The 56,760-nt window shown below is 70.0% G+C and carries 48 protein-coding genes, 9 tRNA genes, 1 other RNA gene and 1 pseudogene (2 of these 59 running past the window's edge); 36 read left to right on the forward strand and 23 right to left on the reverse strand.

Annotated features, from left to right (window positions below; genetic code table 11):
• Positions 1-237, forward strand: the final stretch of a protein-coding gene (locus tag ACFW9O_RS08425; protein ID WP_384606476.1) for an HD domain-containing protein. It extends 315 nt beyond the left edge of the window; the window shows 237 of its 552 coding nt (coding positions 316-552); the start codon falls outside the window, past its left edge; its stop codon occupies positions 235-237.
• Here ACFW9O_RS08425 and ACFW9O_RS08430 read toward each other — a convergent pair.
• A complete protein-coding gene (locus ACFW9O_RS08430; RefSeq protein WP_327368872.1) occupies positions 225-692 on the reverse strand; it encodes an NUDIX domain-containing protein in 468 nt (155 codons plus the stop codon). The genes ACFW9O_RS08425 and ACFW9O_RS08430 overlap by 13 nt on opposite strands.
• On the reverse strand, positions 679-1,452 hold the full coding sequence (locus tag ACFW9O_RS08435) for an XRE family transcriptional regulator (protein ID WP_384606479.1): 774 nt from the start codon (positions 1,450-1,452) through the stop codon (positions 679-681). The genes ACFW9O_RS08430 and ACFW9O_RS08435 overlap by 14 nt, the downstream gene beginning before the upstream one ends.
• A 96-nt stretch (positions 1,453-1,548) precedes the next feature.
• On the opposite strand from ACFW9O_RS08435, the gene ACFW9O_RS08440 reads away from it, so the two are divergent.
• The 5 genes from ACFW9O_RS08440 (at position 1,549) to ACFW9O_RS08460 (ending at position 5,056) form a co-directional block, all read left to right on the forward strand.
• Entirely contained in the window at positions 1,549-2,241 is a 693-nt protein-coding gene (locus tag ACFW9O_RS08440) for an HAD family hydrolase (protein ID WP_384606482.1), read from the forward strand.
• A gap of 107 nt (positions 2,242-2,348) precedes the next feature.
• Complete coding sequence (locus ACFW9O_RS08445; RefSeq protein ID WP_384606485.1) at positions 2,349-3,251, forward strand: radical SAM protein; 903 nt, start codon at positions 2,349-2,351, stop codon at positions 3,249-3,251.
• Positions 3,244-3,885: a hypothetical protein gene (locus tag ACFW9O_RS08450; RefSeq protein ID WP_384606488.1), complete on the forward strand. Its 642-nt coding sequence runs from the start codon at positions 3,244-3,246 to the stop codon at positions 3,883-3,885. The genes ACFW9O_RS08445 and ACFW9O_RS08450 overlap by 8 nt, the downstream gene beginning before the upstream one ends.
• A complete protein-coding gene (locus ACFW9O_RS08455; protein WP_384606490.1) occupies positions 3,803-4,456 on the forward strand; it encodes an SAM-dependent methyltransferase in 654 nt (217 codons plus the stop codon). The genes ACFW9O_RS08450 and ACFW9O_RS08455 overlap by 83 nt, the downstream gene beginning before the upstream one ends.
• 12 nt (positions 4,457-4,468) lie before the next feature.
• Positions 4,469-5,056: a class IV adenylate cyclase gene (locus tag ACFW9O_RS08460; protein ID WP_384606493.1), complete on the forward strand. Its 588-nt coding sequence runs from the start codon at positions 4,469-4,471 to the stop codon at positions 5,054-5,056.
• A 711-nt stretch (positions 5,057-5,767) separates the two neighbouring features.
• Here ACFW9O_RS08460 and ACFW9O_RS08465 read toward each other — a convergent pair.
• Together ACFW9O_RS08465 and ACFW9O_RS08470 are read right to left on the reverse strand one after the other, a co-directional pair.
• Positions 5,768-5,887 carry a type I restriction-modification system subunit M N-terminal domain-containing protein gene (locus ACFW9O_RS08465; RefSeq protein ID WP_384606496.1) on the reverse strand — a complete coding sequence of 40 codons (120 nt, stop codon included), beginning with the start codon at positions 5,885-5,887 and terminating at the stop codon, positions 5,768-5,770.
• Positions 5,888-6,265: 378 nt separating this feature from the next.
• Positions 6,266-6,353, reverse strand: a tRNA-Ser gene (locus ACFW9O_RS08470).
• Between the two features lie 132 nt (positions 6,354-6,485).
• On the opposite strand from ACFW9O_RS08470, the gene ffs reads away from it, so the two are divergent.
• The 6 genes from ffs (at position 6,486) to ACFW9O_RS08500 (ending at position 15,141) form a co-directional block, all read left to right on the forward strand.
• An RNA gene (gene ffs / locus ACFW9O_RS08475) (signal recognition particle sRNA small type) lies at positions 6,486-6,582 on the forward strand.
• 79 nt (positions 6,583-6,661) lie between these two features.
• Positions 6,662-8,926, forward strand: coding sequence for a DNA polymerase III subunit gamma and tau (locus ACFW9O_RS08480; protein WP_384606499.1), 2,265 nt, complete (start codon positions 6,662-6,664; stop codon positions 8,924-8,926).
• A 75-nt stretch (positions 8,927-9,001) separates the two neighbouring features.
• On the forward strand, positions 9,002-10,255 hold the full coding sequence (gene purD, locus ACFW9O_RS08485) for a phosphoribosylamine--glycine ligase (protein ID WP_384606502.1): 1,254 nt from the start codon (positions 9,002-9,004) through the stop codon (positions 10,253-10,255).
• A gap of 370 nt (positions 10,256-10,625) precedes the next feature.
• Positions 10,626-12,359, forward strand: coding sequence for a hypothetical protein (locus tag ACFW9O_RS08490; RefSeq protein WP_384606505.1), 1,734 nt, complete (start codon positions 10,626-10,628; stop codon positions 12,357-12,359).
• 297 nt (positions 12,360-12,656) lie between these two features.
• Positions 12,657-14,120 (forward strand): N,N-dimethylformamidase beta subunit family domain-containing protein, encoded by a 1,464-nt coding sequence (locus tag ACFW9O_RS08495; RefSeq protein ID WP_351170009.1) that lies wholly within the window; start codon positions 12,657-12,659, stop codon positions 14,118-14,120.
• Between the two features lie 106 nt (positions 14,121-14,226).
• Positions 14,227-15,141, forward strand: coding sequence for a phosphoribosylaminoimidazolesuccinocarboxamide synthase (locus ACFW9O_RS08500; protein ID WP_384606508.1), 915 nt, complete (start codon positions 14,227-14,229; stop codon positions 15,139-15,141).
• 44 nt (positions 15,142-15,185) lie between these two features.
• Here ACFW9O_RS08500 and ACFW9O_RS08505 read toward each other — a convergent pair.
• From ACFW9O_RS08505 to ACFW9O_RS08525, 5 genes and pseudogenes are all read right to left on the reverse strand, one after another.
• Positions 15,186-15,258, reverse strand: a tRNA-Gly gene (locus ACFW9O_RS08505).
• A 22-nt stretch (positions 15,259-15,280) separates the two neighbouring features.
• Positions 15,281-15,932, reverse strand: a pseudogene (locus ACFW9O_RS08510) (DNA-binding response regulator).
• Between the two features lie 567 nt (positions 15,933-16,499).
• Positions 16,500-16,572: transfer RNA gene (locus ACFW9O_RS08515), tRNA-Gly, on the reverse strand.
• Between the two features lie 80 nt (positions 16,573-16,652).
• Positions 16,653-16,724 (reverse strand) — tRNA-Gly (locus tag ACFW9O_RS08520).
• A 151-nt stretch (positions 16,725-16,875) separates the two neighbouring features.
• Positions 16,876-17,211: an Lsr2 family protein gene (locus tag ACFW9O_RS08525; protein ID WP_351170002.1), complete on the reverse strand. Its 336-nt coding sequence runs from the start codon at positions 17,209-17,211 to the stop codon at positions 16,876-16,878.
• A gap of 372 nt (positions 17,212-17,583) precedes the next feature.
• Between ACFW9O_RS08525 and purS the strand changes: the two genes are divergently transcribed.
• The 8 genes from purS to ACFW9O_RS08565 all read left to right on the forward strand — a co-directional run bounded on the left by purS (position 17,584) and on the right by ACFW9O_RS08565 (position 25,335).
• Positions 17,584-17,853: a phosphoribosylformylglycinamidine synthase subunit PurS gene (gene purS / locus ACFW9O_RS08530; protein WP_384606512.1), complete on the forward strand. Its 270-nt coding sequence runs from the start codon at positions 17,584-17,586 to the stop codon at positions 17,851-17,853.
• Entirely contained in the window at positions 17,850-18,530 is a 681-nt protein-coding gene (gene purQ / locus ACFW9O_RS08535) for a phosphoribosylformylglycinamidine synthase subunit PurQ (protein WP_351169996.1), read from the forward strand. The genes purS and purQ overlap by 4 nt, the downstream gene beginning before the upstream one ends.
• Positions 18,527-20,776 (forward strand): phosphoribosylformylglycinamidine synthase subunit PurL, encoded by a 2,250-nt coding sequence (gene purL, locus ACFW9O_RS08540; RefSeq protein WP_384606515.1) that lies wholly within the window; start codon positions 18,527-18,529, stop codon positions 20,774-20,776. The genes purQ and purL overlap by 4 nt, the downstream gene beginning before the upstream one ends.
• 106 nt (positions 20,777-20,882) lie before the next feature.
• Positions 20,883-21,410 (forward strand): ArsR/SmtB family transcription factor, encoded by a 528-nt coding sequence (locus ACFW9O_RS08545; RefSeq protein WP_384606518.1) that lies wholly within the window; start codon positions 20,883-20,885, stop codon positions 21,408-21,410.
• A 34-nt stretch (positions 21,411-21,444) separates the two neighbouring features.
• A complete protein-coding gene (locus ACFW9O_RS08550) occupies positions 21,445-22,278 on the forward strand; it encodes a M23 family metallopeptidase (RefSeq protein WP_384606521.1) in 834 nt (277 codons plus the stop codon).
• Between the two features lie 137 nt (positions 22,279-22,415).
• Positions 22,416-23,615 carry a hypothetical protein gene (locus tag ACFW9O_RS08555; protein ID WP_384606523.1) on the forward strand — a complete coding sequence of 400 codons (1,200 nt, stop codon included), beginning with the start codon at positions 22,416-22,418 and terminating at the stop codon, positions 23,613-23,615.
• A gap of 51 nt (positions 23,616-23,666) precedes the next feature.
• A complete protein-coding gene (locus ACFW9O_RS08560) occupies positions 23,667-24,470 on the forward strand; it encodes a sterol carrier family protein (RefSeq protein WP_384606525.1) in 804 nt (267 codons plus the stop codon).
• A gap of 37 nt (positions 24,471-24,507) precedes the next feature.
• Positions 24,508-25,335, forward strand: a complete 828-nt coding sequence (locus ACFW9O_RS08565) for an META domain-containing protein (protein WP_384606644.1) — start codon at positions 24,508-24,510, stop codon at positions 25,333-25,335.
• Positions 25,336-25,356: 21 nt separating this feature from the next.
• Here the strand turns inward: ACFW9O_RS08565 and ACFW9O_RS08570 are convergent, their stop codons facing one another.
• Positions 25,357-26,835 (reverse strand): sulfatase, encoded by a 1,479-nt coding sequence (locus ACFW9O_RS08570; protein WP_384606528.1) that lies wholly within the window; start codon positions 26,833-26,835, stop codon positions 25,357-25,359.
• Between the two features lie 208 nt (positions 26,836-27,043).
• Positions 27,044-27,136, reverse strand: a complete 93-nt coding sequence (locus ACFW9O_RS08575; protein WP_351169978.1) for a putative leader peptide — start codon at positions 27,134-27,136, stop codon at positions 27,044-27,046.
• 561 nt (positions 27,137-27,697) lie between these two features.
• On the opposite strand from ACFW9O_RS08575, the gene purF reads away from it, so the two are divergent.
• Complete coding sequence (gene purF, locus ACFW9O_RS08580) at positions 27,698-29,224, forward strand: amidophosphoribosyltransferase (protein WP_351169975.1); 1,527 nt, start codon at positions 27,698-27,700, stop codon at positions 29,222-29,224.
• A 60-nt stretch (positions 29,225-29,284) separates the two neighbouring features.
• Positions 29,285-30,352 (forward strand): phosphoribosylformylglycinamidine cyclo-ligase, encoded by a 1,068-nt coding sequence (gene purM, locus ACFW9O_RS08585; protein WP_351169972.1) that lies wholly within the window; start codon positions 29,285-29,287, stop codon positions 30,350-30,352.
• Between the two features lie 129 nt (positions 30,353-30,481).
• Here purM and ACFW9O_RS08590 read toward each other — a convergent pair whose 3' ends face one another.
• Both ACFW9O_RS08590 and ACFW9O_RS08595 read right to left on the reverse strand, forming a co-directional pair.
• A complete protein-coding gene (locus ACFW9O_RS08590; protein WP_033296941.1) occupies positions 30,482-30,739 on the reverse strand; it encodes a DUF3073 domain-containing protein in 258 nt (85 codons plus the stop codon).
• A 351-nt stretch (positions 30,740-31,090) separates the two neighbouring features.
• Positions 31,091-32,173: a Glu/Leu/Phe/Val dehydrogenase dimerization domain-containing protein gene (locus ACFW9O_RS08595; RefSeq protein WP_351169968.1), complete on the reverse strand. Its 1,083-nt coding sequence runs from the start codon at positions 32,171-32,173 to the stop codon at positions 31,091-31,093.
• 176 nt (positions 32,174-32,349) lie between these two features.
• Here ACFW9O_RS08595 and ACFW9O_RS08600 point away from each other — a divergent pair, with 176 nt between their 5' ends.
• Both ACFW9O_RS08600 and bldC read left to right on the forward strand, forming a co-directional pair.
• A complete protein-coding gene (locus ACFW9O_RS08600) occupies positions 32,350-33,195 on the forward strand; it encodes a hypothetical protein (protein WP_384606533.1) in 846 nt (281 codons plus the stop codon).
• Positions 33,196-33,861: 666 nt separating this feature from the next.
• Positions 33,862-34,068 (forward strand): developmental transcriptional regulator BldC, encoded by a 207-nt coding sequence (bldC, locus tag ACFW9O_RS08605; protein WP_003949541.1) that lies wholly within the window; start codon positions 33,862-33,864, stop codon positions 34,066-34,068.
• Positions 34,069-34,662: 594 nt separating this feature from the next.
• On the opposite strand, the gene ACFW9O_RS08610 is transcribed toward bldC, so the two are convergent.
• The 3 genes from ACFW9O_RS08610 to hrpA form a co-directional block, all read right to left on the reverse strand.
• Positions 34,663-35,004, reverse strand: coding sequence for a DUF6274 family protein (locus ACFW9O_RS08610; RefSeq protein ID WP_384606536.1), 342 nt, complete (start codon positions 35,002-35,004; stop codon positions 34,663-34,665).
• Between the two features lie 142 nt (positions 35,005-35,146).
• Positions 35,147-35,221 (reverse strand) — tRNA-Asp (locus tag ACFW9O_RS08615).
• Between the two features lie 115 nt (positions 35,222-35,336).
• Positions 35,337-39,272 (reverse strand): ATP-dependent RNA helicase HrpA, encoded by a 3,936-nt coding sequence (hrpA, locus tag ACFW9O_RS08620; protein WP_384606539.1) that lies wholly within the window; start codon positions 39,270-39,272, stop codon positions 35,337-35,339.
• 209 nt (positions 39,273-39,481) lie between these two features.
• Here hrpA and ACFW9O_RS08625 point away from each other — a divergent pair, with 209 nt between their 5' ends.
• From ACFW9O_RS08625 to ACFW9O_RS08635, 3 genes are all read left to right on the forward strand, one after another.
• The gene (locus ACFW9O_RS08625) at positions 39,482-39,826 is read left to right on the forward strand and encodes a hypothetical protein (RefSeq protein ID WP_384606542.1); all 345 of its coding nucleotides are present in this window, start codon (positions 39,482-39,484) and stop codon (positions 39,824-39,826) included.
• Between the two features lie 62 nt (positions 39,827-39,888).
• Positions 39,889-40,644: a DsbA family protein gene (locus ACFW9O_RS08630; RefSeq protein ID WP_384606544.1), complete on the forward strand. Its 756-nt coding sequence runs from the start codon at positions 39,889-39,891 to the stop codon at positions 40,642-40,644.
• Positions 40,641-41,486, forward strand: coding sequence for a cytochrome c biogenesis CcdA family protein (locus tag ACFW9O_RS08635; protein WP_384606546.1), 846 nt, complete (start codon positions 40,641-40,643; stop codon positions 41,484-41,486). Before ACFW9O_RS08630 ends, ACFW9O_RS08635 begins: the two co-directional genes overlap by 4 nt.
• Before the next feature lie 46 nt (positions 41,487-41,532).
• Here the strand turns inward: ACFW9O_RS08635 and ACFW9O_RS08640 are convergent.
• From ACFW9O_RS08640 to ACFW9O_RS08655, 4 genes are all read right to left on the reverse strand, one after another.
• Positions 41,533-41,609, reverse strand: a tRNA-Phe gene (locus ACFW9O_RS08640).
• A 22-nt stretch (positions 41,610-41,631) separates the two neighbouring features.
• Positions 41,632-41,706, reverse strand: a tRNA-Asp gene (locus ACFW9O_RS08645).
• A gap of 38 nt (positions 41,707-41,744) precedes the next feature.
• Positions 41,745-41,817 (reverse strand) — tRNA-Glu (locus tag ACFW9O_RS08650).
• An 80-nt stretch (positions 41,818-41,897) separates the two neighbouring features.
• A complete protein-coding gene (locus ACFW9O_RS08655) occupies positions 41,898-43,430 on the reverse strand; it encodes a metallophosphoesterase (protein WP_384606549.1) in 1,533 nt (510 codons plus the stop codon).
• Between the two features lie 146 nt (positions 43,431-43,576).
• Between ACFW9O_RS08655 and ACFW9O_RS08660 the strand changes: the two genes are divergently transcribed.
• The 9 genes from ACFW9O_RS08660 to ACFW9O_RS08700 all read left to right on the forward strand — a co-directional run bounded on the left by ACFW9O_RS08660 (position 43,577) and on the right by ACFW9O_RS08700 (position 55,000).
• On the forward strand, positions 43,577-43,927 hold the full coding sequence (locus ACFW9O_RS08660; RefSeq protein WP_329208828.1) for a metallopeptidase family protein: 351 nt from the start codon (positions 43,577-43,579) through the stop codon (positions 43,925-43,927).
• On the forward strand, positions 43,924-44,412 hold the full coding sequence (locus tag ACFW9O_RS08665) for a fluoride efflux transporter FluC (protein ID WP_384606552.1): 489 nt from the start codon (positions 43,924-43,926) through the stop codon (positions 44,410-44,412). Before ACFW9O_RS08660 ends, ACFW9O_RS08665 begins: the two co-directional genes overlap by 4 nt.
• A complete protein-coding gene (locus ACFW9O_RS08670) occupies positions 44,409-44,810 on the forward strand; it encodes a fluoride efflux transporter FluC (RefSeq protein ID WP_384606555.1) in 402 nt (133 codons plus the stop codon). The genes ACFW9O_RS08665 and ACFW9O_RS08670 overlap by 4 nt, the downstream gene beginning before the upstream one ends.
• 133 nt (positions 44,811-44,943) lie before the next feature.
• Positions 44,944-45,498, forward strand: a complete 555-nt coding sequence (locus ACFW9O_RS08675) for a hypothetical protein (RefSeq protein ID WP_384606558.1) — start codon at positions 44,944-44,946, stop codon at positions 45,496-45,498.
• A 199-nt stretch (positions 45,499-45,697) separates the two neighbouring features.
• The gene (locus tag ACFW9O_RS08680) at positions 45,698-47,956 is read left to right on the forward strand and encodes a DEAD/DEAH box helicase (RefSeq protein ID WP_384606561.1); all 2,259 of its coding nucleotides are present in this window, start codon (positions 45,698-45,700) and stop codon (positions 47,954-47,956) included.
• A gap of 252 nt (positions 47,957-48,208) precedes the next feature.
• Positions 48,209-51,328 (forward strand): FG-GAP repeat domain-containing protein, encoded by a 3,120-nt coding sequence (locus tag ACFW9O_RS08685; protein WP_384606563.1) that lies wholly within the window; start codon positions 48,209-48,211, stop codon positions 51,326-51,328.
• Positions 51,329-51,389: 61 nt separating this feature from the next.
• The gene (locus tag ACFW9O_RS08690; RefSeq protein WP_351166918.1) at positions 51,390-52,946 is read left to right on the forward strand and encodes an amino acid permease; all 1,557 of its coding nucleotides are present in this window, start codon (positions 51,390-51,392) and stop codon (positions 52,944-52,946) included.
• A 91-nt stretch (positions 52,947-53,037) separates the two neighbouring features.
• Positions 53,038-53,111, forward strand: a tRNA-Lys gene (locus ACFW9O_RS08695).
• A gap of 545 nt (positions 53,112-53,656) precedes the next feature.
• A complete protein-coding gene (locus ACFW9O_RS08700) occupies positions 53,657-55,000 on the forward strand; it encodes an ABC transporter substrate-binding protein (protein ID WP_384606567.1) in 1,344 nt (447 codons plus the stop codon).
• A gap of 171 nt (positions 55,001-55,171) precedes the next feature.
• Here ACFW9O_RS08700 and ACFW9O_RS08705 read toward each other — a convergent pair whose 3' ends face one another.
• From ACFW9O_RS08705 to ACFW9O_RS08715, 3 genes are all read right to left on the reverse strand, one after another.
• Positions 55,172-55,393 carry a hypothetical protein gene (locus ACFW9O_RS08705; protein ID WP_329208818.1) on the reverse strand — a complete coding sequence of 74 codons (222 nt, stop codon included), beginning with the start codon at positions 55,391-55,393 and terminating at the stop codon, positions 55,172-55,174.
• Between the two features lie 131 nt (positions 55,394-55,524).
• Entirely contained in the window at positions 55,525-55,692 is a 168-nt protein-coding gene (locus tag ACFW9O_RS08710) for a hypothetical protein (protein ID WP_356423651.1), read from the reverse strand.
• Between the two features lie 207 nt (positions 55,693-55,899).
• A protein-coding gene (locus tag ACFW9O_RS08715) for an FAD-binding oxidoreductase (RefSeq protein WP_384606570.1) crosses the window boundary here: on the reverse strand, positions 55,900-56,760 show its 3' portion. 525 nt of this gene lie beyond the right edge of the window; 861 of the gene's 1,386 nt are visible here — the last part of the coding sequence; its start codon lies off the right edge, out of view; its stop codon occupies positions 55,900-55,902.

Raw genomic sequence — 56,760 nt, forward strand, 5'->3', positions numbered from 1 at the left:
GATCTGGAAGCCGAATTTCCGCTGCTCGACGACCACCGGCTCGTGGATGCCTTGGTGTATTGCGACATGACGACGACGCCTGACGGGAAGGACACGTCTGCCGAGGATCGGCTGGAGGAGATCATGGATCGCTACGGTGCAGACAGCCTGGTGGGGCGGTTCATCCGTCGCGCATCGCCGGACATCCTCGCGGCCGTGAGTCGGGTGGAGGCGGCTTTGGCGGCTCAGCCCAGGTAGGGGTACGTGCCGGCGAGGTAGTCGCCGATCTGCTGGCGCATGCTGGGGTGGATGTCGTACTGGTCCAGGTCGCTCGGCTGGACGTAGCGGACGCCGTCGGCTTCGTCGTTGATCGTGGGCTCGCCGCCTACGGGGCGGCCGATGTAGGTGTTTTCGTACTGCTGGCGGATTTCGCCGTCGGTGTAGGCGACAATGTGGTTCGGGTTGGTGTAGACGCCCAGGAAGCCGGTGATCTCGGCGATGATGCCGGTCTCCTCCAGGCATTCCCGTACCGCGCACTGTGCCGCCGTCTCGCCGATGTCCTGAGCGCCGCCCGGCAGGGCCCACTGGCCCGTGTCGCGACGGCGCTGGAGCAGGATGGCGCCGCTGTCATCGACGACGAGCAGGTTGTTGGCGGGGATCAGGGTGTTGGCCTTGGGCGCCTTGGGGTCGTTGTAGTACTCAGTCCTGCCCATGTGAAGAGGTCCCCTCCTGGTCCGACGTCCAGGGCCGCGCGTTGGCCCAGACGGCTTCGAAACTCTGAGCGTAGTTGTCGAACCACCCTGTGGCGTCGACTCGCTTGAGATGGAGCAGTGGGTTCGCGCTGGCCGGCTGGCCCCAGACGTGCGGGTTGACCAGCAGGTCGTCGTCGTAGCGGAACATGGAGGTGTAGAGCGTGGTGTCGTGCAGCCGGACCTCGCAGCCGGCCTCGGACCGCAAGGGACGGTAGTAGGTCAGGGAGGCGCGGATCTTGGCGCCGAGAGTGTCGCCGATGCCTTCTTCGTGACCGCGGATTGCCGCTGCCTGGCCGTTCGATTCGCCGAAGCACAACCGGACTTGGACGCCGTCGGCCGCGCGCTCGGCAAGCATCTTGGCGACGTGCGGGTTGGACTGGGCGAAGAAGGTGCCGGAGAAGACGAGCACGCCGATCTGCTTCTGGGCTCCCTTCAGGAGCGAGAGCCACGTGTCCCGAGGAACGCTGGCCCTGTTCTGGTAGGTGCCGACGAGCTCGATGCCTAACCCGGCGCTGGGTTGGCTCGCGCTCAGTGTCGGGGCTGGCCAGAGGAAGGTCTCCTCCACACGCAGGTGTTGGGCGACGTGGAACCGGTGGCGTGGGTGGGGCACGCGTCCGCCTAGCCAGCGACTGACGGTTTTCGGGTCTACCTCGCAGGCTTCGGCGAGCGATTCTGGTGAGACGCCGCGTTGGGCGAGTACGGAGTGCAGTCGCTCGTTCACAGCGCTATCCAAGCCGACGCGGTCAGGAGCGGGCAAGGACGCTTTGGGACGTTCCTGCGAAGCTGACGCTGCGACCGGGGTATTTACGCTGGTGGCATGGAGCTCATCGTCCTGTGGGACATCGACCACACGCTCATCGACAACTCAGGGGTGAGTAAAGAGATCTACGCCGCTGCGTTCGCGGCGCTGGCGGGGACCTTCCCGTCCGGGCTGGCGCGGACGGAGGGCCGTACGGATCGCCTGATCATGCGCGACATGTTCCAGCGAAACGGGCTCTCCGAGCCGGACTGGGCAACTGTCGAGGCTGCCCTTACCCACGCTGGACAGCAGCGGCTCCACGAGCTCAGCAAGCGCGGGACAGCCCTGCCAGGCGTCCGCGATGTACTGAAGGCGGCCTCGGTACGCGAAGCCTGGGTCACATCGGTTCTCACCGGCAATATCGCGGCCAATGCCCACGTGAAGGTATCGGCGTTCGGCCTTGACCCCCTGCTGGATCTGGCAGTTGGCGCTTACGGGGCCGATGCCCTCCAGCGTCCCGGCCTGGTAACCGTCGCCCGGGAGCGTGCCCATCGTCTCCGGGGCGTACGGGATGACGTGCCAGTCGTACTTGTAGGGGACACGCCGAGGGACGTCGAGGCTGCACTCGCCACAGGCTCGGGGATCATCGCCGTCGCCTCTGGCGTCCACAGCCCCGAAGAATTGGCCGCCGCAGGCGCATCTGTGGTGCTGCCGAATCTGACGGATACCGCGCAGGTGCTCGGGATCCTGGAGAGCTTCGCGGCGCACTGAAAACGTCCCAGGACGTCCTCGGATCGTCCGGATACGCGGTGATGCGGTCCCATGTCGTTCCGCCAGCATCAGGTCTCCCACCAGGCAATTGCCCGAAGGAGACTCACATGATCGGGGAAGTCACCGGGATCCGCAGGATCCGGATGCTGTACCTGCAGCTGCTGTATCGCTGCAACTTCGAGTGCCTGCACTGCTTCCACGGCAAGCGGCTCCAGCACGCCGACGCGTTCACGGCGGACGAGGCGATCAACCTCCTCACGCTCATGCGCGAGCAGTACGGCACCGAGGCTGTCACCCTGCTGGGCGGCGAGCCGTTCGTCTACAAGGACCTCACCCAGGTCGTCCGGTACGCCAAGCAGGAACTGGGCATGCGGGTCGAGATCTGCACCAACGGCTATCGGATCGAGCGCCGGCTGACCGAGATCGCCCCCGACCTGGATCTGCTGCGGGTCTCGCTGGAAGGCATCGGCTCGACCAACGACCACATCCGCAAGTTCGGGAGCTACCAGAGTGGGCTGAGCGCACTCGACATCGCCCGGGGGCTCGGCGTCCGCACCGGCGCGACCATGACGGTCACCTCTCGCAACATCGACGAGGTGCTGCCGCTCGCCCGCACCCTCCAGCACTACGGAGCAGAGCAGTTGAAACTCCACTGCCTGCGGCCGGTCGGCAACGCCGCCGCCCACCCCGAGCTCCTGATCACCGACCCCGCTGCCTACATCCGCCTTCGAGGCCAGCTCCAGGCGGCCGAGCTGGACATCGAGGTGATCGTCGACGAGGACCTGTCCGAGCACGGCGCCCCAGAGATCTGCGCTCCCGAGGGAGGCCCCGAGGCCATCGAGCGGATCGAGGCCGACCCGCGCGGTGCACTCACCATGTCCTGCAAGGCCGTCGGCAAGGACTCGCACGCCTTTTGGTACGACAAGCTCGCCGACCACATCGACCACCGCCCGTCCGCCACCGACGAACTCACCCTCGCGGTACCGGACGTGCTCTACGGCCGTGTCTGACGCCCCGCTGTTCGAGAGCCTCGAAGGACTCCGCGGCACCGGCAAGTCGACCGTCGCTCCGATGCTGGCAGTGGCCCGTGGAGCCGTTCTGGTCCCGACCGTGCCGCTCATCTACCAGGCGCTGCGACGCGAGGTGGACCTGCTGGAGAATACCGAGGCCCGGATGTGCTTCTACCTGTCCGCGCTGTTCACCGCGGCCGATGAGATACGGCGCCACCTGTCCGCGGGCACCTCAGTCGTCGTTGAGAGCTACTTCGCTCGCTGCCTGGCCAACCACCGCGCCCTCGGAGCCCGTCTCGGGGTAACGCTGCCGCCTGACCTGCCGCAGCCTGTGACCTATCAGCTGACATGCGGCGAAGACGAGCGTCGGCGTCGGCTCGCTGATCGGATCAAGCCCGTTTCCCGGTGGGACGCCCTCGTCGAAGGTGCTTCCGACCGGGTTGCCGACGCCTACGCCCGGTTCCCGATGCATCGCGTGGACACCACGCGGCTGGACCCCGACAAAGTCCTCCAGGCGATCCTGGCCACCGACACGCAAGGAGCCCACCACCGTGCAGACGCAGAGCCTGTGGGAGCACACCCTCACCTTCTTCCCCCAGTTCCTTGCCGCACTGAAGGAGCGTGCCGCTCCTGACGCCACTGTCGCGGTCATCGGCGCGAGCGACGGCAAGTTCATCCTGCCGCTGGCCGCCGCCGGCTATCGCGTGATCGCCGTAGAGCGTGATCCCCTTGCTCTTCACGGCGGTGAGGTCAGCCTCCCGGGTGATAACCGGGCTCACGCAATGGGCCTCATCGACCGCCTCAAGCTCGAATCGCTTTACGACAGCGTGCAGGTGGTGGAGGAGGACTTCCTTCAATCGGAGCCCTTGGACATGCCGTGCGACGCCATCTGGACGAGCTGTTCGTGGCATTACAGTGCCAACCACAACCGTCCGCTTGCCGAGTTCGTCACCCGCATGCAGTCCTCCGTAGGCCAGGACGGCATGTTTGGCGCGGAGTTCATGATGCCTGTCACCCAGCGCCAGCACCTGGTCGAGCACTACACGTCCCCCGAGAAGCTCCGGCGCCACTTCATCGGCGACTGGGACGTTCTTCTGACCCTGCGAACGAATGAGTTTGCCGAGCGGGCCCACATCGGCCAGCTCCAGGACCACACCCACCGGATGGGCCTGCTCCTCGCGGCCCGCACCCCCTCCTTTCGCTAAGGGAAGAGCCCCATGAAGCACGAGTACGAGGCCAAGTTCCTCACCATCGACGTCGCCGTCCTCCAGGCCAAGCTCACCGATCTCGGTGCCGCCCAGGCGTTCCCGCGCATCCTTCTCACCCGCAAGATCTTCGAGAACGATGCCCTCGAAGGAAGCGCCTGGGTGCGGCTGCGTGACGAGGGCACCCGATCGACGCTGACCCTCAAGCAGGTCACCGACGCCACGACGATCGACGGCACCACCGAGATCGAGACCGAGGTCACGGACCTGCACGCCATGGCCGAGATCCTCCGCAGTCTCGGCATGCGCGAAGTCCGGTACCAGGAGAACTACCGCGAGGAGTGGCGCCTCGGGGAGGTCGCCTTCGACTTCGATACCTGGCCGGACCTCCCCACCTTCGTCGAGATCGAAGGGCCGGACGAGGCATCGGTCCGACAGGCGGCTGCCATGCTCGGGCTCGACTACTCCGAGGCCCGCTTCGGCAGCGTGGATGAGATCTACAAGAGCGAATCCGGCCGCGACATCCTGGCCGAGCCCACCCTCCTCTTCGCGGACGCCGACAAAGACGGGGCAGCTGCCGTGGCTGCCCAAGGCCGCTGACTGTGAGGGCCGAGCTGTGCTTATGGAACTGGCCGTGCCCCACCGGGTGATTCCCGGTATCGCCGAGTTCGCCCGTGGCGGCCTACCCGCGCCGGCAAGCACCGACGACGCCAACCACTGGGTCGACGGACTGTGCTGGCTCTACTGCGGCCAGAGGTGGACGCGTGTCCTGTGGATCGGTCCCGTGAGCGTGGCCGGTGCGCAAGCAGCGATGTACGCCTGCGGCCCCTGCATCCGGGAACTTCAGGAACAGGTCTGGCAATCCATTCTCCTCAACGATGAGCCGGTGCGTTCGCCGAGGGCCGGGGCTCCCGCTGAGGCAGAGCCTGATGGCAGGCGTCGGGCGGGGAAGCATCGAGCACAAGGCAGATTCCTGCGCCGCGGATAAACCCCTTGGTGCGGCGCCGGGCACCTCCAGGGCGATGGCGCCGCGCGCTGCACCATCCAGCCGCCGGGGGCGCCCGCCCCTGGCGGCTGAGGACTTCTATCGGCGGCGATGCCGATGGTGCTGATCGGCGGGCAAGGGCGTTGACGTGTCTATCGGGGGCCGGTTCTGCTGGGCGGGGGCTCCTGCGGTCAAGGTGGTGCGCAGGCGGGCGGCTTCAGCTCGTCGGTTGCGTGCGGGGTTGCGGCTGGTGTGCTGGATGCGGGCGATGAGGACGCGAGCGGGTTGGCGGGCGGTGGTCAGTTCGCGTTGGGCGGCGGCTTCCTTTACTTCCAGAACATCAGAGGGAAGACGACCGAGGAGTATTGCGCTTCGGGCATCGCCACGCGCAGCTCGTCGGCGGCATCCCACAACCGGTTCTTGATCTCCTGCTGGGTCACTGCCATCAGTTGGGGGTGTCCTTGCTCGTGTCCGGGTGGCGATCTCAGGGCCGCGGAGCTTCCGCTGGGCATCCTATTTTGTCCCTCTGACAGTGAGGCTGTGGTCGCCCTCTCTGCTGGCCGGTTCAGGGGCCGACTTGGGCTGGTGCGGTCCGCAGGTTGCCGCGAAGCTTCGTGCGGGTCACCCAGGAAGATCTTGGTCTCGATGCGGTCGACGATCGCGACCCCGGTTGCCCTGATCGTTGGCATAGAGCAGCCGGAGCCTGACCGTGGAAGGCCACGGCTGTCCATCCTGGGTAACTGAGACCAAAACTGAGACCACGCACGCCGAAGGGCCCCACCGCAAGCGGTGGGGCCCTTCAACGTATTGCCCGGTGAGAGCAATGGCGGAGGATACGAGATTCGAACTCGTGAGGGGTTGCCCCCAACACGCTTTCCAAGCGTGCGCCCTAGGCCACTAGGCGAATCCTCCGCCGCAAACAATACAAGACGTTGGGGAGTGCTCGCGAACACGTTCACCCGGAGATCGTTCCGAGCGGTCCCGGAGCGGACCCGGGGGGCCGGGTGGGTGGACTTCGGGGGGCGGGGATCGGTTAAGGTGGGCGTCAGCCCCTCACGTGGCGCTATCTGACTGAACTCCCCCAGGGCCGGAAGGCAGCAAGGGTAGGTTGGCTCTGGCGGGTGCGTGGGGGGCCCTTGCGTGCCCGGGGGTGTGGTGTCCCGCCGATGGTGTGCCCGGAGCGGGGCCGGTTGTCGGTCCGCCCCGATAACCTCGTATGTGTGTCGTCCCTTGCGCTCTACCGCCGCTATCGCCCCGAGTCCTTCGCCGAGGTCATCGGTCAGGAGCATGTCACTGACCCCTTGCAGCAGGCCCTGCGGAACAACCGGGTCAATCACGCGTACCTGTTCAGCGGGCCGCGCGGATGTGGAAAGACGACCAGCGCGCGCATCCTCGCCCGCTGTCTGAACTGCGAAGAGGGTCCGACGCCGACGCCGTGCGGAAAGTGCCAGTCCTGCCAGGACCTCGCGCGCAACGGACCGGGTTCGATCGATGTGATCGAGATCGACGCCGCGTCCCACGGTGGTGTGGACGATGCCCGTGACCTGCGGGAAAAGGCATTCTTCGGGCCCGCGTCGAGCCGGTACAAGATCTACATCATCGACGAGGCGCACATGGTCACGCCGGCAGGGTTCAACGCCCTGCTGAAGGTGGTCGAGGAGCCTCCGGAGCATCTCAAGTTCATTTTCGCGACCACGGAGCCCGAGAAGGTCATCGGCACCATCCGTTCGCGTACGCACCACTACCCGTTCCGGCTGGTTCCGCCCGGGACGCTGCGTGGCTATCTCGCCGAGGTGTGCGGCAAGGAGAACAGCTTCGTCGAGGACGGTGTGCTGCCCCTCGTCGTGCGTGCGGGTGCGGGATCCGTGCGTGACTCCATGTCGGTCATGGACCAGTTGCTGGCGGGCGCGGGCGATGACGGTGTGACATACGCCATGGCGACCTCGCTGCTCGGCTACACGGACGGGTCCCTGCTGGACTCCGTCGTGGACGCTTTCGCCGCAGGTGACGGGGCGGCGGCCTTCGAGGTCGTGGACCGGGTGATCGAGGGCGGCAACGACCCACGGCGCTTCGTCGCGGATCTGCTGGAGCGGCTGCGCGACCTGGTGATCCTGGCCGCCGTGCCGGACGCGGGCGACAAGGGACTCATCGACGCGCCCGCCGACGTGGTCGAGCGGATGCAGGCCCAGGCGTCCGTCTTCGGCGCCGCGGAGCTGAGTCGCGCCGCCGATCTGGTCAACGAGGGGCTCACGGAGATGCGTGGGGCGACCTCCCCGCGGCTTCAGGTGGAGCTGATCTGCGCCCGGGTGCTGCTGCCCGCGGCTTTCGACGACGAGCGTTCGCTCCAGGCCCGGCTGGACCGGCTGGAGCGCGGCGTGTCCTTCGCGACGGCCGGCGCGGGCCCTGCCGTGGGGTACGTCCCGGGGCCGGAGGCCCATGCACCGGCCGGTGCCGGACTGCCGGGCGGCGGACCTGCCGCAGCCCGTGCGGCGGTACGCGGCGAGGCACCCGAGGGCGGCCCCGCAGCCGCACCCTTCGCAGCCCCGGCTGCAGCCCCCGCCGCTCCCGCCGTCCCGGAGGCTCCGGCTGTCGCGCCGCCGGTCCATCAGGCACCCGCGGAAGCGCCCCCGGCAGAAGCGCCGGCCGCCGGTCAGCGGCCGGGGGCATGGCCCGCCGCCGCAGGAGCCGGAACGGCCGGAGGCGCCGCGGCGGAGACGGCGCGTCGTCCCGGGGGCTGGCCCACCGCGTCCGCGCCGGGCCAGACACCGCCCCCGCAGACGGCCCCCCCGGCAGCCGCCCCCGTCCCCGCCGCGGCTGCCTCGGTCGCGCCGTCGGCGGCACCCGCGCCGGGTGGACAGGACATGGCGCAGGGCGTCGGCCAAGTACGGAACATGTGGCCGGACATCCTGGAGGCCGTGAAGAACCGCCGGCGGTTCACCTGGATCCTGCTCAGCCAGAACGCCCAGGTCACCGGCTTCGACGGCACCACACTGCAGATCGGCTTCCTCAGCGCGGGCGCCCGGGACAACTTCGCGAGCAGCGGCAGCGAAGAGGTGCTGAAGCAGGCTCTCGCCGAGCGGTTCAACGCCCAGTGGCGGGTCGAGGCCGTCATCGACCCGTCGGGTGGCGGAGGTGGCGGAGGCATGACCCCGCCGACCGGTGGAGGCGGTGGCCGCCCTCCGGCCGCCCCCTACCAGCCCCCGGCCGCCCCGCAGGCGCAGGCGCAGTCGTACGAGTCCCGCCCGGCTCCGTCCCAGCAGCCCCAGCCGCCGTCCCAGCAGCCCTCGTCCCAGCAGTCCGGGCAGTCGGGACAGTCCGAGCAGGGGTACTCAAGGGCCGCGCCCGAGCCGCCTCGCTCGGTCGCTCCCGAGGACGACACCGCCGAGGCCGACGATCCGGACCTGGTCGACTCCGCGCTCTCCGGGCACGATCTGATCGTCCGCGAACTGGGAGCGACCGTCGTCGAGGAGTTCAACAACGAGTAGGGGCCCGTGCCGCCGACCGTGTCCACGGAGCGGCGCCCGTCAAGGCGCCCGGCCCCCGGCGGTTAGGCTGCACCCGTGAAGGTCCTCGTCATCGGCGGCGGCGCCCGCGAACACGCCCTGTGCCGCTCTCTCTCCCTCGACCCCGATGTCACCGCTCTGTACTGCGCCCCCGGCAACGCCGGAATCGCAGAGGTGGCCGAACTGCACCCGGTCGACGCACTCGACGGCGAAGCCGTCGCGCGCCTCGCCACCGAGCTGGGCGCCGAGCTGGTGGTCGTCGGCCCGGAGGCACCGCTTGTCGCCGGGGTCGCCGACGCCGTGCGCGCGGCCGGCATCCCCTGCTTCGGCCCCTCGCGCGAGGCGGCCCGGCTGGAGGGCTCCAAGGCGTTCGCCAAGGACGTCATGGCCGGTGCCAACGTCCCGACCGCCCGCAGCTACGTCTGCACGACGGCTGCCGAGATCGACGAGGCGCTCGACGCCTTCGGAGCCCCGTACGTCGTCAAGGATGACGGTCTCGCGGCCGGTAAGGGCGTGGTCGTCACCGACGACGTCGAAGAGGCCCGCGCCCACGCGCTGGCCTGCGACCGTGTGGTCATCGAGGAGTTCCTCGACGGCCCCGAGGTGAGCCTCTTCGCGATCACCGACGGCACCACGGTCCTGCCGCTGCAGCCCGCCCAGGACTTCAAGCGCGCCCTGGACGGCGACGAGGGTCCGAACACCGGTGGCATGGGTGCGTACTCCCCGCTCCCGTGGGCCGACCCGAAGCTGGTCGACGAGGTCATGGAGACCGTCCTCCAGCCGACCGTCGACGAGCTCCGCCGCCGCGGTACGCCGTTCTCGGGGCTGCTGTACGCGGGCCTCGCGATCACCTCGCGCGGAGTCCGGGTCATCGAGTTCAACGCCCGTTTCGGCGACCCGGAGACCCAGGTGGTCCTGGCCCGGCTGAAGACCCCGCTGGCCGGTGTCCTGCTCGGTTCCGCGAACGGCACCCTGGACCTCGTACCCCCGCTGAACTGGCGCGACGACGCTGCCGTCACGGTGGTCATCGCCTCGCACAACTACCCGGGCGCACCCCGCACGGGTGACCCGATCGAGGGTCTCGCGGATGTGGTGGCGAAGGATGCCCCGGACGCGTTCGTCCTGCACGCGGGTACCCGGCAGGAGGGCGACGCGGTCGTCAGCGCAGGGGGGCGCGTGCTCTCCGTCACGGCGACCGGATCGGACCTCTCGACGGCCCGTGAGCGCGCCTACAGGGCCCTCGGCCGGATCCGGCTCGACGGCTCCCAGCACCGTACGGACATCGCCCGCAAGGCTGCCGAGGAGGCCTGAGGCCCGACGGCTCTGCCGTATCGGCCCCGGTCCCGGTTCCCGTCCGTTCTTGTGTGCTTCTGTGCCCGGCCACTTCCCCGAGGTGGCCGGGCACAGGCGTGTGCGGGCACTCCGGGAAGCACCGGCAGGAGTCCCGGCAAGGCGCATCCGTAACAGCGGACCCTTGTGCACCGGCGCGTCAGCAGCTTTGCCCAAAGCCATTCCATCGGGTGACGACTGGGCCATCCGGATGACGTCCGCCGAGGCCCCAACTAGGGTGCGGCGCAAGCGTTCCGGCACTTGGCCCACCGGCATTGCGATGTCAGTGGTGGGTGCCACAGTGGGGGAGTGACCAACACCGTCGCGGGGGCAGAGGGGGTGACGTCAGGCCGTGTCCGGTACCGGTTCGGTTGAGCAGCCGGGTGCGCATTCAGCGCGCGCCCGTGCCCTGGCTCTGCTGCGTATCCGCAGCAGAGCCGTGGCCGTGGCCATCCTGCCCGCGGCTGCGGCCGTCGTGCTGCTCGTCGCGGGCGCACAGGGCCACATCGGCGGCGGTGCGTGGGACGCGGTGCGCTGGGCGGTGACGGTCTGCGCCGTCGTGGTCCTGCTGCTCGCCGTCGCGGTCGCCGCCGCGGTGGCGCGGGCGCGGCCCGCGGTCAGTCCGACCGTGCCGCTCACCGAGGAGGCGGCCCCCGATCTCTACCGGCTGGTCCGCGACCTGGCCGACCGGCTCGAGGTCCCGGCGCCCTCCGCCATAGCCCTGACACCGGACTGCGACAGCTGGCTTGAGGACCGCACGCACCCCGCCGCCCAGCAGAGGGCCACGGACCTGGCCAAGGGGCTGTCCGGCGACCGGCGCGGCCGACGGGTGCCTGCCGCTCCCGTGCTGGTGATCGGCTCGCCCTTCCTGTGGTGGATGCGGGTCGCCGAGCTGCGGGCGGTGCTGGCTCCGGTCGTCGCGGGGACCGGTCCGTCCGCGCACCCCGACATAGCCGCTGCCCGCCGTTTCGTACGCGGACTCGATGCCGCGGTCGCCGATGCCTGCGTCCCCGGCCAGGGTGTCGTGCGCAGGGTGCCGACCGCCTTCGTCGGCTGGATCGCCAGGATGCTGCTGCGCGGTTGTCGCGGTCACGCGGCCGAGATGGAGCGCTGCGTCGCCGCCGCCGCTTCGGTGCGCGCCCAGGGGGTGGACTACGGACTGCGGATCGTCGCCCAGGAGCAGGTCGGCCTCGCCTACGCGGGCTGGGACCGCCTGCTGACCCGGGTCGCGCTGCCCGCCTGGCGGATGGGCCGCTGGCCCTCCCGGCTCGACGCCGGTGTCGTCTCCGCGCTCACCGAGCTCTCCCGGCGCGACCGGCTGGCGGAGGGCTTCACCTCCCGGCTCGGGGAGCGCCCGGCCTGCGATCTTCTGGAGGAGCCGGGTGTGGCCGACGAAGCGGCTTCGCTGCTGGCCGCGCGGCTCTTCCACGGCGGCCCCGCGGAGAGCGGCCCCGACTGGTCCCCGGTCGACTGGCAGCAGTATCCGGAAGAGGTCGTCGACCGGAAGTGGCGTACGGAGGCGGCCCGGCTCCACCGGGTGCTCGACTCCTTGGGTGTGTCCACCGGCGTGTCCGCGGGCGCGCACCGCGCCCCGGCCGCCGAGCCGGCCGGCACCGCGTTGCCGACGCTGGCCCGTGTCATCGACCACCTGGCCGCACCCGGCGGGAATGCCGAGGAGCTCGCCGCCGGGATCGGTGCCGCCGTGGCCCGCGACGAGGCGGGGGCGGCGCCAGCGCCCCGGAACGGCGGCCCGACGGAGGGTGCGCAGGCCGGAGCGGATCCGGACCCCCTCGACCTCTGGGGCCCCGTGCCGCTCCCGCTCTTCCCGCTCCAGCCGCCGCGTACGGGTGCGGAGCTGCTGGCCGATCACGTGGTGGCGATGGTCTGCTGCGCGGCCGTGGACACGGCGGGGGCGGCGCCCGGCCTCGACTGGCTCGACGGACCGGCGCTGCTGGTCGACGGCGGACGCAGCTCGGACCTGGGCGCTCCCGTCCTCAGCCTCGTCGAGGACGGCGACGCGGAGCCGCTGCGTTCGTGGCTCTCCGGGGTGGGAGTCCGCACCGACAAGCCCGTACGGCTGGTGTGAACGGCGCCTCGCGGTGAGAGGTCCCGCGTAACGCCGGTGCAGGCCTGTATACGCGTCGGTCACGCGTCGGTCCTGTTATACGCGTCGGTCACGCGTCGGTCCTGTATACGCGTCGGTCCCCCAGTACACCCATGTGTCCCCTGCGTCCCCTACGTCTCCAACATCCGGAAGGTTCCGTTCCGTTCACGTCAATTCGCGACGAACGGTGACGGAGTGCATGCGTTATGTGATGTGCTGGGGACCGGCGCTGACATCCGGCGCACCAGTGTGGTCCGGGGGATGAGGGAGGGGAGCGACATGGGGGCCGAGCAGATCCGGCGATGGGAATCAGGTGCCCTCGCGCACGCGGTGAGCGACCCCTTCGGGCAGGGCCCGCTGCCGTGGCTGCGCGGCAGCGAGAACTACTTCGACGACACCGGTCAGGTCGTCCCCTGGTACGCCGATCCCGACCTGGGCCGTGGCGGGGCCGGTGGCGGCACGCGTACGGCCGACGATGTGCACCGTCAGATCAAGGGCTTCGTGTCACCCGGCGCCGCGGCACCCGGCGAGGCGATCGACTTCCACATCACCGTGGACCCGCCCCAGCAGTTCTCCGTCGACATCTACCGCATCGGCCACTACGCGGGCGACGGCGCGGCCAAGATCACCACGAGCCCGCGGCTGTCCGGCATCGTCCAGCCGGCCCCGCTCGCCGCCGACCGCACGGTCTCCTGCCACCACTGGTGGCTCTCCTGGCGTCTGCAGATCCCCAGTTACTGGTCGGTCGGCGCGTACGTCGCGGTCCTCACCACCGCCGACGGCTACCGCTCCCACATCCCCTTCACGGTCCGCGACGACCATCCCGCGGATCTGCTGCTCCTGCTCCCGGACATCACCTGGCAGGCGTACAACCTCTACCCGGAGGACGGCCGCACCGGCGCCAGCCTCTATCACGCCTGGGACGAACAGGGCCGGCTGCTGGGCGAGGAGGACGCCGCCGGCACGATCTCCTTCGACCGCCCCTACGCGGGCGCGGGACTGCCCCTGCACGTCGGCCACGCCTACGACTTCATCCGCTGGGCCGAGCGCTACGGCTACGACCTCGCGTACGCCGACGCCCGCGATCTGCACGCCGGCCGTGTCGACCCCAGCCGCTACCGCGGCCTGGTCTTCCCCGGCCACGACGAGTACTGGTCGGTGCCCATGCGCCGCACCGCCGAGCGTGCCCGTGACACCGGCACCTCGCTCGTCTTCCTCTCCGCGAACACCATGTACTGGCAGGTCGGACTCTCCCCGTCCCCGTCGGGTGTTCCCGACCGCCTCCTGACCTGCCGCAAGCGCAGCGGGCCGGGCAAGTCCGCGCTGTGGCGCGAGGTCGACCGCGCCGAACAGCAGCTGCTCGGCATCCAGTACGCGGGCCGGGTCCCCGAGGCCCACCCCCTGGTCGTCCGCAACGCCGAGCACTGGCTCTGGGAGGCCACCGGTGCGGGCGAGGGCGACGAGATCGACGGGCTGGTCGCCGGCGAGGCCGACCGCTACTTCCCGCGTACGTCGCTGCCGGAGCACGAGAACCGCATCCTGCTCGCGCACTCCCCCTACCGGGACGGCGACGGGGCCACGCGACATCAGGAGACCTCGCTGTACCGGGCCCCGTCGGGCGCGCTCGTCTTCGCGTCGGGCACCTTCGCCTGGTCACCGGCGCTGGACCGGCCGGGCCATGTCGACACCCGCATCCAGCGGGCCACGGCCAACCTGCTCGACCGGATCTGCAAGCGCGACTGAGTGCTCTCCGGTCCGTGCCACCGACCGAGGCGGACCCGTGGCGTCGTTGCCCGTTCGCATGCGGGACAATCGGAGCGACTCCTGGATCAACCTACGCGGAGGCAGCGTGTCCGGTTTCGTAGAAAAGCCCGAGCCCGTGCAGGTGCCGGGGCTCACCCACCTGCACACCGGCAAGGTGCGCGACCTGTACCGGAACGAGGCGGGCGACCTCGTCATGGTCGCCAGCGACCGTATGTCCGCGTACGACTGGGTCCTGCCCACCGAGATCCCGGACAAGGGGCGGGTGCTCACCCAGCTGTCGCTGTGGTGGTTCGACCAGTTCGCCGACCTCGTGCCGAATCACGTCCTGTCCGCGGAGCTCCCCGCCGGAGCTCCCGCCGACTGGGCCGGCCGCACGCTGATCTGCAGGTCGCTGCGGATGGTCCCGGTCGAGTGCGTCGCCCGCGGCTATCTGACGGGGTCCGGCCTGATCGAGTACAACGCGACGCGTACGGTCTGCGGGCTCGCGCTTCCCGAGGGGCTCGTCGACGGTTCCGAACTCCCGGCGCCGATCTTCACGCCCGCCACCAAGGCCGCGGTCGGGGACCACGACGAGAACGTGTCGTACGAGGAGGTCGTCGGCGAGGTCGGCGCCGAGACGGCGGCCGCGCTGCGGCAGACGACGCTCGCCGTCTACGGCCGCGCCCGGGACATCGCGCGTGAGCGCGGGATCATCCTCGCGGACACCAAGTTCGAATTCGGCTTCGCACCCACCGCGGACGGCGGCGAGGAGCTGATCATCGCGGACGAGGTGCTGACCCCGGACTCCTCGCGCTTCTGGCCCGCCGCGACCTGGGAGCCGGGCAAGGCGCAGCCCTCGTACGACAAGCAGTTCGTGCGTGACTGGCTGACCTCGTCGGCGTCCGGCTGGGACCGCCACAGCGAGCAGCCGCCCCCGGCACTGCCGCAGGAGATCGTCGACGCGACCCGGGCCAAGTACCTGGACGCCTACGAGCTCCTGACCGGCACCCGCTGGTCGTGACAGCAGAAGGCCCCGGTCACGAGGACCGGGGCCTTCTTGTACGGAGCGAACGACGAGGTTCGAACTCGCGACCTCAACCTTGGCAAGGTTGCGCTCTACCAGCTGAGCTACGTTCGCATGCGCCGAGGCGCGCTGCTAACTATACCCAACCGCGCTCCCGTGCGGGACGCACCGCCGTACGACGGTTCTCGGCACCGACTTCGGACGCCGCCGAGGACAGGTAGTCGCGCACGGTCCCCTGGGGCAGCGATGCCCGCTCCGTGATCTCAGCGACCGGCGCACCGTCCGCCGCGAGTTCCAGCACCTCGGCCTCGCGCACCATCAGCGGGAGTCCCCTGCGGAGATCGCGTCGGCGGCCAACTCGGGCTCCACATAGCGGTTTCCCGCGTGCACCGTACGAATGATCTCGGCAGTCGGCGGGCGCTGACCGTCTTCGGAACGAAGGCGCGGACGCCCACCGCGAGCGCCCGCTGCAGATGCCCAGGCCGGCCGTGACTCGTCACGATCATGGTCCGGCAGCCGGGCGGTCCGGTGCTCAGGGATGTGGCGACCTTCACACCGTCAGCACCCGGCATCTCCCGGTTCAGGACCGCCACGTCCGGCCGGTGCGCCATGACCGTCGCGAGCGCCTCGGGTCCGGTCGCGGCCTCGGCGACCGGGAGCACGGCGCACTGGAGGGCGAGCAGCGAGGCGAGTGCGCCGCGGCATGTGCGTCGTCGCCTCCCGCACCTCCCACCCCCAGCGCGGACCGGAGGCCTGCGGGAGGGGCATCGGACCGTCGTCGAGCCCATGGATCCCGCAGTCGATGCCCGCGGCCTCAGCCCGCCCAGCGCCCTCTCCGGTTCGATCCGCAGGTCCGCCTCCCGGTAGTCGCGTACGACGTCCCGGACCTCGCGCCGCGGTTCCTGCGCGATCCGCTGCACCTCGGCCGTCCGCGAGACGGCCTCCGGCCTTCCCCGCTCGGTCAGTTGGGCCGCAGGCTCGCTCCTCGGCGCCATCACGGCGAGGTTGTGCCCCATCACCTCGCGCATGTGACGCCCGCGAACCGGAGCCGTTCCTCCGCGACCGCGAGGCGGATCCGGATTCGCGCCGTCGGGTCCAGGGGGCAGGGCGAAGAGCTCGCCGCGCGCCACGGAGAAGGAGATCCCGCTCACGGCCTCGTCGCCGCCGGCGTGACCTCGCTCGCTTCGATGGCCGCGCCGGAAGGAGAAAGCCGTCGCTGGTCATGACCCAGGACTTCCGCCGGATCAGGGAGGCGAGCAGTGCGCGCTGTCATCACTGCTCATGACACACGGCACGGGTCGATAAGGGGATACGACAAAGGCCCCGATCGATATCGATCGGGGCCTTTGAACAAGAGCGGACGACCAGGTTCGAACTGGCGACCTCAACCTTGGCAAGGTTGCGCTCTACCAACTGAGCTACGTCCGCATTGCCGCCACTCGGCTTTCACCGGTGGAGCGGTCACTACTGTACCTGATCCACAGGAGTGGTCCGGCAAGGCAGTGAAGAGCGGGTGACAGGAATTGCACACTGCGCCTTCCCCCTGGAAGGGGGATGTTCTACTACTGAACTACACCCGCACGCTGCGTGAGGCCCGGCCTTTCGGCCTTGCCCTTCGGCGTGCTCCAGACTCTAGCCGACCTGCAGGGGTGTTGTGCAAGTCGGCTCCCCGGGGTGTTCCGCCGGGGAGCCGGAAGATCGTTCCGGAATGGGACGTTCCGGAAGTAACTCTCAACTGGCGGCCTGGAACGCCTCGTAGACCTTCTTGGGGATCCGGCCGCGGGCCGGCACCTCCATCCGGTGCGAGCGGGCCCAGGCGCGCACGGCCGCCGGGTCGGGCGCGAGGGACGTGTGGTGGTACGACACCGGGGTCTTGCCATGCTTACTGGCATTTGTCTGCTTTCGGCCGGCCGACATGTACGGGGCCAGCGCCTTCCGCAGTTTTTTTGCGTTGACGGGATTGAGGTCGATCTCGTACGACTTCCCGTCAAGGGCGAAGGTGACCGTTTCCGCCGCTTCTCCCCCGTCGATGTCGTCGGAGAGCGTGACCACTACGCGCTGAGCCACGGATATCGGTCCTTTCCTGCGGCATCGGCGCGTCTGACATGCGCTGATGCCGGGCCTTCCGGCTGCTAGGCGGATGCGGATCGACTGGTGTCGACTGTTCCGGGGCAATGGTGCTTTCCCCCGTAATCATTTGTACAGCGGTAGGAGCAGCATTGTGAAGCCCAGCCAATTACACCAGCGTGTCCGCGTGCAATCCGGGTGAAGATTTTTCCCAGGACTTTCCCCGCATGTTGTCGCGGTCGATATCTCGGTGTGATCCGGGCCGTTCGATATCTACCCGCGTAGAATTTCTGGCCAGGTACGCTGAGTGGACCCGCGGGGATCTGGGGAACCCCTCGGAGACACAGCCGCACCACACCACCGGGAGTGCCAGTGGCACGCGTCGTAGTCGACGTCATGCTCAAGCCGGAGATCCTCGACCCGCAGGGACAGGCTGTGCAGCGCGCACTGCCCCGTCTCGGCTTCGAAGGAATCGCGGACGTACGTCAGGGAAAGCGTTTCGAGCTCGAGGTCGAGGGGCCGGTCGACGATGCCGTCCTCGCCCGAATTAACGAGATGGCCGAGACCTTCCTCGCCAACACCGTCATCGAGGACTTCATCGTCAAGATCGAGGCGGACGAGAAGTCCGAGGAGCCGAAGTGACTGCTCGTATCGGAGTCGTCACTTTCCCCGGCACGCTCGATGACCGGGACAGCCTGCGGGCCGTCCGGATCGCGGGCGCCGAACCCGTTTCGCTCTGGCACCGTGACAAGGACCTCCACCAGGTCGACGCGGTCATCCTGGCGGGCGGATTCAGTTACGGCGACTATCTGCGGGCGGGCGCCATCTCGCGCTTCTCGCCGGTGATGGAGACCGTCATCGAGCAGGCGAAGGCCGGTATGCCGGTCCTCGGCATCTGCAACGGCTTCCAGATCCTGACCGAGGCGCACCTGCTGCCCGGCGCGATGCTGCGCAACAACCACCTCCACTTCATCTGCCGCGACCAGAAGCTGCGGGTGGAGAACGCGGAGACCGCCTGGACCTCGGACTACAGCGCCGGCCAGGAGATCTCCGTACCCCTGAAGAACGTGGACGGCCGGTACACCGCCGACGAGCACACGCTCGACGAGCTGGAGGCCGAGGGCCGCGTCGCGTTCCGCTACGCCGACCTGAACCCGAACGGTTCGCTGCGCGACATCGCCGGCATCACCAACGCCGCGGGCAATGTCGTCGGTCTGATGCCGCACCCGGAGCACGCCGTGGAGCCGCTGATCGGCACCGGCGGCACCGACGGCCTCGGTTTCTTCACCTCGATCATCAAGAAGCTGGTCAACGCATGAGCCTGGACACGGTCAAGCACGCGGCCGAAACCCCGGACGCCGAGCAGCCCTGGAAGGAGCTCGGCCTCAAGGAGGACGAGTACGCCCGGATCCGCGAGATCCTGGGCCGCCGTCCCACCGGCGCCGAGCTCGCCATGTACTCCGTGATGTGGTCCGAGCACTGCTCCTACAAGAGCAGCAAGGTCCACCTCAAGCAGTTCGGCGAGAAGGTCCCCGAGAACGACGCGATGCTCGTCGGCATCGGCGAGAACGCCGGTGTGGTCGACGTCGGTCAGGGCTACGCGGTCACCTTCAAGGTCGAGTCGCACAACCACCCCTCGTACATCGAGCCCTACCAGGGCGCGGCCACCGGCGTCGGCGGCATCGTCCGCGACATCCTCGCCATGGGTGCCCGTCCGATCGCGGTCGTCGACCCGCTGCGCTTCGGCGCGGCCGACCACCCCGACACCCGGCGGGTCCTGCCGGGCATCGTCGCGGGCATCGGCGGCTACGGGAACTGCCTGGGCCTGCCGAACATCGGTGGCGAGGTCGTCTTCGACGCCTGCTACCAGGGCAACCCCCTCGTCAACGCCGGCTGCATCGGCGTGATGAAGCACGAGGACATCCACCTGGCCCAGGCCTCCGGCCCCGGCAACAAGGTGATCCTGTACGGCGCCCGCACCGGCGGCGACGGCATCGGCGGCGTCTCCGTGCTGGCTTCGGAGACCTTCGACGACACCAAGCCCACCAAGCGCCCCGCCGTCCAGGTCGGCGACCCGTTCCAGGAGAAGCTCCTCATCGAGTGCACCCTGGAGATCTTCAAGGAGAAGCTCGTCGCGGGCATCCAGGACCTCGGCGGCGCCGGGCTCTCCTGCGCCACGAGCGAGCTGGCCTCCGCGGGCTCCGGTGGTATGCGCGTCGAGCTGGACACCGTGCCGCTGCGCGACTCCTCCCTCTCGCCCGAGGAAATCCTCATGAGCGAGTCGCAGGAGCGCATGTGCGCGATCGTCGAGCCGCAGCACGTGGACCGCTTCATGGAGATCTGCGAGAAGTGGGACGTCATCGCCACCGTCATCGGTGAGGTGACCGAGGGCTCGCAGCTGGAGATCTTCTGGCACGGCGAGCAGATCGTGGACGTACCGCCGCGGTCCGTGGCCCATGAGGGCCCGACGTACCACCGGCCGTTCGCCCGCCCCTCCTGGCAGGACGCGCTGCAGGCGGACGACGCCGGCAAGCTGGCCCGTCCGGCGAACGGTACGGAGCTGCGCGAGCAGGTCCTCAAGCTGGTCGGCTCCCCGAACCAGGCCTCCAAGTCCTGGATCACCGACCAGTACGACCGCTTCGTGCAGGGCAACACCGTGCTCGCGATGCCCGAGGACGCCGGCATGGTCCGGATCGACGAGGAGTCGAACCTGGGCGTTGCCATGGCGACCGACGGCAACGGCCGGTACGCGAAGCTCGACCCGTACACGGGCGCACAGCTCGCGCTGGCGGAGTCGTACCGCAACGTCGCCGCGTCCGGTGCCAAGCCGCTCGCCATCTCGGACTGCCTGAACTTCGGTTCGCCCGAGGACCCGGACGTCATGTGGCAGTTCGCCGAGGCCACCCGTGGTCTCGCGGACGGCTGCCTGGAGCTCGGCACCCCGGTCACCGGCGGCAACGTGTCGCTGTACAACCAGACCGGTGAGACGGCGATCCACCCGACGCCGGTCGTGGCCGTGCTCGGTGTGATCGACGATGTCACCCGGCGCACGCCGGTCGCCTTCGCCGAAGAGGGCCAGCTGCTCTACCTGCTGGGCGACACGACCGAGGAGTTCGGCGGCTCGGCCTGGTCCGAGGTCATCCACCAGCACCTCGGCGGCATGCCGCCCAAGGTCGACCTGGGCCGCGAGAAGCTGCTCGGCGAGATCCTGATCTCGGCCTCCCGCGACGGCATGATCGACGCGGCGCACGACCTCTCCGACGGCGGCCTGATCCAGGCGGTCACCGAGTCCTGCCTGCGCGGCGGGAAGGGTGCCCGGCTGGTCGTCCCGGACGGTCTGGACGCGTTCACCTTCCTGTTCTCGGAGTCGGCGGGGCGCGCGATCGTCTCGATTCCGCGCAGCGAGGAGCTCCGCTTCAACGACATGTGCGGTGCTCGGGGTCTGCCCGTGGCCCGGATCGGTGTCGTGGACGGCGACGCGATCGAGATCCAGGGCGAGTTCAGCATTCCGCTGAGCGAGCTGCGTACGGCGCACGAGGGGACCCTGGAGGGTCTGTTCGCCTGAGTTCCGCCTGTACCGAAGCCCCCGTCCGGGTCGACCGGACGGGGGCTTCGGTGTTCCTGCCCGAGACCCGTTGATGATTATTACGTAATTACGTAAGGTGTGTGCTGTGGAGCTTGAGGAGCGTGTCGCCGAGCTGGAGCGCCGACTGGCGGTGCTGGAGCAGGCTGCGGACGGCGGCGGGTCGCCGAGTCTGGGCGACGGCGACTTCTGGGCGCTGGACGGGCTGAAGGACCAGCTCGGCCGGCTCGGGGACGCCGCCGCCGACGGCGGGGTGCTGTTCACGGGCGCGGTACGGCTGCCGGCCGGTGAGCGGTACGAGTGGCAGTACGGCGCACTCACCGCAGGGCTCCTCGGTTCGGACGAGGACCGCCCCGACTGGGCGGAAGCCGCCGAACCGCTGGCCGCGCTCGGCCATCCGGTACGGCTGCGGCTGCTCCGGGAGATCCTCGGCGGCCGGCGTACCGCTGCCGAGCTGGCCGAGCTGGACGAGACAGGCACGACCGGTCAGATCTACCACCACCTGCGCCTGTTGACCGGCGCCGGCTGGCTGCACACGACGGGACGCGGGCGCTACGAGGTACCGGCGGCCCGGGTGGTGCCGCTGCTGGTGGTCCTGACGGCGGCCCGGCCCTGACCGCACCGGACCACACCTGATGAGGGGAACCGTCATGCCCGTTCGCAAAGCAGTCATGATCCTCTACCGCTGCTGCTGGATCGTCTTCGTCGCCCTGGTGCTCGTGAGCGTCCTCGCGGATCCGCTCGTCCCCTACGGGCTGACGTTCGTGCCCGCGGGCATGGCGGTCGTCATCGGTCTCGCCGTGGGCCGCCGCAGCCGTACGGACCTGGCGAAGGCGGGCCCGCCGGTGGAGGTCGGTCCGCCGGTGACGGGCCGGTGGACCGCGCTCAACAGTCCGGCGGACAAGGTGCCCAGCCACGGCACGCACGGCTACGGACAGACGTACGCGATCGACATCGTGGCCGACCCGGAGGGTGAAGGCGTCCCCGTACGCCCGCCGTTCCGGTGGCTGTGGCCCGTCGTCCGCCGCAATCAGGACTTCCCCGCTTTCGGCGCCCCGGTGCTCGCGGTGGCGGACGGCACCGTCGTGCACGCGAGCGACGGGCAGCGCGACCACCTCAGCCGGAACTCCGGCCCGGCGCTCGCCTATCTGATGCTGGTCGAGGCGTCCCTCCGCGACATGGCCGGCGCGGGCAGGATCGTCGGCAACCACATCGTGCTGGACGTCGGCGACGGTACGTACGCCGTGTACGCCCATCTCCGGCGCGGCTCGCTCCGGGTGAGGGCGGGGGACACCGTACGGGAGGGTCAGCGGCTCGCCCTGTGCGGGAATTCGGGCAACTCGACCGAACCGCATGTGCACTTCCAGCTGATGGACCACCCGGACCTCGATGTGGGCCGCGGGGTTCCCTTCACCTGGCGGGGCCTCGGCATCCCGGCGAACGGCGAGGCGTTCGTCGCCGACGAGGCTGTCAGCAGCGGCTGATAGCTTGGCGATCGTTACACGTTGTGATGTACGGGGGGACGACGGTGGACGAGCGGGGAAGTGCGCAACAGGGCGGTGCCGCAAGGGAATGGCCCGACCGCGGGCCTTGGGGAAACGCCTTCAACAAGCTGCTGTGCGTGTGCGCCGTGGCCGGCATCGGCCTCAGTGTCTGGGCCTTCGCCCTGGAGCTGATCGACCTCCGCGACCGGTCCGAGAGCCGTGAGCGCATCACAGCGGCGTGCGGCGGTCTCATCGATCCCGACCCCGTCCTCGGGCTCAACGGCGGCGGCGTCAACCGGGTCAAGCTCTCCGACGAACACGAGGCCGACACCGACGAGCGGTCCAGCGGCTGTCTCGTCTACCGGGTCGGCGATCCGGGGACGACGTACGGGCACTTCTCGCTCGCCCTCGCCCGGCACGCGTCGGACCCGGACGCCGAGGAGTCCGAGGAGGACGAGACCGAGATCGACGAAGAGTCCGACCGGCCCTTCCGCTCCCGGTACACGGCCGACGAGCCGGCCCTCGTGGTGCGCCACGCGCTCCCCCACCCGCTCGGAGACGGGCGCCTGGGCGAGTACGACGAGTACAAGGTGACGGCGCGGGCGTTGTGCGAGAAGGGGGGCGCGGTCTCCTCCATAGAGGCGACCGCCGTCGCCCAGTACGACGAGCCCGTCACGCCCGAGGACCGCCGCACGCTCGCCGGCCTGGCGCGTCAGGCGGCGGACCGGGCCGCGGGGCGGACGGGGTGCACGGCGGAACTCCCCGGTCTTCCCGCCGTACTGGCCGAGCCGAAGTCGGCACTCGGCTCCCCGGCGAGCACGGGCGGCACCTGCGCCTGGTACCGGCGCTTCCTGGCCACGGAGGGCCGCGGGCAGCTCCCCGACCGGGCGCTGGCCGCTCCGGCGGGCAGGGCGAGCGACCATGACGCCTGCGTGCTGGCGGTCGGGGAGAAGGAGACCCGGAGGATCTACCCCGGTTACGCGAAGACCGCGGACCACCCGCAGAAGCTGGAGAACGTACTGAAGTACTCCCCCTGGTGGGTGAAGACCGAGACGTACGTCGGAGACGGGACGCGAGGGCTTCTGAGCAACGAGACGCTCGGTCCGGCCGAGCTCGCCCCGGGCACCGCGGGTACGGACTCCAGCGGCATCTGGTGGGCGTCCTCCGTCTGCGGAGGCCGGCCCGCCGTGCACGTGATGTGGCTGGCCTACCCGTACGACCGAATAGTCGCCGACCGGCTTGAAGGACTGTTCCGGGCCTACGTCGACGACGCCACCGAACGCCGCGGCTGCACCGGCGTCGCCTTCCCCGAGAAGGCGGACTTCGCCCGGAGTTGATCCGAGAACGACCGGCGGTCGATGTCACAGGCGCCGGTTAGTCTCGCTCCCATGCCACCGGCCAAGAAGCGCATGCGCGCGTACGACTACTCCAGGACCCTGACCGCGGTCCTGGCCCAGTTCGGCCACGTGCGGGAAGCCGTTCGCGCACTCGCGCCCGAACAGCTCGCCCTGCCGGCCCGGCTGGGCGAGTGGACCGTACGGGATCTGGCCGCGCACATGACGATGGCGCTCGGGCGGGTCAGCGACAGCCTGGAGCTGCCCGAACCGGCCGGCGGACCGAAGCCCGACCTCACCCTGCTGGAGTGGCCGCTCTCCACGGCCGGGCGCGCCGGGGCGATCGCCGACGCCACCCGGGCACTGGCCGAGGAATGGCCCGACCTCGACGCGCTGTACGAACGGACCGCCACCAGGTTCGGGGAGCTGGTGCCCGCCGCAGTGCCCGAGCGGCTGGTGACGACCCGGGCGGGCACCATGCGGCTGGGCGACTTCCTGGTCACCCGTACCGTCGAGCTCGTCGTGCACACGGACGACCTCCACCGGGCGACCGGCCTCGACATCCCGTACGACCGTCAGGCGCTCGCCGCGTGCACACGGCTGCTCGCCGACGCACTCTCCGACAAGGCGCCCGGCGGGTCCGTCGAGGTGCGCGTCCCGCCGTTCGCGGTCGTCCAGTGCATCGGCGGGCCCAAGCACACCCGCGGTACGCCGCCCAATGTCGTGGAGACGGATCCGCTCACCTGGATCCGGCTGGCCACGGGGCGTACCCGGTGGGCGCGGGCGCTCGACGATGCGCAGGTCGGCGCCAGTGGTGAGCGGGCCGATCTGGCCCACCTGCTCCCGCTGATGGGCTGAGGGGAACCGGATCGGCTACTCGATCCGTCCCATGACCATGCACAAACAACGTATGGCTGTCAGCGTCCTGGCCCTCCTCACCCTTGCCGCCTGCGGTACGGAGTCGGGCTCCGGAGCAGGATCCGGAGACGGCAGCGGAACCGTACGGACCGAACTGCCCGTCACCGGTGTCCACTGGAGCGTGTCCTCCCTCACCGTCGACGGGAAGAAGACCGCTGCTCCGGCCGGTGCCCACGTCGAGATCGACTCCGAGGGCAGGGCGAGCGGCAATCTGGGCTGCAACCGCTTCACCGCGGATGTCCGCGTCGACGGCGACACGGTCACCGTCGGGCCGGGCACCACCACCGAGATGGGCTGCGAGAAGGATCTCCAGCAGTTCGAGAAGGCGATGGGCCGTGCCTTCAACGGCGAGCTCAAGGCCGCCGTCACGGGCCGGGGCGCCGACAGGACCCTGACCCTGACCACGGCCGACGGCGACTCCATCGCCCTCACCGCCCAGCCCCCGGCCCCGCTGGCCGGCACCGCCTGGAAGGTCACCGGGCTGATCTCCGGGACCACCGCCACCTCCTTGCCCGCCGGCACGGAGGGCAAGGCGCACCTCACCTTCGGCAAGGACGGCTCCGTGGAAGGCAGCCTCGGCTGCAACTCCTTCCACGGCCCGGCGACGGTCGCCGGCTCCACGATCACCTTCGGCCCGCTCGCCTCCACACGGAAGATGTGCCCGGGGCCCGAGATGGAGCTGGAGCGCACGCTGCTCGGTGTCCTCAAGGGAAAGGTGACGTACACGATCGGGCACCGTTCCTTGTCCCTCACCGCGGAGAACGGCAAGGGACTCGGCGCGTCGGCCCCGGCGGCCAAGGGCTGATCCCCGGAGTGGGACGCGGGATCAGGAACCCGTCGGATACGGGAGCAGACCGGCGTTCGTCCTCTCCCACGACGCCCGCAGCTCGGCGAGCAGCTCCGGCTCGGCCGCCGCCCGGTTCGCCTGTTCCCGCTGGTCGTCGGCCAGCTTGAACAGCTGGTCGGTGCCGGCCTTCCCCCGGTAGTACTTCCAGTCACCGCGGCGCAGCGCCCGCTCCCCGCGCACCCGCCAGAACAGGTCGCGCTCCTTCGGTTCCTCGTCGCGCAGCAGGTATCCGGCGAGACTGATGCCGTCCAGCGGATAGGCGGGGTCCGGCCGGGCGCCGCCCAGCTCCAGGAGCGTCGCGGTCCAGTCGGGCGAGAACACGGGCAGGTCGCTGACCTGGTGAGCGTCGATGCGGGCGGGCCAGCGCAGCACCGCGGGGACGCGGATGCCGCCCTCCTGGAGCGAGCTCTTGTTGCCGGACAGCGGCCAGTTGTAGGAGAAGCGCTCGCCACCGTTGTCACTGGCGAAGAAGACCAGGGTGTCCTCCTCCTGGCCGGACCGCTTCAGGGCCTTCAGCACCTCGCCGACGGAGCGGTCCAGGTCCTCGACCATCTCGGTGTACTTCTGGACCGAGCCGCCGTCGGCGTTCCACAGCGCGCTCTTGTCGCCCGCCTTGATGCGCCGGACGATCTCGGCGCTCTCCTCGGTGTCGCCGTCCGCGATCCACGGCCAGTGCGGAGTGGTGAAGTTCAGGTTGAGCAGCCAGGGTGCGTCGTGGTCGCGCTGGACGTACTCGCTCGCGCGCTCCGTCAGGATCCGGGTGTAGTAGCGCAGGTCCTTGTACTCGGCGTCGCCCTCGTACAGGTCGTACTCACCGCCGAGCCCGAGCTTGGAGTAGTACTCGAGTGCCCCGCCGAAATTGCCGAAGAACTCGTCCCAGCCGGACCTGGTGGGGCTGTAGTCGGGCAGATAGCCGCAGTGCCACTTGCCGATCAGCGCGGTGGAGTAGCCGGCGCCGCGCAGCAGGGAGGCGAGCGTCGGGTGCGTCGGTTCGAGGCCCACCGACCTGTCCGCGATGGGCTCGGCGAGTCCGCCCTTGGTGCGGCCCGGGTAGCGCCCCGTGTAGAGGCTGAACCGGGTGGGGGAGCAGGTGGCGGACCCCGCGTACGCGTCCGTGAACCGGACCCCCTGGCGGCCGAGCCTGTCCAGGTTGGGGGTCCGGATGTGCGGGGCCCCGTACGAGGAGAGGTCCGCCCAGCCGAGGTCGTCCCCGAGGATGAACAGGATGTTGGGACGCCGGGAGTGCTTGCCGCGGGCGGCACGGAAGGGCTGCTCCCGCGTCGCGTCGCCGGAAGCAGGCCCGGAAGCCGGCCCGGTAGCCGCCGCGGCCGGTGAGGCGGCCTGCGCCCCGACGGCGGCGGTGGCGGCGGTCGCGCCCACCGCGGTGGTGAAGGTGCGGCGGCTCAGTGGTGAGGCGGACGGCTTAGGGGAACTGGTATTCGAATCGCGAGTGGGCATGAGGTCTCCAGGGCGGGCCCCGAGCGCCGGCCGGGGCAGGGCGCACGAGGTGGATGAACGCGACGGGGGTCCCGTCAGGGTCGGGGGCGTGCGGGAACGCACCCGGCCATGAGCGGGCAGAAAGGGAGAAGCGGGAGAAAGGGCGGGCTCGGCTCACGCGCCCCGGAAGTCCGGGACCGGGGCGCGGGGCCCCAGGAGCGCGGCAGGCTCAGGCGCAGCGACAGATGGCGCTCGCGACACGTCCCAGATCGACGTGGCGGCGCTCTACAAGCGGGACCGAAAGATCACCGGAGGGCTGCATGAGGCAGGAGCCTGCCAACGGGCCATGAGCCTGTCAACGCCGGTCTCGTACTGCGGACACAGGTCTCGTACTGCGGACGAGGTCGTCCGCGCTACCCGGACCGGCCCGCAGATCCCGGAAATGGCCCCGCCGCCCGGGAGCGTCGCTGGACGCGGGAAGCCCTCGTGACCTTCGTCCGGATCCCCTCCCGGGCCCTCGGATCGCCCCGCGGGCTCCTCGGCCGCGCCCCCGAGTGTGAGGCTCACCACGAAACGGGTGTGCGGCCGATGTTCGTCCGGCACCCGGGCCCGGCTCACCGAGTGCCACGAGAGGGCCGCGAGCCGCACTTTCGACGGCCCACCCGAACCGGCCGGTAACCAGCCGCTCATCCGGGCGCCGACTGCCCCCCGCCCACAGAAAGGCTCTCCGGCGAACCGGCCGCGATCACTCCGAGTGATCACTGGGTGTCACCCGGAACGGCCCGTCGGAACCCGTCCCCGCCACGTCCGCGGTGCTCCCACACGTCGTGCGCGACGCTTCCCCAATTCGGACCGGTGGTCGATCTCGCCTACACTCGGTGCCGTGCCTCGTGGTGATGGACGACTCAACCACGACCTGCTCCCCGGAGAGAAAGGCCCCCAGGACGCTTGCGGCGTCTTCGGTGTCTGGGCTCCGGGCGAAGAGGTCGCCAAGCTCACCTATTTCGGACTGTATGCCCTGCAGCACCGTGGACAGGAGTCCGCGGGCATCGCAGTGAGCAACGGGTCCCAGATCCTCGTCTTCAAGGACATGGGACTGGTCTCGCAGGTCTTCGACGAAACGTCTCTGGGTTCCCTCCAGGGCCATATCGCGGTCGGTCATGCCCGCTACTCCACCACCGGTGCCTCGGTGTGGGAGAACGCGCAGCCGACGTTCCGTGCCACCGCGCACGGCTCGATCGCCCTGGGTCACAACGGCAACCTGGTCAATACGGCCCAGCTCGCCGAGATGGTCGCCGACCTTCCCCGTAAGGACGGCCGTGCCACCCAGGTGGCAGCGACCAACGACACCGATCTGGTGACCGCGCTGCTCGCCGGCCAGACGGACGAGGACGGAAAGCCGCTCACCATCGAGGAGGCCGCCGCAAAGGTGCTCCCCGAGGTCAAGGGCGCCTTCTCGCTCGTCTTCATGGACGAGCACACCCTCTACGCCGCCCGTGACCCGCAGGGCATCCGCCCCCTGGTTCTCGGCCGCCTGGAGCGTGGCTGGGTGGTGGCCTCCGAGTCCGCCGCCCTCGACATCTGCGGTGCCAGCTTCGTTCGCGAGATCGAGCCGGGCGAGCTCGTCGCCATCGACGAGAACGGCCTGCGCACCTCGCGCTTCGCAGAAGCGAAGCCCAAGGGCTGCGTCTTCGAGTACGTGTACCTGGCCCGCCCCGACACCGATATCGCCGGGCGCAACGTCTACCTCTCCCGGGTGGAGATGGGCCGGAGGCTGGCGGCCGAGGCTCCTGTCGAGGCCGATCTGGTCATAGCGACACCGGAGTCGGGCACTCCCGCGGCCATCGGCTACGCCGAGGCGAGCGGAATTCCCTTCGGTGCCGGACTGGTCAAGAACGCCTACGTCGGCCGGACCTTCATCCAGCCGTCCCAGACCATTCGCCAGCTGGGTATCCGCCTCAAGCTGAATCCGCTCAAGGAAGTCATCAAGGGCAAGCGCCTGGTGGTCGTCGACGACTCGATCGTCCGCGGCAACACCCAGCGCGCTCTGGTCCGGATGCTCCGCGAGGCGGGCGCCGCCGAGATCCACATCCGGATCTCCTCCCCGCCCGTGAAGTGGCCCTGCTTCTTCGGCATCGACTTCGCGACCCGCGCCGAACTGATCGCCAACGGCATGTCCGTCGACGAGATCGCCACCTCGATGGGTGCCGACTCGCTCTCGTACATCTCGCTCGACGCGATGATCGAGGCGACGACGATCGACAAGCCGAACCTGTGCCGCGCCTGCTTCGACGGTGAATACCCGATGGAGCTCCCGGACCCGGAGCTGCTCGGCAAGCAGCTGCTGGAGACCGAGCTGGCGGCCGGCCCCGCCGCGACCGCGGCGGCCGACGCGCTGCGTCGTCCGTGATCCGGACCGACCGGCTCCCTCCCCACCAGCCCCGTATTCCCACACGAAAGATCCCAGGCAATGTCTGAGACAACAGGTGCTTCCTACGCGGCGGCGGGCGTCGACATCGAAGCCGGTGACCGCGCCGTCGAGCTGATGAAGGAGTGGGTGAAGAAGACGAAGCGCCCCGAGGTCCTGGGGGGCATCGGCGGCTTCGCCGGCCTCTTCGACGCCTCGGCACTCAAGCGCTACGAGCGCCCGCTGCTCGCCTCCGCCACCGACGGCGTGGGCACGAAGGTCGATCTGGCCCGGCAGATGGGCGTGTACGACACGATCGGCCACGACCTCGTCGGCATGGTCGTGGACGACCTGGTCGTCTGCGGTGCCGAACCGCTCTTCATGACCGACTACATCTGTGTCGGCAAGGTGCACCCCGAGCGTGTCGCGGCCATCGTGAAGGGCATCGCCGAAGGCTGCGTCCTGGCAGGCTGCGCGCTGATCGGCGGCGAGACCGCGGAGCACCCGGGTCTGCTCGGCCCCGACGACTTCGATGTCGCGGGCGCGGGCACGGGCGTGGTCGAGGCCGACCGGCTGCTGGGCCCGGACCGTATCCGTAAGGGTGACGCCGTGATCGCGATGGCGTCGTCGGGTCTTCACTCCAACGGGTACTCACTCGTGCGCCACGTGGTCTTCGACCGGGCCGGCTGGGCCCTGGACAGGGAGATCGAGGAGTTCGGCCGGACGCTCGGCGAGGAGCTCCTGGAGCCCACCAGGATCTACTCCCTGGACTGTCTGGCGCTGACCCGCACGACCGAGGTGCACGGCTTCAGCCACGTCACCGGCGGCGGCCTGGCCAACAACCTGGCCCGCGTCGTCCCGGACTCGCTGCACGCGACGGTCGACCGTTCGACGTGGACGCCCGGCGCCGTCTTCGACGTGGTCGGCAAGGCCGGACAGGTCGAACAGCTGGAGCTCGAGAAGACGCTCAACATGGGTGTCGGCATGATCGCGATCGTTCCCGCCGACTCGGTGGACGCCGCGCTCACGACCCTGGCCGACCGGGGTGTCGACTCGTGGGTCGCGGGTGAGATCACCGACCGCGGCGCGCACACCTCGGGCGCCGAACTGACCGGCAGCTACGCCCGGTAGAACGCCACGAACGCCGGTCCGGCACACTCCGGACCGGCGTGAGGCGGGGCCGGCCCCACCCTTCCGCACCGGGACAGCACAGAACCCGGTCCGGGCAGGCCCGGACCGGGTTCATGTGTCAGCGCGAGGTCAAGCGCCGCGGCGCTGTGACGACGGACCGGACTGGTCGTCCTCGTCCGCGTCCTCGTCGTCGTTGTACTGATCCGCGTACTGTGCGTACGGGTCATCTTCCTCGTCGTCGTCCTCGAACGGCTCAGCGTTCGGTGGCTGACTCGAAGGTGATGCGCCCAGCTCATTGGCCAGACGCGACAGGTCAGTCCCGCCGCTGCTGTACTTCAGCTGACGGGCGACCTTGGTCTGCTTGGCCTTTGCCCGGCCGCGCCCCATGGCTCGACCCCCTCGGTGACGGGGCTCGACGGCCCCAGAGTCTTGACACGCGTTCATGTTTCAGGACGGACTCTCGGCTGAGAGACCGCGCCCGTGGCTTTAACGGTACCTGCTTCCTCGGCCATACGGTACGCCGCCCGCATCACGTGCCTCGGTACAGGACCGTCGAGGAGCCCGTCCTCGCTGGTCAACCGCGATTTTAACCTCTTACGGACGGCCGACCCGCCGACCGGCGTGAGCCTTGTCTCCCCGTCCGGCGTACCGGCCGGGCACCGAGCCGCCACCGGCCCGTCACCGGCACTGCACAGTCCGATGACGGGCCGATGGCCGTCGGGTGAATCGGGCGAAGCGTCAGCGGCGACGGGCCTCGGCCATGCGCTGCTCGGCGATCCTGTCGGCCGCGGCGGCCGGCGGAATCCCGTCCTCCTTCGCACGTGCGAATATGGCCAGCGTGGTGTCGAAGATCTTGGAAGCCTTCGCCTTGCACCGGTCGAAGTCGAAACCGTGGAGCTCATCGGCGACCTGGATCACGCCACCGGCGTTCACCACGTAGTCGGGTGCGTACAGGATCGCGCGGTCGGCGAGGTCCTTCTCGACACCCGGGTGCGCGAGCTGGTTGTTGGCCGCGCCGCACACCACCTTGGCGGTGAGCACGGGCACGGTGTCGTCGTTCAGCGCTCCGCCGAGCGCGCACGGGGCGTAGATGTCGAGGCCCTCGGTACGGATCAGCGCGGCGGTGTCCGCGGCCACGGCGACCTCGGGGTGCAGGTCGGTGATCCGGCGTACGGACTCCTCGCGCACATCGGTGATGACGACCTCGGCGCCGTCGCTGAGCAGGTGCTCGACCAGGTGGTGACCCACCTTGCCGACGCCCGCGACGCCCACCTTGCGGCCGCGCAGCGTGGGGTCGCCCCACAGGTGCTGGGCGGAGGCGCGCATGCCCTGGAAGACACCGAACGCGGTGAGGACGGAGGAGTCCCCGGCGCCGCCGTTCTCGGGGGAGCGGCCGGTGGTCCAGCGGCACTCCCGGGCGACGACGTCCATGTCGGCGACGTACGTGCCGACATCACAGGCGGTCACGTAGCGCCCGCCGAGCGAGGCCACGAAACGGCCGTAGGCCAGGAGCAGTTCCTCGGACTTGACGGTGTCCGGGTCGCCGATGATGACGGCCTTGCCGCCACCGTGGTCCAGGCCGGCCATGGCGTTCTTGTACGACATGCCGCGCGACAGGTTCAGCGCATCCGCGACGGCCTCCTCCTCGGAGGCGTACGGATAGAAGCGGGTGCCGCCGAGGGCGGGGCCCAGAGCGGTGGAGTGGAGGGCGATGACGGCCTTGAGGCCGCTGTCACGGTCCTGGCAGATCACGACTTGCTCGTGGCCTCCCTGATCCGAGTGGAACAGGGTGTGCAGGACGCCGTCGGTCAGATTGGTCACTGTGGTGACTCCCAAGTACGAAGCGGCGGAAGACCCTCCTGAAGGTGGGGAGGGCTCCAGTCGGACCGGCCGTGCCGGTCCGACTGGGCAAGAGCGTAAGTCCTCGGGACACGCAGATCTGTTCCAGTGCCGAGGATCACCCCCTGGCGGAGTACCGGCGTGACACGATTTGCTGCATGTCGGTGGTGTCTTCAGTGCTCGTCCCTTACACGTCCTACCTGCGGGTGTACGAGCCGCTCGCCGCCTTCCGGGAGCCCGAACGCAGTCACTGGGCGCGCTACGCGCAGCGTTCCGTGCTCCCCACGGCGCAGGACGAACTGCGTCGCTCGCTGGCGGACTTGGTGCCCACCCCGCCGGTGGGGGTGCCCGTGCACGAGAGCGGGGACGCCTTCGTGGCGGAGCTGGACGGGGCGGTCTGCGTCTGTCCGTGGCGGACCCGGATGCGGGGATGGCTGGCGCTGGAGGAGCTCGGGGGGATGTTTCCGGCCACGGTGCTGGACGCGGTGCTGCCCCCGGTGGTGCGGGGGCAGGCGATCGCGGACTACGAGCGGTGGGCGGAGCGGAACCCGGACGCCCGTCCCTGGATCCGGACGACGGTGTGGCACGTCCCGGTGCGCTGGTTCGTCCTGTTCGACGACGAGGAGCGCGAGTACGTCGAGGCGGACTCCGACGGTGCCCAGCCCCTGCTGCGCTACCGCACGCCGATGGTGCAGGCGCGGCGGAGGCTGGCGCGGGCGCTCAGGACGCTGCGCGAGACGGTTGACGAAGGGCCGCTGACCGAGGGGCTGGTGGATGTGGGCCGATGGCTCGAGGAGTTCCATCCGCGCGCCCTGGTGGAACTGGACTACGGCGGCCTGGTGCACGCACTGCCCCGCGAGCAGCTCGCCGCCGACCGGTCGGCGGCGGATGTGGCCGAGGGGATCGCGGCGCTGAAGGCCGGCGACAGCGACGCGGCCGGTGTCGCGTACGGGCGTCTCGCCGAGCGGTGGCGGGCGGTCCGCGACCGGCAGTCCGCCAACTGACGACTCCGAAGTTGTGTGAAATCCCACGAACCGTCGCATAGCGGTGTGATCGGAAGGGAAGAGACATCCCGTGAGGTGTCCGGCATAGGCGGATGCCGAGGGTGCCGGGCGGAGGTGAACGGGGATGCCCTGACGGGAACTGACGAGCCGTGAACCCGCAGCCTGTGTGACGCGTGTGACACACGAGGCGGGAGGTCACTCCAGTGGGCCCAGGACCTACGTCCCGAACCGGGCCTTTGCCTCAAGGGTGACGGATAGCACTTACGGGGCCCTTGCGCCCTTCCCTACTCCTCATGCCAAAATAGGACAAGGAGTCCGGGGAGGACTCTGTTCGCCCAACTATGGGCGAAATGCTTGGCATTGCATGCTCATGGGGGGTCTGACGACTTCTGATGACTCCTGGTCGTCCTGTGACTGATCGTTACTGGGGCGTGACTGTCCGCTATGGCATGGTCCATCGGCTTCCGTCGCTGATGAACACCTGGGAGGGCAATTCCATCGGTTTGGCCGACGTGGCTGGACGGATGGTGTAGTTGTAGTGCCGAGGACAAGCCGTTCGTCCTATAACCGACTCGGCCCGCGTCCGCCATTTCGGGCAACGCGGGTCAAGGTGCAGAATTTAGAGGAAAGAACCGAGATGGTTCGGTTCTCCCGAGGAGGCCGCTCATGACCGCTCGCACCCCTGATGCCGAGCCGCTGCTGACCCCGGCTGAGGTTGCCACGATGTTCCGCGTGGACCCGAAGACGGTCACGCGGTGGGCAAAGGCCGGCAAGCTCACGTCCATCCGCACGCTCGGTGGACATCGCCGGTACCGCGAGGCAGAGGTCCGCGCACTGCTTGCGGGTATTCCGCAGCAGCGCAGCGAGGCCTGATACACCCCTGCCCCCGCAGCCATAACAGGGCTACTGCCGGGTCCCCCAACCCACAGTGCCCACCTATAGCTCCACACGACGGACGCCTGCCCCAACGGGCGTCATACCTGCGCAATAAGGGTGCGTCGTTCGATCGCGCTGGACTCCGCCGGGTCCAGCGCGATCTTTTTTTGTGCCCTGTGGGCCCTCGATGCCCGCGGAGCCGCCCTGTCTGCCCCGACGCCGCTGCGACCGGCCGTCCGCCGTCCTGTCCGCCTCCTGTGCCCGTCTGCCCGCCTGACGCCCCGTGAATGCCCGAACGGGCCGACGAGTCGGTTTCCTCAGGGGCGGGCGTACGACTGTGGGCGAGCCTGTTCGGGCCTGTTCGGGTGGGTCCCGGACGTCGTGGGACAGGTCGGACGGAACGGTCCGGGATGTGCCTCATGCGCAGTGCAATTGCACATATTAAATTCGCTAGTTGTAGGAAGGGAGTAAAGTGCCCACTTCTCAAAACTCGTTCGGTGACACCCGTCACACCGACCCTGTCTTGCCAACCGTACGCCCGGCCAACTAAAGGCCTTTCGCGGCCCGGAGGCGCATGCCGGCGGCCGGCGGTCAGGGTGCGCGGGGTCCTTCGTCGTCGCGTCTGCCCTCGTTCCCCCGCCCGGCCCCCGGAGCACCCTCTGCTGGCGTCGGTGGGTCGGGGAGCGGGGCTGCCGGTGCGGCGCCCCTTCCGGGGGCTTCGGTGGCGTTCTCGGACGTTCCGGTCGGTTCGGGGGCACTGTCGTTCCCCGGGTCCGGGTGCGGCGCCTGTGGGGCCGTCACGGGCTCCATGGCGAGCCGCAGCAGGCGATGGCAGATCGGGCAGTGACGGGTGATGTGCCGGTAGCCGGATGCGGCCGCCAGATGGGCGCGCAGCAGCGCGCGGGTCTCGTGCCGTGCCGCGGGCGCAGACATGCGTGCGACCTCCCCGTGGGCCGGACCGCCCCGCACCGAGGGAAACAGGGGCAGTCTCTGTTCTATGGGGTTACCCGCGACAGATGCCGCCGTCAAGACGCACGAAAGCCCGGATCCAGAGGATCCGGGCTTTCGTCATATGCGGTCCTGACGGGATTTGAACCCGCGGCCTCCACCTTGACAGGGTGGCGAGCACTCCAAACTGCTCCACAGGACCAGGTTTTCGCGGCTGCCTTGCGGCTGGCTGCGAAAACAGACTGTACAGGAGGTCGGAGGGCCAGGTCGAACTCACCCGTGGTGGCGACTCCGTCACGGCACGGAAACGGGCTGGTTCACGGTGCCGCGGCGTCGATCGCCTTCACGATCCGCTTGTCCGAGACGGGCTGTGCCGTGCCCAGGGCGTGTGCGAAGTAGCTCACCCGCAGCTCCTCGATCATCCAGCGGATGTCCAGGACGTCCTGCGGCACGGGCCTTCCCTGCGGCAGCTGTTCGAGCAGCCAGGCGTACTCGTCCTGCATCTCGTGGACCTTCTCCATGCGCGTGGTGTCGCGCTGGACGTTCGTCGGCATCTGCTGCAGCCGGCGGTCCTCGGCGACCAGGTAGCGCATCAGGTCGGGCAGCCTGCGCAGCCCGGTCATCGTGACGAACCCGGGCGGTACGAGGCGGGCGAGGTGGTCCCGTACGTCCGTGACGTTGTTGATCAGGACCAGGCTGTTCGTGGCCTTCAGCCGTCGCTCGCAGGCCTGCCAGGCCGCGAGGATCTGCTGCACCTGCTTGATCGTGCGCACGGTCAGGTCCACGAGGTCCGCGCGCACCTTGTCGTACAGCTTCCGGAAGGACGCCTCGTCCCAGGCGGGGCCGCCGTGCGCGGCGATCAGCCGGTCGGCGGCGGCCGTCGCGCAGTCGTCGAAGAGCGCCTGGATCGAGCCGTGCGGATTGCGGGACAGGGCCAGCTTCTGCTGGTTGCTGAGCGTGTCCGAGGCGAACTTCGCGGGGTTCACCGGGATGTTCAGCAGGATCAGCCGCCGGGTGCCGCGCCACATCGCCTGCTGCTGCTCGGCCTCGGTGTCGAAGAGCCGTACGGCAACGGTCGCGCCCTGGTCGACCAGCGCCGGGTACGCCTTGACCGGCTGGCCGGCCCGCCGGGTCTCGAAGGTCCGGTTCAGGGTGCCGATCGTCCAGTCCGTGAGGCCCGAACGCTCGATGGACTCACCGGTGGGCCCCGCGGTCGCCGCGGCGGCCTGGGAGAGGGCCTGGCGGGCCTTGGGGCGCAGCTGGACCCGCAGCGCCTCCAGGTCCTTGTCCTCCGCGACCTTGCGGCGCCGTTCGTCGACGATCCGGAAGGTGATCTTCAGGTGGTCCGGGATGCGGGACAGGTCGAAGTCGTCGGCCGTGACCGGGACGCCGACCATGCGCTGGAGCTCGCGGGCCAGGGTGAACGGCAGCGGCTCCTGCAGGGGTACGGCCCGGTCCAGGAACGTGTCCGCGTAGTTCGGCGCGGGGACGTAGTGCCGGCGGATCGGCTTGGGCAGCGAGCGGATCAGCTCGGTGACCACTTCCTCCCGCAGCCCCGGGATCTGCCAGTCGAAGCCCTCCGAGGTGACCTGGTTGAGCACCTGCAGGGGGATGTGGACGGTCACGCCGTCGGCGTCCGCGCCCGGCTCGAACTGGTACGTCACCCGGAACTTGAGCTTCCCCTGTCGCCAGGAGTCCGGGTAGTCGTCCTTGGTGACGGTCCCGGCCTTCTCGTTGATGAGCATCGAACGCTCGAAGTCCAGGGCGTCCGGCTCGTCCCGGCGCTTGTGCTTCCACCAGGAGTCGAAGTGCGCGCCCGAGACGATGTGCTCCGGGATCCGCTGATCGTAGAAATCGAAGAGCGTCTCGTCGTCCACGAGGATGTCGCGACGCCGGGCGCGGTGCTCCAACTCCTCGACCTCGCCGAGCAGTTTGCGATTGTCATGGAAGAACTGGTGGTGCGTACGCCAGTCGCCCTCGACCAGGGCGTTCCGGATGAACAGATCGCGGGACGCCTCCTGGTCGATACGGCCGAAATTGATCTTGCGCTGGGCGACGATCGGCACTCCGTACAGCGTGACCCGCTCGTACGCCATCACCGCCGCCTGGTCCTTCTCCCAGTGCGGCTCGCTGTAGGTGCGCTTCAGCAGGTGCTGGGCGAGCGGTTCGATCCACTCCGGCTCGACCTTGGCGTTGACCCGCGCCCAGAGCCGGGACGTCTCGACCAGTTCCGCCGACATCACGAAGCGCGGCTGCTTCTTGAAGAGCGCCGAGCCCGGGAAGATCGCGAACTTGGCGCTGCGGGCACCGAGGTACTCGTTCTTCTCGGTGTCCTTCAGCCCGATGTGCGACAGCAGGCCGGCCAGCAGCGAGGTGTGCACCGACTGCTCCGGCGCGTCCTCCTCGTTGATCTGGACGCCCATCTGCTTGGCGACCGTACGCAGCTGCGCGTAGATGTCCTGCCACTCACGGATGCGCAGGAAGTTCAGGTACTCCTGCTTGCACATCCGGCGGAAGCTGGAGGAGCCCCGCTCCTTCTGCTGCTCCCGGATGTAGCGCCACAGATTCAGGAACGCCAGGAAGTCGGACGTCTCGTCCTTGAAGCGGGCGTGCTGCTGGTCGGCCTGCGTCTGCTTCTCCGAGGGCCGTTCGCGCGGGTCCTGGATGGAGAGCGCCGCGGCGATCACCATGACCTCGCGGGCGCAGCCGTTCGTGTCGGCCTCGATGACCATGCGGGCCAGCCGCGGGTCCACCGGCAGCTGGGAGAGCTTGCGTCCCAGCGGGGTGAGCCGCTGCCCCTTCCTTCCCTCCTGGGGGGACTTCTCCTCCAGATCCAGCGCACCCAGTTCCTGGAGCAGCTGGATGCCGTCGCGGATGTTGCGGTGGTCCGGCGGGTCGATGAAGGGGAACTTCTCGATGTCGCCCAGGCCGGCCGCGGTCATCTGGAGGATGACGGAGGCGAGGTTGGTGCGCAGGATCTCCGGGTCGGTGAACTCCGGACGGGTCAGGAAGTCGTCCTCGGAGTACAGCCGGATGCAGATGCCGTCCGACGTACGGCCGCAGCGGCCCTTGCGCTGGTTGGCGCTGGCCTGCGAGACCCGCTCGATCGGCAGCCGCTGGACCTTGGTGCGGTGGCTGTAGCGGGAGATCCGGGCGTTGCCCGGGTCGATCACGTACTTGATGCCGGGAACGGTCAACGACGTCTCCGCGACGTTCGTTGCCAGAACGATCCTGCGGCCCGTGTGGCGCTGGAACACGCGGTGCTGCTCGGCGTGCGACAGGCGCGCGTAGAGCGGGAGCACCTCCGTCTGCCGGAGATTCCTCTTGTTCAGCGCGTCCGCGGTGTCACGGATCTCCCGCTCACCCGAGAGGAAGACCAGGACGTCGCCGGGTGCCTCCGACAGGAGCTCGTCGACGGCGTCGCAGATCGCGGTGATCTGGTCGCGGTCGGAATCCTCGCTGTCCTCTTCGAGGAGGGGGCGGTAGCGCACCTCGACCGGGTACGTACGCCCGCTGACCTCCACGATCGGCGCCGCGCCGAAGTGCTTGGCGAAGCGCTCCGGGTCGATGGTCGCCGAGGTGATGACGACCTTCAGATCGGGACGCTTGGGCAGCAGCCGGGCGAGATAGCCCAGCAGGAAGTCGATGTTCAGCGACCGCTCGTGGGCCTCGTCGATGATGATCGTGTCGTACGCGAGGAGCTCGCGGTCCGTCTGGATCTCGGCCAGCAGGATGCCGTCCGTCATCAGCTTCACGAAGGTGGCGTCCGGGTTCACCTGGTCGGTGAAGCGCACCTTCCAGCCGACGGCCTCGCCGAGCGGGGTCTTCAGCTCGTCGGCGATCCGCTCGGCGACCGTACGGGCGGCGATCCGGCGGGGCTGGGTGTGCCCGATCATGCCCCGTACGCCGCGCCCCAGCTCCATACAGATCTTGGGGATCTGCGTGGTCTTGCCGGAGCCGGTCTCACCCGCGACGATCACGACCTGGTGGTCGCGTATCGCCTCCAGGATCTCGTCCTTCTTCTGGCTGACCGGGAGCTGTTCCGGGTACGACAGGACCGGCATCCGGGCGGCGCGTCCTGCGAGCCGCCCGGCTGCTTTTCCGGCCTCGGCCGCGATCTCGTCCAGCACGGACTGTCGGTCCTCGGGCTTACGGATGCGGCGGGCACCCTCGAGACGACGGCCGAGCCGGTGCGCGTCGCGGAGCGAGAGCTGCCCGAGCTGGGACTGGAGATCGGCAAAGGAAGTAGACATACGGATCCCAGGATCTCACCCGGGCGCGAGGAGTGGCGAACGCATTTCACGCGGACGCCTCTCATGGGCCCCCGGTGGCGGGCTCCCACCCGGATTCCGGCACGCCGGTGGCCGATCGCGTACCGCGCCGGTGACCGAGAGGGCGCGCCGGATCACAGCACGTACCATTTCGGGCAACTGATCATCCGTACCTCGACCGAGGCGGTCCCATGTCCCGTGCGCGGTGGCGCTGCCTGACGGCGGTGCTCGCGGTCGTACTGGGGCTGCTCTGCGCACCCGCGACGACGGCGGCCGGCACGGGCACGCTCCCGGCCGTGGCCGCCGCCGGGAACACGGGCATACCGGGCTGCGACCGGAACAGGGACCACGACGGCACCCACCCCGTCCTCCCCGCCCGGACCCGCGCCCCGCACGACCAGGCGCCGGGCCCCGCCGCGGTGGGCCTGCCCGCCGTCACCGACCGGGCCCGGGTCACGCTGCCGGTGCGGCTCGCCGTACGCGGTCCGCGTCCCGCCACACCCACACCCGTCGAGCTTTCCGTGCTGAGGGTGTAGGCGGACCCGCCTCCCCTTCTCTCCTCTCCCGCAGAAACCCACGCACCAGCACGGAGTGCCGCATGCCCACGCCCACCCGCCGGACATCCAACAAGCCGCTCGCCTTCGGGGCCGCCGTCGTCCTCGCCGCAGGCCTGCTCGGCTTCGTCTCCTACCGGGCCACCGCCCCCGACGGCACCGCCTCCGGTACCACCGCCGTCAGCACGACCTCGGAACCGGACGCCGACATGTACGCGGAGCTGGCGGAACTCGCCCGGCGCGACGCGGGCGACAAGCTGGCCCAGGGCCGCACCGACGCCCCCGTCGTCCTCATCGAGTACGCCGACTTCAAGTGCGGCTACTGCGGGAAGTTCGCCCGCGACACCGAACCCGCACTGATCAAGAAGTACGTCACCGACGGCACCCTGCGCATCGAGTGGCGCAACTTCCCGATCTTCGGCAAGGAGTCGGAGGCCGCCGCACGTGCCTCCTGGGCGGCCGGACAGCAGGACCGCTTCTGGGCCTTCCACCGGGCCGCGTACGCCGAGGGCGCCAAGGAGAAGGGCTTCGGCAAGGAGCGGCTCAGGGCCCTCGCCCTGCAGGCCGGCGTCAAGGACCTCGACCGCTTCGTGCGCGACACCGACAGCAAGGACGCCGCGGACGCGGTCGGCAAGGACCAGGAACAGGCGTACGGAATCGGCGCCACGTCCACTCCGTCCTTCCTCATCAACGGCCGCCCGGTGGCCGGAGCCCAGCCGATGGCCGTCTTCACCCAGGCCATCGAAGCCGCAGCGGCCGAGGCCGCCAACGTGGGCAGCGCCGGAGAACCCGCGAAGTGACCCTGGACATCGGATACTTCGCGGCCCTGCTCGGCGGGCTTCTCGCCCTGGTCAGCCCGTGCAGCGCCCTGCTGCTCCCGGCCTTCTTCGCCTACTCCGTCGACTCCGCCTCACGGCTCCTGGCACGCACGGGCATCTTCTACGCCGGACTCGCCACCACCCTGGTACCGCTCGGCGCCGCCGGCTCGTACGTCGGACGGCTCTTCTACGGGCACCGCGACGCCCTGGTCCTCGGCGCGGGGTGGCTGATCATCGGACTCGGCCTCGCGCAGATCGTGGGCCTGGGCTTCGCCTCCCGCCGGATCGCCGCCCTCAGCGGCCGGATCCGCCCCACGACCGCGCTCTCCGTCTACGCCCTCGGCGCGGTCTACGGGCTGGCCGGCTTCTGCGCGGGCCCGATCCTGGGCAGCGTCCTCACCGTGGCGGCCGTCAGCGGCAGCCCCGTGTACGGCGGACTGCTGCTCGCCGTCTACGCGCTGGGCATGGCCGTTCCGCTGTTCGTGCTCGCGCTGCTCTGGGAACGCTTCGACCTCGGCCGCCGCGCCTGGCTGCGCGGCCGGACACTGCGAGCGGGCCGCTTCGAACTGCACAGCACGACCCTGCTCTCCGGCCTGTTCTTCATCGGGCTCGGGATGCTCTTCCTCATGTACGACGGGACGACCGCGCTGCCGGGACTGCTGGACGTCGACGACTCGTTCGCCGTCGAGGAGTGGGCCCGGAACATCGGCCGACGGGTGCCCGACGCGGTGGCGTTGGGAGCCGTGGCGTCGGTGGCGCTGCTGTTCCTCGGGGCGCAGGCGTGGCGGCGGCGCAAGGTACGGAAGGAAGAGGAAGTGGCCTAGGGCCTGACAACGGCGAAGGCCCCGTCCATCGGACGGGGCCTTCGGGTGGTGGCTGGGGCCGGGATCGAACCGGCGACCTATCGCTTTTCAGGCGATCGCTCGTACCAACTGAGCTACCCAGCCACGCAGCTCGTACGGGCTGCAGCGGTCCTGACGGGATTTGAACCCGCGGCCTCCACCTTGACAGGGTGGCGAGCACTCCAAACTGCTCCACAGGACCAAGCAATGTGCGAGACAAGTCTCGCACACAGTAAAGCGTGCCCCCAACGGGATTCGAACCCGTGCTACCGCCTTGAAAGGGCGGCGTCCTGGGCCACTAGACGATGAGGGCTAAGGGCCCACCTGCGCGCTTTCCAGCGCGTCGGGGACGTGAGAAGCATATGGGATGCGGGGAGGTATCGCCAAAACGGTTTACGGGGAGGTGTTGGAGACCGTCGGGGAGGGCGAGGGATCGGCCAGGTTCTCCTCCGGGAGATGGCGGCTGACCTCGGCCGTCGTGAGGCCCAGACCGCCCAGGGTGATCTCGTCCCAGGCCTGCAGGTGCCGGGTGGCGCGGTCCAGGTAGAGCACCGAGGCGCGCACCTTCTCGGGCTTCTCGTTCTGTACGGCGCGCAGCCCGCCGCCGCCCGTGGATCCCTCGACCTTCAGCCGCGTGCCGAACTTCAGCAGTTCGTTCACCCGGTGGTGCACATGGCCGGCGAGCACGAGGGGAACGGTGCCGTCGGTCTGCCGCGCCGCGTTCGGGTCGTGGGCCACCGCGATGTCCACCGGGGTGCCCGCCCGCTGCTGGTCGCGGAGCGCGGAGGCGAGCCGAATGCCGGCCAGCTCCGCGGCCGCCCTGCCGCCGGTGGGGCGCGAGCGGTCGGGGGTGAACTGGGGGTCGCCGGTGCCCGCGATCCGCAGCCCGCCGACGTTCACGGCGCTGCCCTCGTCGAGGACGTGCACGTTCTTGAGGTTCTTCAGGTAGGCCTGGGTGATCGTGGAGTCGTGGTTGCCCCGCACCCACACGTAGGGCGCGCCGAGGTCGCGAATGGGGTCCAGGAAGCCGTTCTCGGCGGCGGTGCCGTGGTCCATCGTGTCGCCCGAGTCGATGATCACGTCGATCTCGTACTGCTCGACGAGCGAGCCGATGATGTGCCAGGCGGCGGGGTTGAGGTGCACGTCGGACACGTGCAGGACCCGGATGGTGGCGGGGTCGGGCTGGTACACGGGGAGCGTGGACGTGGCGTCGTACAGCTTGGTGACGTTGGTGACGAGCCGGGCCAGTTCCTGCTGGTAGACGTCGAATTCGGTGACGATCGAGCGGGCGTCACCGACGACCGAGGGGGCGCTGGAGAGCAGCCCGGAGAACTTGGGCTCCAGGACGGACTTCGGATTCCAGGTGGCGTACGCGCTGATGCCCGACGCGGCCAGGAGCGCCAGTGCGAGCCCTCCGGCGGCCAGTGCGCGGCGCGGCCGGCGGTAGACGGCGAGGCCGAGCGCGGTGGCACCGGAGACGACGGCCACGCAGGAGCGGACGGCGAGTTCCCGGGTGCCGGCGGCGACGTCCCCGGTGACCTCGTCCTGGAGGCCGGCGAGGCGTTCGGGGTGCTTGACCAGGGCCTGGGAGCGCTCCGGATCCAGTTGGTCGACATCGACGTCGAGACGGACCGGGGCGACGTGGGAGTTCAGCTCCAGGGCGCCGAGCGGCGACACGTTGATCTTGGTGCCGCCGCTGAGTGAGGGGCGCAGGGTCATCGTCGTGTCCATGGGCCCCACCGGCGTACGCACACTGCCGACGATCAGCAGCCCCAGCCAGGCCCCCAGCACGACGACGGCGAGCAGGCCGAGCACGCGCGTGTACGGGTGCGGGGTGGCGGCGAGCGTGCTGACGGGGGCGGTGGAGCGGGCGCGGTAGTGGTGCCGGATGCGGACGACTGCGGCGCGGAACGGGTCGCGGGCCATTGGGCCCGTATGCCCCGATCGGGCGCCGTACATGCGGACCCGGTGGGAGGGGTGGGCCGGGCGGGTGGCCGCGCACCCGTGCGCTCTGCCCGATCAGGTCCGGTGCGGCCCGCCCGCCACGGCCGGTCGTACGTGACAATGGCGGGGTGCTGGAGATGACGCGCGAGGAGTTCGAAGAGCTGGTGAGTCTGGCTCTTGACCGGGTCCCGCCGGAGCTGATGCGGCTGATGGACAACGTCGCGGTGTTCGTCGAGGACGAACCGGAGCCCGGGGACCCCGATCTGCTGGGGCTCTACGAGGGCACGCCGCTCACCGATCGCGGTGAGTGGTACGCGGGGGTGCTGCCGGACCGGATCACCATCTACCGCGGGCCGACCCTGCGGATGTGCGAGTCGCGCGAGGACGTCGTCGCCGAGACCGAGATCACGGTGGTCCACGAGATCGCCCACCACTTCGGCATCGACGACGAGCGGCTGCACGCGCTGGGCTACGGGTGAGCACACGGGAACCCGGTCGCCGGCCGCCCGTCGACCCTGACGTCGACCTCTCCGTACCCGCGCAGCGTGCGGAGACCGAGGGGGGCGGCCGGTGGCGGGTCCCGGCGGTGATCGCGGCGGGAGGCGCGCTGGGCGCCACGGCCCGGTACGCGGCGACCCTGGCCTGGCCGGCTGCCGAGGGGGCGTTCCCCTGGGCGGTCTTCGTCGTCAATGTGACGGGGTGTGCCCTCATCGGGGTGCTGATGGTGCTGGTCGCCGAGCGGGGGACGGTCACGCATCCGCTGGTGCGGCCGTTCCTCGGGGTCGGGGTGCTCGGTGGATTCACCACCTTCTCGACGTACGCCGCCGACGTGTCGGAGCTGCTGGTGCGTCAGGAGGTACTCGTGGCGATGGCGTACGCGACGGCGACGGTCGTGGCGGCGCTCGGAGCGGTGTGGGGGGCGTCCGCACTCACGCGGGTCCTGGTGGACGGGCGGGACGCGTGAACTGGCTGCTGGTCGTCATCGGAGGCGCCGTCGGTGCGCCGTTGCGCTATCTGACGGACCGTGCGGTGCAGGCCCGGCACGGGGCGGGGCTGCCGTACGTGTTCCCGTGGGGGACCTTCGTCGTCAACGCGGCGGGCAGCCTGCTGCTCGGGGTGCTGACGGGGGCCGCCGTATCCGCACATACGTACGCCTTGCTGGGTACGGGGCTGTGCGGGGCGCTGACGACGTACTCGACCTTCTCGTACGAGACGCTGCGGCTGGCCGAGACCGGCCGGGGCTTCCTGGCTGCGGCCAATGTGGTGGCGTCCCTGCTGGTGGGCCTCGGGGCCGTGTTCCTGGGGGCGGAACTCGCGGGGGGCTCGGGCGGCTTCGCGGGCCCGGAGGGCTTCGGCGCCTGACCGGCCGGGAGGCGCCCCGGGCCTGTGCGGGTGTTGTGTCCGTGCGTGTCCCCGGCGGGGTCGGGGGAGTTGGACACAGCGTCCCCCCGACCCGCCCCTGCTCCGCAGTCTCCCGCCCCGGAGGTGCCATCCCGTGCGCCAGTTGTCCGCCCCCTTCCGTTGGGCAGCCGTCACCGCGCTGACGATCGCCGCGTCCACAGGCTGTATGAGCGTCGGTGAGGACGCCGGGAAACCGGCTCCGTCCCGCTCGGCCGGCCAGAAGGGGACGTCGGCCGAGCCGGGCGGTGACACCGCGCCCGGTTCGGGCCGGGCCGGCCTCGGCGGCGGCCACGCCGGGGCGCAGTCCGAGCGCCACGCCGCCCGCAGGGCGTCCCCGGGTGCCTCCGGGGCAGCCCCGTCGGCGACCCCGGGGGATGCCCGTGCGGTACCCGGCTCCGGTACCCCGGTGCCGTCCGGGGGCGGGCACCTGCCCACCCCGGAGCCCAGCACCCCGGGGCCCGGCGAACCGCCGCCCCCGCCGGTGGTTCCGGAGGAGCCTCCGCCCGCTTCCGATCCGGAGCCCTCGCAGCCACCGGAGGAGCCCTCCGCCTCGCCCGCCGCGCACTCCCGCAACGATGCGACGGGCGCGCGCGACCGGGTGGAGGTGTGGCCCACTCCGGAGGTATCACCGCAGGTCGCGCCGGTGTGAGGGGGCCCGGTTTGCGCAATGTGGGGGAGAGTGCGTATGGTAGTAGATCGTTTGATCCCATTGCCCGGCGCCGACACAGAAGAGCGCCGTGTGGCGCGTACTCTCCCTTGCCGTGGCTGGACCGCATTGAGGCGGTCGAAATTGCGAAAACACGGAGTTACGGGCGCGTGCCGAGACTCCGGAAGGTTTCGCATTTCGCATGTCAATTTCCAGTTCTGACCACACCGTCATGCCCGAGAACGTCGAGAACAACGAGCTCGTGGAGCTCGCCGAGGCCGTAGTGGCCGCGGCTCCCGAGGCCGCTGTGGCCGTCGTGGACGCTCCCGCCGAGATCCAGGCCCCTGCCGCCGACGCGGAGCTCTCCGACGAGGCCGCGGAGGACGCCGCCGACGCCGAGCCGACCATCACGTTCGCCTCGCTCGGACTGCCCGACGGCATCGTCCGCAAGCTCGCGCAGAACGGTGTGACCGCCCCCTTCCCGATCCAGGCGGCGACCATCCCGGACGCCCTGGCCGGCAAGGACATCCTCGGCCGCGGCCGTACCGGCTCCGGCAAGACGCTCTCCTTCGGTCTGCCGACCCTGGCCTCGCTGGCCGGCGGTCACACCGAGAAGAAGAAGCCCCGCGCGATCATCCTCACGCCGACCCGTGAGCTCGCGATGCAGGTCGCCGACGCTCTGCAGCCCTACGGCGACGTCCTCGGCCTGAAGATGAAGGTCGTCTGCGGCGGTACGTCGATGAGCAACCAGATCTACGCGCTGGAGCGCGGTGTCGACGTCCTCGTCGCCACCCCGGGCCGTCTGCGCGACATCATCAACCGCGGTGCCTGCTCCCTGGCGAACGTCCAGGTCGCGGTCCTCGACGAGGCCGACCAGATGTCCGACCTGGGCTTCCTGCCCGAGGTCACCGAGCTGCTCGACCAGATCCCCGGCGGCGGCCAGCGCATGCTCTTCTCCGCCACCATGGAGAACGAGATCGGCACGCTCGTCAAGCGTTACCTGAGCAACCCGGTCACCCACGAGGTCGACAGCGCCCAGGGCAACGTCTCGACGATGTCGCACCACGTCCTCGTCGTGAAGCCGAAGGACAAGGCGCCGGTCACCTCCGCGATCGCCGCCCGTAAGGGCCGCACGATCATCTTCGTCCGCACCCAGCTGGGCGCCGACCGTATCGCCGAGCAGCTCATCGAGTCCGGCGTGAAGGCGGACGCGCTGCACGGCGGCATGACGCAGGGCGCGCGTACCCGTGTGCTCGAGGACTTCAAGAAGGGCCTCGTCAACGCGCTCGTCGCCACCGACGTCGCCGCGCGAGGCATCCACGTCGACGGCATCGACCTGGTCCTGAACGTGGACCCGGCCGGCGACCACAAGGACTACCTGCACCGCTCGGGCCGTACCGCCCGTGCCGGCAAGTCCGGTGTCGTCGTCTCGCTGGCGCTGCCGCACCAGCGTCGCCAGATCTTCCGCCTCATGGAGGACGCGGGCGTCGACGCCTCGCGTCACATCGTGCAGGGCGCGGGCGTCTTCGAGCCGGAGGTCGCCGAGATCACCGGTGCCCGTTCGCTGACCGAGGTCCAGGCCGACTCCGCGAACAACGCGGCCAAGCAGGCCGAGCGCGAGGCGGCCGACCTCACCAAGCAGCTGGAGCGCGTCCAGCGCCGTGCCGTCGAGCTGCGCGAGGAGGCCGACCGTCTGGTCGCCCGTGCCGCCCGTGAGCGTGGGGACGACCCCGAGGCAGCGGTGGCCGAGGTCGCCGCCGAGGCCGAGGCCGCTCTGCTGGCCGCCGCGGCCGTGCCGGAGCAGCCGGCACCCCGCGAGGACCGTCGTGACGAGCGTGGCAACTACGGCCGTCGTGACGACCGTGGCGGCGACCGCGGTGGCGACCGTGGTGGATACCGCGGTGGCAACGACCGTGTCGGCGAGCGCAGTGGCCGCCCGTCCGGCGCGAACGGCTACCGGGGCAACAGCGACCGCCCGTCGTTCCGCAGCAGCAACGACCGTCCGTCCGGTGGCGGCTTCCGCTCCGGTGGCGGCGAGCGTCGTGACGACCGTGGCGGCCGTTCTTTCGAGCGTCGTGACAACGACCGCCCGGCGTTCCGCGAGCGTCGTGACGAGCGTCCCTCGGGCGGCTTCCGCTCCGGTGGCGGCGAGCGTCGTGACGACCGTGGCGGCCGTTCCTTCGAGCGTCGTGACAACGACCGCCCGGCGTTCAACCGCGACAACGACCGCCCCTCGTTCAACCGCGACCGTCGTGACGACCGCCCCTCCGGTGGTTTCCGCTCCGGCAGCAGCGACCGTCCGGTCAACCGTGACCGCCGCGACGACCGTCCCTCGAGCGGCTTCCGCTCCGGTGGCGGCTCCGACCGTCCGGCCGGCCACCGCGGTGGCACCGGCACGGGTACCGGCACCGGTACCTTCGGCCGCCGGGACGACAAGCCGCGCTGGAAGCGCAACGGCTGACCGTCGCTGACCGACTGATCCGCAGGGCCCGTACGACACTCCGGTGTTGTACGGGCCCTGCGGCGTTGAACGGGTTCGAAACTTCTCTCGATTTCTGTGAAGATCCTGTTAGGATCCGTCCACTCGCGTGGGGGGCTACGTGCCGGGGGGCAGGTCCGAGCGGCCAAGCGTGTCCGGAACGGTTCGGTTCCGATGACAGCTCCTTCTACTTCCCCATGCCTGCGTGCTGTTCAGTCCATGGGAGGAACCCGAGTGGCCCACCGTGCCCTCAGTTCAGGCGTCATCGCCGCATCGCTCGTGCTGTCCGTAACCGGAGGCCTGTCGCCGGCTGCCGCCGTGCCCCAGGGCGCACGGAGCACCGTCCCGGCCGCGACGGCCGCAGCGGCCGACCCCGTGGTGGTGCCGGCCGCGCTGCGCGGCACCGTGCAGTCCTTCAACCTCGTCGCCACCGGCGGTGCCCGCGACGCCGACGCCGTCGGTGAACTGGGCGTCTTCAACCGCCCGTCCGCCACGACCGGTTATCGCTGGACGCGTTTCTCCGACGGTGCCCACGTTTCCGCGGGCCCGACGGGCAGTGGCATCCTCGTGAAGGTGTACGGGACCGGTACCGACACGATCGCCTATCAGCGGGCGGACGAGGTCGAGCTGCGCGACATGGTGGCGGGCACCACGACGTTCGTGCCGATCCCCGAGGGGCTCACCTTCGCCGGCGTCTACGGGCACACGGTCGTCGCCGTGAAGCTGGTGACCACGGAAGCCGACGGGACGACCAGCACGACGGCCACCGAGGTACACCTCCTCGACATACGGGCCGACGGGACGACGCGGGACCGCACGGTCACCGGCCTCCCCGAGGGCGCCAGATACGCGGGTGCGGCCCAGACCGCCGCGACGGGCGACGAGAGCGGCGTCCTGCTGCGCTACGTGCACGACGGGGTCGCCCGGATGGCGATGGTCGACTTCGGAACCGCGCACATGGCCGGCAGCTCCGCCCGCATACAGGGGAACGCGCCCGGTTACCTTCTGACGCCCCGGTACGTGGTCTTCTACTCGTACGGCAGCGACTCGACGATCAGCGTGCTTCCCCGGATCGACATCGGTGCCGCTCCGAGGGTCCTCACCGCACCGGCGCCCACCGAGCGCAACGGCTACCACCTCGCCGTCGTCGGCGACTGGCTGCTGCACAACAAGGGGAACAGCGCGCTGATGGCCACGCCTCTCGACGGCGGACCCTCGCGTCAGCTGCTCGGTAAGGCCAGAACGGAGATCGCGGCCGCCCAGGACGGTTCCGCCGTGGTCGTCGGCGGAGCCACCGGCTACGCGTCGGACGCCACGTGGGGGACGTACCGCGTCGTGGAGGGGCCCGACGGGGCGCCGGAGCTGACCCGTGTGGTCGACCTGTCCGCACCCCCCGTGGACCTGGAGGGCATCGGACTGGCAGCCGGCAAGCTGACTGTCGCTTCCCGCCCCGGGTCGTCCCGCGTGGGCACGGAGAGGCAGATCGCCGTCCAGGGGACCCCGTCCTACGGCCCGGCGGTGCCTTCGTTCATCTCGTTCTCGACCGAGTGCGGTCCGGAGGACCCGGACTGTCACGCCATCCACGGCACCCAGTGGGGAGCGCCCGTGGTCCTGAACCGGCAGCCGTCCGGCGTCGGGGACGAGATACGCATCTCCGGCTGGGGGAACATCCGCACCGGCCTCTCCGGAGGCACGCTCACGGACACCGACGGTGCCTGGACCGTTTACACACACGCAGCCTCGGAGCAGCAGTTCGTCTACCGGAGCAACGCATCGGAGAAGGTGCTGACCCGGACCCCCGTGGCCTCCGCGGTGTGGGCCGACACGCTGTGGAGCGCGGGTACGAAGCCGGGCACGGTCACCTCGTACGACCTGGCAACGCGCCGGACGACGGCGACGGTCGATCTCGGCTCGGGCTGTGTACCGCAGGAACTCCAGGCGCTGGGGCGCTGGTTGTACTGGACGTGCGGACCCTCCGGCGGCGCCGGGGTGCTCGACCGTACGACGGGGAAGTCGATCGCGGTGCCCGTCGGCGAGGCACTCCTGGGGGACGGATATCTCGTACGCCACGACAAGGCGGCCGGAAAGCTGGTGCTGACCGACTTGGTGTCCTCGGCGGCGACCGGCGCGGCGGTGACCCGCGTGGTCGCGGACCTGCCCGCGACGGCGAACCCGCAGCGGCGGGTGGCGTGGACGGTCGACAAGTACGGCGGGCACCTCGCCTACGCGGACGCGGAGCAGCGGGTGCACATCGTGCCGACCGGGGTGCCGACCCAGCCGCTTTCTGCCCGCGACGAGTCGTGGACGGGAGGGCCTGGCACCATGGCGGGCCCCTGGACGTACGACGGGAAGCTCTCCAAGCCGGCCTCGTCGTGGAAAGCGGTCTTCACGGACCGGCGGACCGGGAAAGCCGTCCGCACCGTCACGGGCGGCGAGGTGCGGGGGGAGCTCCGGGGGAGGTGGGACGGCGAGACCGATGCCGGACCGCTCGCCGTCAACGGCCGGTACGGCTGGACGCTCACCGTTCAGCCGGCCGACGGCCACGGTGCGCCGTTGGTCCGCAGCGGCGAGGTCGCCCTGACCGTGGGGGCCGCGGCCTGGCGGGACTTCGGCCGGGACGGACTCGGTGACCTCTTCGTCGCTGTGCAGGAAGGCATGGTCGGACAGCGGGACGGCAAGCTGCCCGGCTCGGTGGGCCCCCTCAAGGGCTCATGGGGAGTTCTCGACGCGGACGCGAAGAGGGTCCTCCCGACGGGCGACCTCGCCGGTGACGGGTGTAACGACTACATGGTCGCGCAGACCGACGGCACCCTGTTGCGGATCGACGGTCTGTGCGGCGACGGCGGTGTCGACAGGGATGCCGTGAAGATCGGCACCGGTTGGAAGGCGTACGACATGTTCGCCCCCGGTGACATCAACGGTGACGGGATCCCGGACCTGCTGGCCCGTCAGCAGTCCACCGGATACCTCTTCCTGTACCCCGGCGACGGCAAGGGCAGGCTGAAGGCCCGTACCCAGATCGGGGTCGGCTGGAACGGGCTCACGGTCGTGGGAGCGGGCGATCTGACCGGCGACGGCTTCGGTGACCTGCTGGTCCGCGACAAGGCCGGGGTGCTGTGGCGCTACGCCGGAACGGGCAAGGGCAGGGTCGCCCCCAAGGTGCGGATCAGCTCCGGGTGGCAGCAGTACACCGCGCTCGCGGCGGTCGGTGACGTCACGGGCGACGGCAGGAACGACTTGTTCGCCAGGGACAAGGCCGGGGTGCTCTGGCGGTACAAGGGCACGGGGACGGGCACGTTCGCGGCGCGGGCCAAGGTGGGCCCGGGCTGGAACACCTACCTCACGATCTTCTAGCGCCGCAACGGGCGGGGCGAAGGGCGCATGCCGTGCCCCCGGCGAGGGCATCGCTGGGGGCATGACAAACGACGAAGCAGCAGTCACGAAACCCCCACCCGATGTCCCATCGGGGCCCGCCGCCCCCACCACGGACGAGGAGCGGCTGGCCCAGCTGGGCTACACCCAGGTGCTCGCGCGCCGGATGTCCGCCTTCTCCAACTACGCCGTCTCCTTCACGATCATCTCTGTGCTCTCCGGCTGCCTGACGCTGTACCTGTTCGGCATGAACACCGGCGGCCCGGCCATCATCACCTGGGGCTGGGTCGGCGTCGGCCTGATGACGCTGTTCGTCGGCCTGGCGATGGCGGAGATCTGTTCGGCGTACCCGACGTCCGCGGGCCTGTACTTCTGGGCCCACCGCCTCGCCCCACCGCGCTCGGCGGCGGCGTGGGCGTGGTTCGCCGGCTGGTTCAACGTGCTCGGCCAGGTCGCCGTCACCGCCGGGATCGACTTCGGTGCGGCGTCCTTCCTCGGGGCGTACCTGAACCTCCAGTTCGGCTTCGAGATCACCCCGGGCCGCACGATCCTGCTGTTCGCGGCGATCCTCGTCCTGCACGGCCTTCTGAACACCTTCGGCGTCGGCATCGTCGCCGTCCTCAACAACGTCAGCGTCTGGTGGCACGTCGTCGGTGTCGCCGTCATCGTCGGCGCCCTCACCTTCGTACCGGACTCGCACCAGTCGGCGTCGTTCGTCTTCACCGAGTTCGTCAACAACACCGGCTGGGGCAGCGGCTTCTACGTCGTGATGATCGGCCTGCTGATGGCCCAGTACACCTTCACCGGGTACGACGCCTCCGCCCACATGACGGAGGAGACCCACGACGCGGCCGTGGCGGGCCCGCGCGGCATCGTGCAGTCCATCTGGACCTCCTGGATCGCCGGCTTCGTGCTGCTGCTCGGCTTCACCTTCGCCATCCAGTCGTACGACGGCGCGCTGAACTCCCCGACCGGAGCCCCGCCGGCCCAGATCCTCCTGGACGCGCTCGGCGCCACCACCGGCAAGCTCCTGCTGCTCGTCGTCATCGGCGCCCAGCTGTTCTGCGGCATGGCCTCGGTCACCGCCAACAGCCGCATGATCTACGCCTTCTCACGCGACGGAGCCCTGCCCTTCTCCCGTGTCTGGCACACGGTCAGCCCCCGTACCCGCACCCCCGTGGCGGCGGTCTGGCTGGCGGCGCTCGGCGCCCTGGCGCTCGGTCTCCCGTACCTGATCAACGTCACCGCGTACGCCGCCGTGACGTCCATCGCGGTCATCGGCCTCTACATCGCCTACGTCATCCCGACCCTGCTCCGCCTGCTGCGTGGCGACGACTTCACCCCCGGCCCCTGGCACCTGGGCCGCTGGTCCCGCCCCATCGGGATCGTCGCGGTTGCCTGGGTCGCGGTGATCACGGTGCTGTTCATGCTGCCCCAGGTGTCCCCCGTCACCTGGGAGACCTTCAACTACGCCCCGCTGGCCGTATTGGTGGTGCTCGGCTTCGCAGCCACCTGGTGGCTGGCCTCGGCCCGCCACTGGTTCCTCAAACAGTCCCATCCCGACCACAAGGCCGTGATCCCGGACGAAACGGAAGGCTGATCCCCCAGGCCGCGGCACGACAGGGCCCGGCACCCGATACCCGATCGGCTGCCGGGCCCGGGCGGGCTATGCTCGGGGGGTGATCGCTCAGGGGCCGTTAGCTCAATTGGTCAGAGCAGCGGACTTTTAATCCGTTGGTTGTGGGTTCGAGTCCCACACGGCCTACGCGACGCAGGGAGGGGCAGCCCCCTCCGGCCTGCGACTCAGCGCCTCGACCGGCTTCGGCCGGTCGAGGCGCTTCGTCGTTCCCGGGGCCGTCGAGGCGCGCCCCGCTGTGGAACCTCTCCCGAATAGAGGGAGTTGTGCCCCTCGCCCGACGTTCCCGCAGGCCCGCACCTCCGCCGGGCCTGCGGGAACTTCTTTTGTCCAGCGCATTGACGGCGGCACCGGGCCGACTTACCTTCATCGCGTTCGTATGTCATATATGAGACGCGATACAAGAGATCTGAGACCCGCCATGCAGACAGGCCCGAGCCCGGCCCCCTCCCGCACCGGACGGCCGCGCCGTGAGCAGGCGCCGAAGGTCCCGGCCGGTGCAGGCAGACGGCCGCCGTCCTGGCCGACGCGTACGTCGCCCGCCGCGCGGGGCTGACAGACCACCTCCGATTTCCCCGACGGTGCCCGAGCGCGTCCCGTACGGCTTCGGCCCGCGGTGACCCGCTCGCCCCGGGGACCCCTGACCGTGAGCACTCAGAGAAGAGAGCCGACCCATGAACAAGCACCGCAGCCGCCGCCTCGCCTCCGCGATCTCCCTGGCTTCCGCCCTGGCCCTGACCGCCACTGCCTGCGGTGACGACGGCAGCGGCATGGCCGGAGCGACGGGAAGCGAAGGCAAGGGCACCGGACACATCGTCTTCTGGGACGAGAACGGAGGGGTCCGTACGGCGGTCTGGAAGGAGATCATCGCCGACTTCGAGAAGGCCAACCCGGATGTCGATGTGGAGTACGTGGGCCTTGCCTCCACGGAGGCGCAGTCCAAGTACGACACCGCCATCCAGGGCGGGGGTCTGCCGGACGTCGGCGGTGTGGGGGCGGCCATGGTCGCGGGCATCGCCGCGCAGGACGCGCTCGAGCCGCTGGACGAGCGGCTGGGGAGGAGCAGCCTCAGCGGCAAGCTCAACGAGGCGATGATCGAGAACGTGAAGGCCGCCGGCGGCCGGGACACGATGTACACGGTCCCGATCTCCGCCACCAACGGCGTCCTCTACTACCGCACCGACCTGTTCAAGAAGGCGGGCCTGGGCGAGCCCGCCACCTGGGACGAGTTCTACAAGGCAGCCGCGAAGCTGACGGACAGGAAGAAGAACGTCTTCGGATACACGATCCGCGGCGGCCCCGGCTCCATCGCGCAGGCCCTGGACGCGATGTACGGGCAGTCCGGCATCGACTCCTTCTGGGACGCGGCCGGGGAGAAGACCACGGTCGACGACCCGAAGAACGTCGCGGCGCTGGAGAAGTACGTCGGTCTGTACAAGAAGGCCACACCCGAGGCCGACCTCAACAACGACTTCACCAAGATGGTCGCCCAGTTCGACTCCGGGGACATCGGCATGCTCAACCACAACCTGGGCTCCTACCAGGACCACGTGAGCACGCTGGGCGCCGACAAGTTCCGCGGCATTCCGCAGCCCGAACTGGCCGACGGAACCCGGGTGATGGTCTCCAACCCGGTCTCCGGTCTGGGCCTGTTCAAGTCGTCCGAGAACAAGGCGGCGGCCTGGAAGTTCATCGAGTTCGCCGCCTCCCACGCGGCGAACTCCAAGTTCAGCGAGTCGGCCGGCCTGATACCCGCCAACGAGGAGGCCGCCGGGGACGCCTGGATCGACACGTCCGAGACCACAAAGCTCGGTGCCGAGGCGCTGTTCTCCGGCAACACGAAGATCGTCCAGCTCCCGTACTACCTGCCCGACTGGAACACCCTGTCCAAGGCGGACAGCGAGCCGAACTTCCAGAAGGTGCTGCTCGGCAAGATGAGTGCCGAGGACTTCCTGGGCTCGCTGGCCGAGCGGCTCAACGAGGCCCAGGCGGAGTGGAAGCAGCAGCAGGGCAGCTGACGCCCGGCAACCCGTCACCGCACGGCGCCCCGCCACGAGCGTGAGCGGGGCGCCCTGTCGTCAGTCGTCCAGGGTGGGCAGCCGTTCCGGGTCGGTGAGCGCCTGCGAGGCCACGGGGTGCGCCCCGGCGCGGACGTGGGAGGACTTCCTGGCGGCGCGCGTGGGCAGGCCCTAGTCGAGGCCCTCCGCCCGGAGGGCGTACATCAGGAGGAAGGTCCGGTAGGTGTCGGCGGACACGTCCAGGCAGATGTCGGGCCGGAGCGTGGCGGTCGACGTGTTGTCGAGGGCACGCTGACAGGCCGCCTCGGTCTCGGCCTCGGAGGGGATGTTCGACAGGTACGCGGCGAGCAGAAGGGCCGCTCCGAGGGCGACGACGGCGATTCGGATGCGCATGGTCTTCCAACGACCGCACGGCCCGGCCGGTCACTCGGGCCCTTGCTCACCGGGCCCTGTCGATCAGCCGGCCCCGTTGCTCACCGGGCCCGCCGGTCGTCCGTGCGCCGCGGACCGCCCCGGCCCGTCGCTCACTCGGGTTCGTCGAGGAGCGGCGGCAGATCGGGCTCGATGAACAGGCCGGCGTACTGCGGAGAGGGCAGGGGAGCGGCCGTGCCCGGGGCGGCGAGCTGCGCGCCCGTGTCCGCGGCCGTGCCGTTGGAGTGCCGCTGCGTCGTGCGTGCGGGCATGTCGGTCATGGAGTGTCCTGTACGTAGGTGTGCGGTGAGAGCCCCGTGACCGAGCCGATGGTGTGATGCCGGACTGGTCCCGACCGGTACGACGACGATGTGTGTCGCTTCCGGTGTCGCGCCGCTCCGGGGGCGGCCGGATCATCATGCGGTGCATGCAGACTGTAACCCTCGGAGCACGGCTTTCCCTCTGTATTGCCGTGGTCGGTGTGAGGGTCAGTGACCCGGGTTGGGCTCGATGTTCTGGTTTGCGTGGAAGAGATTGGGCGGGTCGTAGGCCTGCTTGACCTCGGCGAGCCTGTCGTAGTGGCCGCGGTAGGTCGCCCGGACCCGGTCCGGCGACTCGCCCGCACCGATGAAGTTCACGTACGCGCCGCCCATGGAATGCGGGTGCAGCGCGTCCCAGTAGTCCACGGCCCACTGCCGCAGCGCCTCCGCGTTGTCCGGGTCGGGGTCGATGCCGGCGATGACACCGGACCACACGGCGTCGCGGTAGGCCCATGCGGTGTCGTCGGCCCCGACACGGCCCGCGGCCCCGTCGACGGGGTAGAGGTGCATGGTCGACAGGCCGGTGGGGAGTGCTTCCGCGTACCTGGCGTGCACGTCGACGGCGTCGTCCGTGACCCGGTCGAAGAAGGCGCCGCGCCAGTACCACTGGAGGCCCGTGGGGATCAGCTCGTCGAACATGGCCTGCAGCGCCGGGTAGGGCATCGGCGTCGTGAAGTGGAAAGCGGGCTTGCCCGGTTCGTTCACGACCGCGAGGGTGTCGCCCAGGGCCTCCGGGTCCGCCGTCGAGGACCAGACGACGCCGCACACCTTCTGTCCGTGGAGCTCCTCCGGGAACGGGGGCGCGGGCGGGACGGTCATCGACGCGAAGAAGCCGTACAGGTCGTCGGGCGCCTGCGGCAGGAACTCGCGGTACCACCGCAGTACGTCGGGAAGGAGGTCCAGCGGCCACACGGTGATGCCGACCCCCACGTTGTCCACGGGGTGAAGTTCGAAGTCGAACGACGTCACGATGCCGAAGTTCCCGCCGCCGCCACGCAGCGCCCAGAACAGGTCCGCGTTCTCGCTCGC

It is taken from the genome of Streptomyces sp. NPDC059499, assembly GCF_042749285.1.
GTDB lineage: Bacteria > Actinomycetota > Actinomycetes > Streptomycetales > Streptomycetaceae > Streptomyces.

What these genes read in the sequence shown, in the direction of transcription:
- ACFW9O_RS08625 (WP_384606542.1), top strand. Translation starts at nt 39,482, where the DNA reads ATGTCCCGTGCGCGGTGGCGCTGCCTGACGGCGGTGCTCGCGGTCGTA.
- ACFW9O_RS08575 (WP_351169978.1), bottom strand. Translation starts at nt 27,136, where the DNA reads ATGCAGCCCTCCGGTGATCTTTCGGTCCCGCTTGTAGAGCGCCGCCAC.
- ACFW9O_RS08705 (WP_329208818.1), bottom strand. Translation starts at nt 55,393, where the DNA reads ATGCGCATCCGAATCGCCGTCGTCGCCCTCGGAGCGGCCCTTCTGCTC.
- purL (WP_384606515.1), top strand. Translation starts at nt 18,527, where the DNA reads ATGAGCCTGGACACGGTCAAGCACGCGGCCGAAACCCCGGACGCCGAG.
- ACFW9O_RS08440 (WP_384606482.1), top strand. Translation starts at nt 1,549, where the DNA reads ATGGAGCTCATCGTCCTGTGGGACATCGACCACACGCTCATCGACAAC.
- ACFW9O_RS08710 (WP_356423651.1), bottom strand. Translation starts at nt 55,692, where the DNA reads ATGACCGACATGCCCGCACGCACGACGCAGCGGCACTCCAACGGCACG.
- ACFW9O_RS08430 (WP_327368872.1), bottom strand. Translation starts at nt 692, where the DNA reads ATGGGCAGGACTGAGTACTACAACGACCCCAAGGCGCCCAAGGCCAAC.
- bldC (WP_003949541.1), top strand. Translation starts at nt 33,862, where the DNA reads ATGACCGCTCGCACCCCTGATGCCGAGCCGCTGCTGACCCCGGCTGAG.
- ACFW9O_RS08610 (WP_384606536.1), bottom strand. Translation starts at nt 35,004, where the DNA reads ATGTCTGCGCCCGCGGCACGGCACGAGACCCGCGCGCTGCTGCGCGCC.
- ACFW9O_RS08690 (WP_351166918.1), top strand. Translation starts at nt 51,390, where the DNA reads ATGACAAACGACGAAGCAGCAGTCACGAAACCCCCACCCGATGTCCCA.
- ACFW9O_RS08630 (WP_384606544.1), top strand. Translation starts at nt 39,889, where the DNA reads ATGCCCACGCCCACCCGCCGGACATCCAACAAGCCGCTCGCCTTCGGG.
- ACFW9O_RS08550 (WP_384606521.1), top strand. Translation starts at nt 21,445, where the DNA reads ATGCCCGTTCGCAAAGCAGTCATGATCCTCTACCGCTGCTGCTGGATC.
- ACFW9O_RS08680 (WP_384606561.1), top strand. Translation starts at nt 45,698, where the DNA reads ATGTCAATTTCCAGTTCTGACCACACCGTCATGCCCGAGAACGTCGAG.
- ACFW9O_RS08590 (WP_033296941.1), bottom strand. Translation starts at nt 30,739, where the DNA reads ATGGGGCGCGGCCGGGCAAAGGCCAAGCAGACCAAGGTCGCCCGTCAG.
- ACFW9O_RS08460 (WP_384606493.1), top strand. Translation starts at nt 4,469, where the DNA reads ATGAAGCACGAGTACGAGGCCAAGTTCCTCACCATCGACGTCGCCGTC.
- ACFW9O_RS08570 (WP_384606528.1), bottom strand. Translation starts at nt 26,835, where the DNA reads ATGCCCACTCGCGATTCGAATACCAGTTCCCCTAAGCCGTCCGCCTCA.
- ACFW9O_RS08655 (WP_384606549.1), bottom strand. Translation starts at nt 43,430, where the DNA reads ATGGCCCGCGACCCGTTCCGCGCCGCAGTCGTCCGCATCCGGCACCAC.
- ACFW9O_RS08495 (WP_351170009.1), top strand. Translation starts at nt 12,657, where the DNA reads ATGGGGGCCGAGCAGATCCGGCGATGGGAATCAGGTGCCCTCGCGCAC.
- purM (WP_351169972.1), top strand. Translation starts at nt 29,285, where the DNA reads ATGTCTGAGACAACAGGTGCTTCCTACGCGGCGGCGGGCGTCGACATC.
- ACFW9O_RS08700 (WP_384606567.1), top strand. Translation starts at nt 53,657, where the DNA reads ATGAACAAGCACCGCAGCCGCCGCCTCGCCTCCGCGATCTCCCTGGCT.
- ACFW9O_RS08565 (WP_384606644.1), top strand. Translation starts at nt 24,508, where the DNA reads ATGCACAAACAACGTATGGCTGTCAGCGTCCTGGCCCTCCTCACCCTT.
- hrpA (WP_384606539.1), bottom strand. Translation starts at nt 39,272, where the DNA reads ATGTCTACTTCCTTTGCCGATCTCCAGTCCCAGCTCGGGCAGCTCTCG.
- ACFW9O_RS08600 (WP_384606533.1), top strand. Translation starts at nt 32,350, where the DNA reads ATGTCGGTGGTGTCTTCAGTGCTCGTCCCTTACACGTCCTACCTGCGG.
- ACFW9O_RS08560 (WP_384606525.1), top strand. Translation starts at nt 23,667, where the DNA reads ATGCCACCGGCCAAGAAGCGCATGCGCGCGTACGACTACTCCAGGACC.
- ACFW9O_RS08465 (WP_384606496.1), bottom strand. Translation starts at nt 5,887, where the DNA reads ATGGCAGTGACCCAGCAGGAGATCAAGAACCGGTTGTGGGATGCCGCC.
- ACFW9O_RS08445 (WP_384606485.1), top strand. Translation starts at nt 2,349, where the DNA reads ATGATCGGGGAAGTCACCGGGATCCGCAGGATCCGGATGCTGTACCTG.